The sequence below is a fragment of the Luteimonas sp. GW821-FHT14E02 genome, from assembly GCF_058803905.1.
This window is the reverse complement of sequence record NZ_JBXAPK010000010.1, coordinates 56,329-113,346: the sequence shown is the minus strand read 5'-3', so window position 1 is coordinate 113,346 and position 57,018 is coordinate 56,329. Positions and strand designations below refer to the sequence as shown.

Annotated in this window: 50 protein-coding genes and 2 tRNA genes (2 of these 52 cut by a window edge); 25 read left to right on the top strand and 27 right to left on the bottom strand. The window is 64.9% G+C overall.

Annotated features, from left to right (window positions below):
* Both AC1RNP_RS16070 and AC1RNP_RS16065 read right to left on the bottom strand, forming a co-directional pair.
* Positions 1-103, bottom strand: the beginning of a protein-coding gene (locus AC1RNP_RS16070) for a pseudouridine synthase (protein ID WP_493052290.1). The gene continues 611 nt to the left of window position 1, outside the view; 103 of the gene's 714 nt are visible here — the first part of the coding sequence; the start codon lies at positions 101-103; the stop codon falls past the left edge of the window.
* Entirely contained in the window at positions 100-1,161 is a 1,062-nt protein-coding gene (locus AC1RNP_RS16065; RefSeq protein WP_493052289.1) for a class I SAM-dependent methyltransferase, read from the bottom strand. The genes AC1RNP_RS16070 and AC1RNP_RS16065 overlap by 4 nt, the downstream gene beginning before the upstream one ends.
* A gap of 156 nt (positions 1,162-1,317) precedes the next feature.
* On the opposite strand from AC1RNP_RS16065, the gene AC1RNP_RS16060 reads away from it, so the two are divergent.
* Positions 1,318-1,575, top strand: coding sequence for a hypothetical protein (locus AC1RNP_RS16060; RefSeq protein WP_493052288.1), 258 nt, complete (start codon positions 1,318-1,320; stop codon positions 1,573-1,575).
* A gap of 19 nt (positions 1,576-1,594) precedes the next feature.
* Here the strand turns inward: AC1RNP_RS16060 and AC1RNP_RS16055 are convergent, their stop codons facing one another.
* Positions 1,595-4,126 carry an ABC transporter permease gene (locus AC1RNP_RS16055; RefSeq protein ID WP_493052287.1) on the bottom strand — a complete coding sequence of 844 codons (2,532 nt, stop codon included), beginning with the start codon at positions 4,124-4,126 and terminating at the stop codon, positions 1,595-1,597.
* Positions 4,123-4,782 carry an ABC transporter ATP-binding protein gene (locus AC1RNP_RS16050; RefSeq protein ID WP_493052286.1) on the bottom strand — a complete coding sequence of 220 codons (660 nt, stop codon included), beginning with the start codon at positions 4,780-4,782 and terminating at the stop codon, positions 4,123-4,125. The genes AC1RNP_RS16055 and AC1RNP_RS16050 overlap by 4 nt, the downstream gene beginning before the upstream one ends.
* Before the next feature lie 182 nt (positions 4,783-4,964).
* On the opposite strand from AC1RNP_RS16050, the gene AC1RNP_RS16045 reads away from it, so the two are divergent.
* Entirely contained in the window at positions 4,965-5,645 is a 681-nt protein-coding gene (locus AC1RNP_RS16045) for an arylesterase (RefSeq protein ID WP_493052285.1), read from the top strand.
* Between the two features lie 81 nt (positions 5,646-5,726).
* Here AC1RNP_RS16045 and AC1RNP_RS16040 read toward each other — a convergent pair whose 3' ends face one another.
* Positions 5,727-6,413, bottom strand: coding sequence for a DsbA family oxidoreductase (locus AC1RNP_RS16040; RefSeq protein WP_493052284.1), 687 nt, complete (start codon positions 6,411-6,413; stop codon positions 5,727-5,729).
* A 142-nt stretch (positions 6,414-6,555) separates the two neighbouring features.
* A complete protein-coding gene (locus AC1RNP_RS16035) occupies positions 6,556-7,776 on the bottom strand; it encodes a DUF418 domain-containing protein (RefSeq protein WP_493052283.1) in 1,221 nt (406 codons plus the stop codon).
* Between the two features lie 124 nt (positions 7,777-7,900).
* Between AC1RNP_RS16035 and AC1RNP_RS16030 the strand changes: the two genes are divergently transcribed.
* Positions 7,901-8,458 carry a DUF3016 domain-containing protein gene (locus AC1RNP_RS16030; RefSeq protein WP_493052282.1) on the top strand — a complete coding sequence of 186 codons (558 nt, stop codon included), beginning with the start codon at positions 7,901-7,903 and terminating at the stop codon, positions 8,456-8,458.
* Between the two features lie 54 nt (positions 8,459-8,512).
* Here AC1RNP_RS16030 and AC1RNP_RS16025 read toward each other — a convergent pair whose 3' ends face one another.
* Positions 8,513-8,923, bottom strand: a complete 411-nt coding sequence (locus AC1RNP_RS16025) for a hypothetical protein (protein ID WP_493052281.1) — start codon at positions 8,921-8,923, stop codon at positions 8,513-8,515.
* A gap of 198 nt (positions 8,924-9,121) precedes the next feature.
* On the opposite strand from AC1RNP_RS16025, the gene AC1RNP_RS16020 reads away from it, so the two are divergent.
* The 9 genes from AC1RNP_RS16020 (at position 9,122) to AC1RNP_RS15980 (ending at position 16,148) form a co-directional block, all read left to right on the top strand.
* Positions 9,122-9,406, top strand: coding sequence for a DUF4031 domain-containing protein (locus AC1RNP_RS16020; protein ID WP_493052280.1), 285 nt, complete (start codon positions 9,122-9,124; stop codon positions 9,404-9,406).
* 110 nt (positions 9,407-9,516) lie between these two features.
* Complete coding sequence (msrB, locus tag AC1RNP_RS16015; protein ID WP_493052279.1) at positions 9,517-9,984, top strand: peptide-methionine (R)-S-oxide reductase MsrB; 468 nt, start codon at positions 9,517-9,519, stop codon at positions 9,982-9,984.
* 29 nt (positions 9,985-10,013) lie between these two features.
* Positions 10,014-10,418, top strand: a complete 405-nt coding sequence (locus tag AC1RNP_RS16010; RefSeq protein ID WP_493052278.1) for a DUF3224 domain-containing protein — start codon at positions 10,014-10,016, stop codon at positions 10,416-10,418.
* Between the two features lie 749 nt (positions 10,419-11,167).
* Positions 11,168-11,235 (top strand) — tRNA-Cys (locus AC1RNP_RS16005).
* 5 nt (positions 11,236-11,240) lie between these two features.
* Positions 11,241-11,308 (top strand) — tRNA-Leu (locus AC1RNP_RS16000).
* Between the two features lie 419 nt (positions 11,309-11,727).
* A complete protein-coding gene (locus tag AC1RNP_RS15995) occupies positions 11,728-12,849 on the top strand; it encodes a slipin family protein (RefSeq protein ID WP_493052277.1) in 1,122 nt (373 codons plus the stop codon).
* Between the two features lie 64 nt (positions 12,850-12,913).
* Positions 12,914-13,693, top strand: a complete 780-nt coding sequence (locus tag AC1RNP_RS15990; protein WP_493052276.1) for a hypothetical protein — start codon at positions 12,914-12,916, stop codon at positions 13,691-13,693.
* A 41-nt stretch (positions 13,694-13,734) separates the two neighbouring features.
* Complete coding sequence (locus tag AC1RNP_RS15985) at positions 13,735-14,955, top strand: RtcB family protein (RefSeq protein WP_493052275.1); 1,221 nt, start codon at positions 13,735-13,737, stop codon at positions 14,953-14,955.
* A 248-nt stretch (positions 14,956-15,203) separates the two neighbouring features.
* Positions 15,204-16,148 carry an SdiA-regulated domain-containing protein gene (locus tag AC1RNP_RS15980; RefSeq protein ID WP_493052274.1) on the top strand — a complete coding sequence of 315 codons (945 nt, stop codon included), beginning with the start codon at positions 15,204-15,206 and terminating at the stop codon, positions 16,146-16,148.
* 38 nt (positions 16,149-16,186) lie between these two features.
* On the opposite strand, the gene AC1RNP_RS15975 is transcribed toward AC1RNP_RS15980, so the two are convergent.
* The 4 genes from AC1RNP_RS15975 to AC1RNP_RS15960 form a co-directional block, all read right to left on the bottom strand.
* Positions 16,187-16,606 carry a PepSY domain-containing protein gene (locus AC1RNP_RS15975; protein WP_493052273.1) on the bottom strand — a complete coding sequence of 140 codons (420 nt, stop codon included), beginning with the start codon at positions 16,604-16,606 and terminating at the stop codon, positions 16,187-16,189.
* A 123-nt stretch (positions 16,607-16,729) separates the two neighbouring features.
* Positions 16,730-17,119, bottom strand: coding sequence for an MmcQ/YjbR family DNA-binding protein (locus tag AC1RNP_RS15970; RefSeq protein WP_493052272.1), 390 nt, complete (start codon positions 17,117-17,119; stop codon positions 16,730-16,732).
* A gap of 49 nt (positions 17,120-17,168) precedes the next feature.
* Positions 17,169-17,930: an ABC transporter permease gene (locus AC1RNP_RS15965; RefSeq protein WP_493052270.1), complete on the bottom strand. Its 762-nt coding sequence runs from the start codon at positions 17,928-17,930 to the stop codon at positions 17,169-17,171.
* The gene (locus AC1RNP_RS15960) at positions 17,927-18,865 is read right to left on the bottom strand and encodes an ABC transporter ATP-binding protein (protein ID WP_493052269.1); all 939 of its coding nucleotides are present in this window, start codon (positions 18,863-18,865) and stop codon (positions 17,927-17,929) included. Before AC1RNP_RS15960 ends, AC1RNP_RS15965 begins: the two co-directional genes overlap by 4 nt.
* 249 nt (positions 18,866-19,114) lie before the next feature.
* Here AC1RNP_RS15960 and AC1RNP_RS15955 point away from each other — a divergent pair, with 249 nt between their 5' ends.
* The 3 genes from AC1RNP_RS15955 (at position 19,115) to AC1RNP_RS15945 (ending at position 24,062) form a co-directional block, all read left to right on the top strand.
* A complete protein-coding gene (locus AC1RNP_RS15955) occupies positions 19,115-19,489 on the top strand; it encodes a YciI family protein (RefSeq protein ID WP_493052268.1) in 375 nt (124 codons plus the stop codon).
* A gap of 116 nt (positions 19,490-19,605) precedes the next feature.
* Complete coding sequence (locus AC1RNP_RS15950; protein WP_493052267.1) at positions 19,606-21,801, top strand: AAA family ATPase; 2,196 nt, start codon at positions 19,606-19,608, stop codon at positions 21,799-21,801.
* Between the two features lie 134 nt (positions 21,802-21,935).
* A complete protein-coding gene (locus AC1RNP_RS15945) occupies positions 21,936-24,062 on the top strand; it encodes a M13 family metallopeptidase (protein ID WP_493052266.1) in 2,127 nt (708 codons plus the stop codon).
* Between the two features lie 83 nt (positions 24,063-24,145).
* On the opposite strand, the gene AC1RNP_RS15940 is transcribed toward AC1RNP_RS15945, so the two are convergent.
* Entirely contained in the window at positions 24,146-24,925 is a 780-nt protein-coding gene (locus tag AC1RNP_RS15940; RefSeq protein WP_493052265.1) for a type 1 glutamine amidotransferase domain-containing protein, read from the bottom strand.
* 130 nt (positions 24,926-25,055) lie between these two features.
* Here AC1RNP_RS15940 and AC1RNP_RS15935 point away from each other — a divergent pair, with 130 nt between their 5' ends.
* Positions 25,056-25,988, top strand: a complete 933-nt coding sequence (locus AC1RNP_RS15935; protein WP_493052264.1) for a LysR family transcriptional regulator — start codon at positions 25,056-25,058, stop codon at positions 25,986-25,988.
* Positions 25,989-26,057: 69 nt separating this feature from the next.
* Here the strand turns inward: AC1RNP_RS15935 and AC1RNP_RS15930 are convergent, their stop codons facing one another.
* The gene (locus tag AC1RNP_RS15930; RefSeq protein WP_493052263.1) at positions 26,058-27,041 is read right to left on the bottom strand and encodes a TolB family protein; all 984 of its coding nucleotides are present in this window, start codon (positions 27,039-27,041) and stop codon (positions 26,058-26,060) included.
* A gap of 280 nt (positions 27,042-27,321) precedes the next feature.
* Here AC1RNP_RS15930 and AC1RNP_RS15925 point away from each other — a divergent pair, with 280 nt between their 5' ends.
* Positions 27,322-29,016: a hypothetical protein gene (locus tag AC1RNP_RS15925; RefSeq protein WP_493052262.1), complete on the top strand. Its 1,695-nt coding sequence runs from the start codon at positions 27,322-27,324 to the stop codon at positions 29,014-29,016.
* Positions 29,017-29,167: 151 nt separating this feature from the next.
* On the opposite strand, the gene AC1RNP_RS15920 is transcribed toward AC1RNP_RS15925, so the two are convergent.
* Complete coding sequence (locus tag AC1RNP_RS15920) at positions 29,168-29,740, bottom strand: hypothetical protein (RefSeq protein ID WP_493052261.1); 573 nt, start codon at positions 29,738-29,740, stop codon at positions 29,168-29,170.
* Between the two features lie 84 nt (positions 29,741-29,824).
* Positions 29,825-30,826, bottom strand: a complete 1,002-nt coding sequence (locus tag AC1RNP_RS15915; RefSeq protein ID WP_493052325.1) for an aldo/keto reductase — start codon at positions 30,824-30,826, stop codon at positions 29,825-29,827.
* A 152-nt stretch (positions 30,827-30,978) separates the two neighbouring features.
* Between AC1RNP_RS15915 and AC1RNP_RS15910 the strand changes: the two genes are divergently transcribed.
* The 3 genes from AC1RNP_RS15910 to AC1RNP_RS15900 all read left to right on the top strand — a co-directional run bounded on the left by AC1RNP_RS15910 (position 30,979) and on the right by AC1RNP_RS15900 (position 33,511).
* Positions 30,979-31,872, top strand: a complete 894-nt coding sequence (locus tag AC1RNP_RS15910; RefSeq protein ID WP_493052324.1) for a LysR family transcriptional regulator — start codon at positions 30,979-30,981, stop codon at positions 31,870-31,872.
* A 76-nt stretch (positions 31,873-31,948) separates the two neighbouring features.
* Positions 31,949-32,839, top strand: a complete 891-nt coding sequence (locus AC1RNP_RS15905) for a hypothetical protein (RefSeq protein WP_493052260.1) — start codon at positions 31,949-31,951, stop codon at positions 32,837-32,839.
* 12 nt (positions 32,840-32,851) lie between these two features.
* Positions 32,852-33,511, top strand: coding sequence for a YceH family protein (locus AC1RNP_RS15900; protein WP_493052259.1), 660 nt, complete (start codon positions 32,852-32,854; stop codon positions 33,509-33,511).
* A gap of 60 nt (positions 33,512-33,571) precedes the next feature.
* On the opposite strand, the gene AC1RNP_RS15895 is transcribed toward AC1RNP_RS15900, so the two are convergent.
* The gene (locus AC1RNP_RS15895; protein WP_493052258.1) at positions 33,572-34,183 is read right to left on the bottom strand and encodes a TetR/AcrR family transcriptional regulator; all 612 of its coding nucleotides are present in this window, start codon (positions 34,181-34,183) and stop codon (positions 33,572-33,574) included.
* A gap of 100 nt (positions 34,184-34,283) precedes the next feature.
* Between AC1RNP_RS15895 and AC1RNP_RS15890 the strand changes: the two genes are divergently transcribed.
* Complete coding sequence (locus tag AC1RNP_RS15890; protein ID WP_493052257.1) at positions 34,284-35,024, top strand: 3-oxoacyl-ACP reductase family protein; 741 nt, start codon at positions 34,284-34,286, stop codon at positions 35,022-35,024.
* A gap of 181 nt (positions 35,025-35,205) precedes the next feature.
* Here the strand turns inward: AC1RNP_RS15890 and AC1RNP_RS15885 are convergent, their stop codons facing one another.
* The 7 genes from AC1RNP_RS15885 to acnA form a co-directional block, all read right to left on the bottom strand.
* Positions 35,206-36,591 (bottom strand): OmpP1/FadL family transporter, encoded by a 1,386-nt coding sequence (locus AC1RNP_RS15885; protein WP_493052256.1) that lies wholly within the window; start codon positions 36,589-36,591, stop codon positions 35,206-35,208.
* A 364-nt stretch (positions 36,592-36,955) separates the two neighbouring features.
* Entirely contained in the window at positions 36,956-37,792 is an 837-nt protein-coding gene (locus tag AC1RNP_RS15880) for an enoyl-CoA hydratase/isomerase family protein (protein ID WP_493052255.1), read from the bottom strand.
* 482 nt (positions 37,793-38,274) lie between these two features.
* Entirely contained in the window at positions 38,275-39,009 is a 735-nt protein-coding gene (locus tag AC1RNP_RS15875; protein WP_493052254.1) for a type II toxin-antitoxin system RelE/ParE family toxin, read from the bottom strand.
* A gap of 304 nt (positions 39,010-39,313) precedes the next feature.
* Positions 39,314-42,004 (bottom strand): pyruvate dehydrogenase (acetyl-transferring), homodimeric type, encoded by a 2,691-nt coding sequence (gene aceE / locus AC1RNP_RS15870; protein ID WP_493052253.1) that lies wholly within the window; start codon positions 42,002-42,004, stop codon positions 39,314-39,316.
* 137 nt (positions 42,005-42,141) lie between these two features.
* Complete coding sequence (locus AC1RNP_RS15865) at positions 42,142-42,915, bottom strand: class I SAM-dependent methyltransferase (protein ID WP_493052252.1); 774 nt, start codon at positions 42,913-42,915, stop codon at positions 42,142-42,144.
* A gap of 19 nt (positions 42,916-42,934) precedes the next feature.
* Complete coding sequence (locus tag AC1RNP_RS15860) at positions 42,935-45,256, bottom strand: NADP-dependent malic enzyme (RefSeq protein WP_493052251.1); 2,322 nt, start codon at positions 45,254-45,256, stop codon at positions 42,935-42,937.
* Between the two features lie 110 nt (positions 45,257-45,366).
* Entirely contained in the window at positions 45,367-47,994 is a 2,628-nt protein-coding gene (gene acnA / locus AC1RNP_RS15855; RefSeq protein WP_493052250.1) for an aconitate hydratase AcnA, read from the bottom strand.
* 83 nt (positions 47,995-48,077) lie between these two features.
* Between acnA and AC1RNP_RS15850 the strand changes: the two genes are divergently transcribed.
* Positions 48,078-49,070 carry a GntR family transcriptional regulator gene (locus AC1RNP_RS15850; protein ID WP_493052249.1) on the top strand — a complete coding sequence of 331 codons (993 nt, stop codon included), beginning with the start codon at positions 48,078-48,080 and terminating at the stop codon, positions 49,068-49,070.
* A 21-nt stretch (positions 49,071-49,091) separates the two neighbouring features.
* Here the strand turns inward: AC1RNP_RS15850 and prpF are convergent, their stop codons facing one another.
* On the bottom strand, positions 49,092-50,243 hold the full coding sequence (gene prpF, locus AC1RNP_RS15845) for a 2-methylaconitate cis-trans isomerase PrpF (protein ID WP_493052248.1): 1,152 nt from the start codon (positions 50,241-50,243) through the stop codon (positions 49,092-49,094).
* Positions 50,244-50,344: 101 nt separating this feature from the next.
* Here prpF and AC1RNP_RS15840 point away from each other — a divergent pair, with 101 nt between their 5' ends.
* Positions 50,345-51,082, top strand: a complete 738-nt coding sequence (locus AC1RNP_RS15840) for an ABC transporter substrate-binding protein (RefSeq protein WP_493052247.1) — start codon at positions 50,345-50,347, stop codon at positions 51,080-51,082.
* A 7-nt stretch (positions 51,083-51,089) separates the two neighbouring features.
* On the opposite strand, the gene AC1RNP_RS15835 is transcribed toward AC1RNP_RS15840, so the two are convergent.
* From AC1RNP_RS15835 to AC1RNP_RS15825, 3 genes are read right to left on the bottom strand one after another with little or no spacing between them, the layout of a single operon-like run.
* On the bottom strand, positions 51,090-52,190 hold the full coding sequence (locus AC1RNP_RS15835) for an ABC transporter substrate-binding protein (protein WP_493052245.1): 1,101 nt from the start codon (positions 52,188-52,190) through the stop codon (positions 51,090-51,092).
* A gap of 53 nt (positions 52,191-52,243) precedes the next feature.
* A complete protein-coding gene (locus tag AC1RNP_RS15830) occupies positions 52,244-53,686 on the bottom strand; it encodes a sensor histidine kinase N-terminal domain-containing protein (RefSeq protein WP_493052244.1) in 1,443 nt (480 codons plus the stop codon).
* Positions 53,679-54,359, bottom strand: a complete 681-nt coding sequence (locus tag AC1RNP_RS15825; RefSeq protein ID WP_493052243.1) for a response regulator — start codon at positions 54,357-54,359, stop codon at positions 53,679-53,681. Before AC1RNP_RS15825 ends, AC1RNP_RS15830 begins: the two co-directional genes overlap by 8 nt.
* Before the next feature lie 173 nt (positions 54,360-54,532).
* Between AC1RNP_RS15825 and AC1RNP_RS15820 the strand changes: the two genes are divergently transcribed.
* Positions 54,533-55,711, top strand: a complete 1,179-nt coding sequence (locus AC1RNP_RS15820; protein ID WP_493052242.1) for an OprO/OprP family phosphate-selective porin — start codon at positions 54,533-54,535, stop codon at positions 55,709-55,711.
* A 33-nt stretch (positions 55,712-55,744) separates the two neighbouring features.
* Positions 55,745-57,018, top strand: partial view of a CitMHS family transporter gene (locus tag AC1RNP_RS15815; protein WP_493052241.1) — the 5' portion only. Its footprint extends 64 nt past the window's final position; only the first 1,274 of its 1,338 coding nucleotides appear in the window; its start codon is at positions 55,745-55,747; the stop codon falls past the right edge of the window.

Sequence of the window (57,018 nt, the reverse complement as noted above, 5' to 3'; positions counted from 1 at the left end):
CGGTGACCAGGCCGGCGCGGAACATCGCCGCGACCGCCTTGCGGCTGCCGTAGCCGAGATTGGCGATGACCTTGACGAGTTTTTCCGGCCTGGCGGGTTTCATGCGCGCGCCTTCACCGCTTCCACCACCTTGAACCCGCCGCGCTGCGCGACGATGCGCACCGCACCGAAACCCACACCGAGCGCCGTTTCGTAGGGCAGGTGCCGGTTCGCCACCAGCCACAGGCGACCGCCGGGCACGAGCGCCTGCGCCGCCGCCGCGATGAAGGCGCGACCGATATCGGGGCGCTCGGCGCGGCCCTGGGCGTGGAACGGCGGATTGCTGACGATGACATCGTAGCGCTGCGGCAAACCCGTCGTGACATCGTGCCAGCGGAAATCCAGCGATATGTGATCCGCGAAAGATGCGAGATTCGTGCGCGCGAGATCGAGCGCACGCGATTCGGCTTCGTACAGGTCGAGCGACGTAATGCCCGGACAGCGCTGCAGCAACTCGACAGCCAAATACCCGTAGCCGGCGCCGAGATCCGCGGCGCGGCCGCGCAGGTCCGCAGGCAAGTGCTCGGCGAGCAGCGCCGAGGCGGCATCGATGCGATCCCAGGCGAACACGCCCGGCCGGCTGAGGAAACGGCCGTCGACGATCGCGCGCGGCGCATCCAGCCCGCGCCACTGCGCGGCGAGCTGCGCATCGCCCCCGCCTATCTTGCCGTCGCCGGCCTGTCGAGGCTGCGCCCAGAACACCCTGCATTTGTGCTTCGAACGGGACGACACCGTTCCGGCGATCCGCGCCAGATCGTCCTGGCCGGATTTCGCGCCTTCATCGTTGGGCATGCTCGCGATCACGGTCCCGCCCGGCCGCAGGCGCGCGAGCGCCCGCGCGAACAACGCCCGCGCCTCCTCGCGCTGGCGCGGCGGCAGCAGCAATATCAGCGGATACTTCACGTCATCCGGCGCGCGCACCTCGAAACCCGAACGCTGCAAGGCATCGGCCTCCGGCTTGAAGCTCTGCTCGCACACCAGCCCCGGCAGCGCCTGCGCATGCAGCGGCCAGCCGTCGCGCGCGCGCAGGAACAGCGCGCCCTCGCGCGGCCACGCCAGCGTGCCGTCGGTGAACGGCAGCATCAGGGCTTCGAGCGCGGGATCGCCGTGAGGAGCAGGCATGGACTGTGATGTCGCGGGGAGATGAACGCAATTTTAGGCCCGATGCGCCTCAGCCGCGCGTATCGCGGCGCCAGCGCAATCCGAATGCCGGTTTCATGTGTGCCGAACGTGCGGCACGCGAGGATGGCCCGATCCCTTCCCCACAAGGAAACGACCATGCGCGCATTGTTCATCGGCGGCGTCGTGGACAACACCGAAGTCGACATGAGCGGTGAACCACCGCTGCACTACCCACCCCGCACCGGCAGCGGGCAGTCGCGCTACCGCCTGCATCAGATCGGCCGCCAGGACGACACCGTCGTGTACGCGGTCTACGGCGCCCCCGACCTGCCCGACGCGCTCGTGGAACGCATCGCCAGCGAGCGCGGCTACGCGCGGCGTTTCGACGCCCGGGCCGAATCCGTGCCGGGTTGAGGTTCGGATCGCGACGGACTCAGTTGTCCAGCTCGCGCAACGTCACCGACGGCGGTGCATCGAGGATCCGCCGCGTGGCGAACAAGCCGGCGACCAGCGCCGCCAGCATGCCCGCGCCACCGCCGACCGCGGCCAGCGTCCAGTTCGGCTCCCACGGCAGATCGAACACGCGCGCGGCGACCACGCCCGACAGCACCGAGGCCGCGATCGCCGCCACCAGCCCGGACAACAGGCCGATCGCCGCGAATTCCGAGGCCTGCGCCAGCCGCAGCTGACGCCGGCTGCCGCCGAGCACGCGCATCACGCCGCCCTCGAGCAGGCGTTCGTCCTGGCTCGCGCTCACCGCCGCCATCAGCACCAGCACGCCGGCCAGGAACGAGAACCAGAACACCACCTGCACCACGGTGGAGACCTGATCGCCGATCGAGCGCACCTGCTTCAGCACCGCGTCGATGTCGATCACGCTCAGGTTGGGAAAGCGCTGTACGAGCTCCGCCGTGAGGCGGCTGTCACCCTGCGGCACGCTCACCGCCGTGATGTAGCTGGCCGGATAGCCGTCGAGCGCGCCCGGCGAGACGAGCACGAAGAAATTCGGCCGGAAGCTTTCCCAGTCGACGCTGCGCAGACTGGTGATCGTGCCAGCGAGCCGTCGCCCGGCGATGTCGAAAACGATGTGGTCGCCGAGCTTCCAGCCGAGCGAATTCGCAAAACGCTCCTCCACCGACAGTTCGGTCTTCGCCGGACGCCGCCCCTTCTCCCAGAAGCGTCCGGCGACGATCTCGTTGTCCGCGCGCAGCGTATCGGCGAAGGACAGGTTGAATTCGCGATCGGCGCGGCGCTGCGCCTGGCGGTTGTCATCGGGATCGGCATCGGCGCGTTGCGCGTAATCCTCGCCACGCACCGGCTTGCCGTTGCGTTCGAGCAGGCGCCCGCGAATCATCGGCACCAGCGCCGGTGTCGAGATGCCGTGCGCAGCGATGAATTCGCGCACCGGCCGCACCTGATCCTGCTGCACGTTGATGATGAAACGGTTGGGTGCGTTCTCCGACAGCGACACCTGCCAGCGATCGAGCAGATCGGTGCGCACGAAAGTGAGCAGCAGCAAGGCCATCAGGCCGAGGCCGAGCGCTGAAATCTGCGCGATGCTAGTGCCGGCGCGGCGGCTGACATTGGCCAGGCCGTAGCGCAGGCTGCCACGCAAATGCTTGCGCAGACGCCGCACGACCAGGATCAGCAGGCCCGCCACCAAGGCCAGCACGGCGAAAGTCGCCGCGACGCCCGACAGCATCGCCGCGGCCAGTTCGGCGGAACCGGCCTTCCACCACACCAGCGCGGCCAGTCCGGCCAGCCCCGCCAGCAGCACGGCCCAGGCACTGGGCTCGGTGGCATCGAGATCGCGACGCAGCACGCGCAGCGCCGGCACGCGGCGCAACGCCATCACCGGCGGCGCGGCGAAGGCGATCAACACAACCAGACCGACGCCGAACCCTTGCAGCGCCGGCAGCCAGCTCGCGGGCGGAATCGACAGCGACAACGCCTGCGCCAGCCACGCGCCCACCGCCCATTGCAGGACGAAGGCGATCAGCACGCCGATCGCGCTCGCACCGATGCCGAGCAGCAACATCTCACCAACATGGATACCGACCAGACGACGCTGGCTCGCGCCAAGGCAACGCATCACCGCCGCCGCCGACAGATGCCGTTCGCTGTGCCGCCGCGCGGCCATCGCCACAGCCACCGCCGCCAGCACCACCGACACCAGCGCGGCGAGACCGAGGAAGCGCCCGGCACGATCCAGCGCCGATCGCACTTCCGGACGCGCATCGTTGATGGTTTCCAGCCGCTGCCCACGCGCGAGCTGCCCGCGCGCCGTGCGCACGAAGCCTTCCACCGCGCGCGCATCGCCCGCGACGATCAGCCGATAGCGGATGCGGCTGCCTTCCTGCACCAGCCCGGTCGCCGGCAGATCGGCGAGATTGAGGAAGGCCTTCGGCGCGACGTTGAAATAATCCATCGCCGCGTCCGGTTCCTGCACCACCAGCGCCGCGAGCTTGAGCGTCACCTTGCCGATGATCACATCGTCTCCGGCTTTGGCGCCGAGCGTGTCGGCGCCGGCCCGGCTCATCCATAACGTCCCGCGCGCAGGCACACTTCCGGCATCGTGCTCACCTTGCGCATCGAGGATGCGAAACACGCCGCGCAACGGAAACCCGTCGCCGAGCACGCGCAACTCGCCCAGACGCAGATTGGCGGCACTGCCGGAGCCGACCCGGATCATGCTCTGGAATTCCACTGTCTCCGTCTGCCGCAGCCCGTCCGCGCGCGCACTCGCGCGCAAGGCATCACCGATCGGCGCATCGCCGCGCACCACCGCGTCGCCGCCGAGCAGACGGTTGGCCTCCAGCGCCAGCGCACGTTCGGCGCGATCAGTGACGAAACCCACCGCCGTCACCGCGATCACCGCCAGTACCAGCGCGGCGAACAGGATGCGGATGTCGCCGGCTTTCATATCGCGGCGCAATTGCCGCCACGCCAGCCTCAGCCAGGTCATGACGTCACCAATCGTCCGCTATCCAGGCGCAGGCGCCGGCTGCAGCGCTCGGCGAGGTGTTCGTCGTGGGTCACCAGCACCAGCGTCGTGCCGGCATCTGCGTTCATCGCGAACAGCAATTCGATGATCGCCTGTCCGGTGTGCGTATCGAGATTGCCGGTGGGCTCATCGGCGAACAGCAGCGACGGCTGCGTCACGAAAGCGCGCGCCAGCGCCACTCGTTGCTGCTCGCCGCCGGAAAGCTGGCGCGGATAGTGATCGAGCCGTCCGCCCAGCCCCACCTTTTCCAGGATTCCGCGCGCCGGCGTCTCCGCATCGGTGTCGCCGCGCAGCTCCAGCGGCAGCATCACGTTCTCCAGCGCCGTCAGCGAGGGCAGCAGCTGGAAGCTCTGGAACACGAAGCCGACCTTCTCCGCGCGCACCCGCGCCCGGCCGTCCTCGTCCAGCGACGACATCGGCGCGCCATCCAGCTGCACCTCGCCCTTGCTCGGCCTGTCCAATCCCGCCATCAGCGACAGCAGCGTGCTCTTGCCCGAACCGGAGGCCCCGATGATCGCGACGGTGTCACCTGCCGCGATCGTGAAACTCACGTTCTCGAGGATGGTCAGTTCACCCGATGGCAGCGCCACGTGTTTGCCGAGATCGGAGACCTGCAAAGCGGTCCTGGTTTCAGTTGCGGGGGAAGGGCCGCGCTCAGCCGATGCCCTATCGGCATCGGCTGCGGCCCTGAACGCCTGGCCAGGGATGGTCAGGCCGGACGATCCGGAATCGTTATGCTGCGCCATGGATGGCATCGATCCAAAGTGAAAGAAGGGTTGAAAATCGGATGAAAACTTGTATGACGAAGTTCACCTATGCGGCATGGCGCAAACGGTTTCAATGGGCCATTGGTTTGGTCCTGCTGTCGGTCACGGTGGCCGCGCAGGCCCAGTTCAGCGAAAACGCCGCCGGCAAGGCCCAGGCGCCGGCTGTTCCGACCGTCCTGGTCATGGGCGATTCGCTCTCGGCCGGCTACGGCCTGGCCGCCGATGAGGGCTGGGTCTCGCTCACCGCCGCGCGTATCGCCAAGGAACGCCCAGCGTGGCGCGTCGTCAACGCCAGCATCAGCGGCGAGACCAGCGCCGGTGGCTCCTCGCGCATCGTCGCCGAAGTGCTGCGGGTGAAGCCGAAAGTGGTGGTGATCGAACTCGGCGCCAACGACGGCCTGCGCGGCCTGCCGCTGCGCGAGATGCGCCGCAACCTCGCGCGCATGATCGGCGCCTCGCAGCACGTCGGCGCCAAAGTGCTGCTGATCGGCATGCGCATTCCGCCGAACTACGGCGCGGAATACACGGAAGGTTTCGAGCAGGTGTATCTCGATCTCGCGAAACTATTTAACGTCGAACTGCTGCCCTTCCTGCTGCAGCCAATCGCCGCGGACCGCGGCAATTTCCAGGATGACAATCTGCATCCGATCGCAGCGGCGCAGCCGAAGCTGCGCGATCACGTCTGGACCGCGCTCGCACCCCTGCTGAACTAGAAATCGCCCCGACAGACAAGTCCTGCTTTCGCTCGTCATTCCCGCGAATGCGGGAATGACGAGCAGATTTACGCAATTCCTTTAGCTCGCACCGTTACCGGCAGCAGACGTGGCCGACAACTGCCGAATCGCGCGCTCGAACTGCTCCACGGGCTGTCCGCCCTGGATCAGATGGCGCTCGTTGAAGATGACCGACGGCACCGCGCTGATGCCGTTGCCGCTATAGAACTGTTCGCGCTCGCGCACCGCCTCGGCGTATTCGCCGGAAGCGAGCACCTCGCGCGCCCGCTCGGCGTCGAGACCGACGGAAGCGGCGATACGCGCCAGCGCCTCGTGATCGGACACGTTCTCGCCATCGCTGAAATACGCGCGCAACAGGGCATGCTTGAGCGCGCGCTGACGATCGAGATCCTGCGTCCCGGCCCAATGCAGGAGACGATGCGCATCGAACGTGTTCCAGATGCGGCGACGGCGCTGCATGTCGAACGAAAACCCCAGGTCGGCGCCGCGCGCGCGGATCGCCTCGCTGTTCTGCTTCACCTGCGCCTCGCTGATCCCGTACTTTTCGACGAGGTGATCGATCACGTCCTCGCCCGCATCCGCCAACCCGGGATTCAACTCGAACGGCTGGAAATGCAACTCGATCCTCGCCGCATCGCCGACGCGGGCGATCGCCTGTTCCAGCGACTGCAAACCAATCGCGCACCAGGGGCAGACCACGTCGGAAACGAAATCGATGCGGATGGACGGACGGCCGTCACTGGTCATGCGGAAATCTCCGGGCGCCGAGGGGCGCTCAAAGCGCTATTAGGCGCCCGCGCACGCATTCGAAAAAGGAAGCCCCCGCAACGCAGCGTTGCGACATGGCGTTACGACTTCGTTGGAATGAGCGTTATGCGGACGTAGCGGCCTAGTCCGTGGCCGACACCGGCCGCATCGGTTGCAGGCGACCGTAGGTCAGCGTGCGCCAGAGCCATTCCATCGGCCCGAACCGATACCGCGCCAGCCACCAGCGGCTCACCACCATCTGCGCGCCGAACAGCAGCACCCACAGCACCAGCCAGGAAGCCGTTCCGAACTTCGGCCCGATCCCCAGGCCGATGCCGTAGAACACGCTCGTGCAGACGATCGTCTGCATCAAGTAATTGGTCAGCGCCATACGGCCGGCCGGCGCGAAGTGCCGCAGCCAGCGTTTCCAACCCTCGTGCAGGAACAGCAGCACGAACACGATGCCGAAAGCGATGCCCAGCAGCAGCGGCCCGGCATAGCCGATCACGCTCCAGGCGACGGCACCCGGCCCCTCGGCCAGCATCGGCACGGCCTGCTTGATCGAGGCCTGCGCGAACTGCAACCCGGTGGCGATCGCGCCGAGTGGCAGCGTCCACGCCAGGATGCGCTTGAGCAACGGTCGGTGCGCCTCCGGTTCCTGCAACAGCCGGCGACGTCCCGCCCAATAACCGAGCAGGAAGCGGCCCAGTGCGAAACAGCCCAGCCACAGGCCGCCGATCGGGTACCAGCGCCGGATCGATTCGATGTTCGCTCCCAGCGACACGTCCCATGACGGGGACAACAATCCTTGCAGCACGGCGGCATTGAACTGCTCGCGCGGCATGTACGCCCCCATGCTGGCGATCAGTGCGGGCCGCAGCGCGGCCGTCGCGCCGAGCGAAATCAGGAATCCGCCCCAGACCAGCCAACGATCCGGCCATTTCCGGAACAGGATCAGGGCAAACCCGGCGGCTGCGTAGATCAGCAGGATGTCGCCGAACCAGTACGCCGAATGCAGCACGCCGATCGCCAGCAGCACCATCATGCGGCGCAAGAACACACGCAGACCATCCGCTCCACGCGCCTGCGCGCGCTCGAACTGCATCGCGAAACCGAGTCCGAACAGAATCGAGAACACGGTGACAGCCTTGTGCGTGAGCACCAGCTGCAACGCCACGTTCACCACCTTGTCGAAGCTGGCTGTCGGCAGCGCGGCCTGCGCCTTCTCGTTCAAATACTGGTACAGCGAGAAAGCCGACAGGTTGGCCAGCAACACGCCGGCCAGCGCGAAGCCGCGCAGCGCATCGATCAGCTCATGGCGCTCGGCACGGGAATGGGGGGCGATGGGGGCGTCTGGCGGCACCGCGGCACTTTACCCGGGCCGATCCATGAATGCGAAGCAACGGTCCATGCGACCGTGACCGAAGAGCATTGCGGGGCAGCGGGCCGAGGCAGAGAATCAATCCATATCGCCAAGGAGCGATGCCATGAAGACTTCCGCTTTCACTGTGCTGCTGCTCGCCGGCCTGCTGTCCGCGGGCAACGCCGTCGCCAGGGTGTCCGACGTCACATCTCCCGACCAGCCGCGACAGCTGCCGGCCTCCGGTCCCGTCGAGGTGAAGTGGGACGATCCGGCGAAGTTCACCGAAATCAGGCAAAGCAACAACCGTTGGGAAGCCCGGCGTGGCGACTGGGTGCGCCAGATCGCCCAATACATCCGCACCCGCGCCGAGAAACGCCTGGCCCCGGGCGAGCATCTGGATGTCACCATCCACGACATCCGCCGCGCCGGCGACTACGAGCCCTGGCACGGACCGAATGGCGATTCGATTCGCTACATCCGCGACATCTATCCGCCGCGGATGACGGTGTCCTTCCAGCTCACCGGCGCCAATGGCGAGGTGATCGCGCAGGGCGAGCGTAAGCTGAGCGACCTGTCGTTCATGACCAACACCGCCTCGCCCAGCAACATCGATCCGTTGCGCTACGAGAAGCGCCTGATCGACGACTGGCTGCGCAAGGAATTCAAGCCGAACGGCGTCTGATCGAACCGGCTCACCCGAACCATCGATCCCAGTGACGGCGGCCGCGTGCCGCCGTCATGGCATGCGATGACGCCACGGCCCGATGCCGTCGTAGCCGTAGCCATATCCCGCGCCCGGCCCGTCGATCTTCTCCACGTACAGATCGAGATTCAATCGTGTCGGATGCTCGTCGCCGAACGTCTTGCCGATGTTGATGTGGGCGCTGTTGTACGTGGTGCTGCCCAAGCCCTTGCTGTAGCCGATGCCGGTGGTGAAGCTGCCGTGGATCTGCGCCTTGCCATCATCCGCGGCGGCGATGTCCTCTCCGGTTTCCGGGGAACCGGTCCCGGGCGGCGCATAGGGCACGCCGAAACGCGTGCTGTCGGGCAGGCTCAGATCAAGGTCGCCGGCATGAGCGGCACCCGCGACGGGAAGGAGAAGCGCACTGGACAAAAGCGCACCGCACAAAACGAACGACGGCTTCATGGCATGGCATCCGGAAAGGAAGCGGCCTCGGAGGAACGATGCCCGCTTGGCGGGCAGCCGGCATTCCCTGCATGGCCCGATCGACACTAGCAGTCCGATGTTGAACCTGTGCTTGCCGGATCGGCGCATGTGGCGCGCTGGTATCGGCGATACTTCAGGCCATGCCCACTTCCACCTCTGTTCGGACCGGCTGAACACATGAGCGTCTATGTCGACGATGCCGTCATCAGCTGGCGCGGCCGGCGCTGGGCGCATCTGATGGCGGACACACTGGAGGAACTGCACGCTTTCGCCGCGCGCCTGGGCATCCCGCGGCGCGCGTTCCAGAACAAGACCAGCGGCGCGCATTACGACATCCCCACCGAACTGCGCGAGGAAGCCCTGCGCCTGGGCGCCATCGCCATCTCGCGCCATCGCGATCGCGAACAGGTCCGCGCGGTCATCCGCCGCGCACGCGCGCAGGGGCGCGGCGAAGCGGACTGAGCACAGCCCATGAGTACGATGGACGTGCTGCCCACCGCGTGCATAATCGCGGAACCGGCCGACGCGCCACCCCGGCGCATCCCGACACCGACACGCCACGGCACGCCGACATGAGCAGCTTCGACCTCACCCCACCCAGCGATGCGCAGCGCAGCGCGATCACCGCGAGCCTCAGCGACGAAGAGCGCCACGTACTGCTCGCGCATGGTACGGAAGCGCCATTCTGCGGCGTGTTCCTCGACAACAAGCGGGAAGGCGTCTACGTCTGCCGCTTCTGCGGACTGCCGTTGTTCCGCTCGAGCGCGAAATTCGATTCCGGCACCGGCTGGCCCAGCTTCTTCGAACCTTATGCGCCGGAACACATCCGCTATGTGCGCGACGACAGCTACGGCATGGTGCGCGTGGAGGAAGTCTGCGCACGCTGCGGCAGCCATCTCGGCCATGTGTTCCCCGATGGCCCGCCGCCGACCGGGCAGCGTCATTGCCTCAACTCGGTCTCGATGGGATTCGTCGCCCAAGGCGACGCCCTGCCCGACCCACTGCAACGTGACGAGGCCGAAACAGGATCAACGGATTGAATGGACTGGATCGAATGGACTCCGACCTCATGACCCGATACGCGCACGGCACCTTCACCGTCACCATCACGCCACTGCCGAGCGAGGAAGGGATCGGCGATCCTTCGATCGGCCGCATGGCCCTGCAGAAGGTTTTCGAAGGCGACATGGTCGGCAGCGCGCATGGCCAGATGCTGGCCGTGCGCAGCGACGTGAAGGGTTCGGCCGGCTACGTCGCGATGGATCGCGTCGCGGCGACGCTCGATGGACGCAGCGGCACCTTCGCGTTGCAGCACAGCGGCATGATGGATCGTGGCACGCCACAATTGCGCATCTCCGTCGTGCCGGATTCGGGCACCGGAGAACTTGCCGGCATCGCCGGCACGCTCGATATCGAGATTCGCGACGGACAGCATTTCTACGCCTTCACATACCTACTGCCCGACGTGGAATAACGACAGCGCACGGTGATCGAGTGCATTCGCATTCGTCCGCATGACATAACCGTTCGTCGGCTTGCAAAAAAATTATTAAAAAACACTTGCGCGTTTTAAAACGAACGCGTAAGGTGCGCGCCCATTCGCATTCCGCGATTTTCCAACACACGAATTCCCATGAAACCCCGCCCCAACAACGCAATGCAGCTCTGCACGTCGCGCGAACATCGCGACGCGGGCCTGTACGCGCTGCCATTCCATGGCGGGCGGCTGGACGGTTTCATCCCCATCGACTGATTTTCCCTCGCGGAGATCGGTCACCCCGATCTCCGAGGAACGCGAACGCCCTCGGATTCAAAACCCGGGGGCGTTTTCTTTTGTGCGTTCGTTATTGGGCAGTCCGCACATGGATGTGCGGTTTTCGCGGAGGGATCCGCATAGGAGTCAACAAGTTACGCACGATCATTCGCATCCTGAGCATCCGGGCTAGGAATGCCCGAGGACAAGGAGGTTCCCGCTGTGAGGCGCAGCTGTTCGACAGCATGATGCGCTGTGCCCTGATGCCGGGCACGGGCGGTGGGCGATGCATGCCGATAAAAAGCGAGATCGCGCGAAAAAAATTGGCGTCTTCGACGAGACGCCAATGCGAAACATGATTCGAACGGTTTCCTGCGGTACGGGTTCCCGGCTTCTGAACGGAGCGGGCCCGTCCGGTGCGCGCGGCGCTGCCGTGGCGTATGCCCGAGGCCGGGAGAAAGTGTTTCGCGATGACGGTAGCTCAGAGGTTAGAGCAGCGAGCAATGGTTCGCGGTCGCCGGTTCGATTCCGGTTCGTCACCCATGGATAGCTCAGACGGGTAGAGCATCGGTTTTAGATACCGACTGTCGCGGGTTCGATTCCCGCTCCAAACCATGACCTGTCACGTCATGACCCGGGACGAAAGTCCCTCACCAGGAAACGTCCCGTGCGGCGTTTCGCCAAGCAATGTGCTTCGGCGCATCTGTGCAACGGAACGACGCAGCGGTGGTATCGCCGGGCTTTCGCCCTCGCAACGCGCGGGCTGATGCCGGAACGCGTGGCTTGCAGTACCTCGCAGTCGCGCCGGAACGCATCGGCCTCCACGTGAACAGCGCGATCGCTTCGCGATATCGACGTCAAGGGACGTTTCCACCTTACATGCGAGTCCTCGCAAGTCCCTGCACCTGACTGCACCGACGGCGCAGTCCGAGACGTGGATTCTTCAGAAAAACGATGCGAGAACCGATCCTTCGCATCGATGTTCCCCTCATGGATCGGACCACCAGAGCCAACAAGGAAAACAAAAGCCATGTTCTGGACCAAAAGGGTCGTGATCGGCGACGGCGAGCGCGGCCTGGTGTATCGCAACCGTCAATTCGAGCGAGTGCTCAACGCGGGCGTGTACCGCATCTACGACCCGCTGAACCGGGTCGAGGTGACCGTACACGGCATCGCCCAGCCGGAATACGCCGGCCGCGATGTCGATACGCTGATCGCATGCCTGGGCCCCGATCTCGGTGCATGCTTCGTGCTCGCCGACCTCGGCACCGACGAAGTCGGTCTCGTGCTGAAGAACGGCAAGCTCGAGGACGTGCTCGCACCGGGCACGCGCAAGCTGTACTGGCGCGGCCTGGTCCGCGTCGAAGTGCAGCGCGTGTCGATGTCCGACAGCCTCGAAGTGCCCGCCGAAGTCGTGCGCCGTCTGCGCCAGCTCGGCCGTCTGTCCTCGGTCGCGGCGGTGACGGATGTGCCGGCGGAATTCGCCGGTCTCGTCTTCATCGACGGCAAGCTCGCGCATGTGTTGCCGCCCGGCGCCTACGCCTTCTGGAATTTCCGGAAGAACGTCGTCGCCGAAGTGATCGATCTGCGCGTGCAGTCGGTCGAGGTGTCGGGCCAGGAGTTGCTGACCCGCGACAAGGTGTCGCTGCGCGTCAACCTCGCCGCCAGCATGCGTGTGACCGACCCGGTCGCCGCGCGCACCAAGGTGGCGAAGTTCGGCGATCACCTGTATCGCGAGTTGCAGTACGGCCTGCGCAAGGCGGTCTCCGCCAAGACGCTGGACGAACTGCTCGGCGACAAGGCCTCGCTCGACGCCGACATCTTCGCCTACGTGCGCGGCAAGGTCGACGAGTTCGGTCTCGAGATACTCGGCGTCGGCGTGAAGGACGTGATCCTGCCGGGCGAGATGAAGGACATCCTCAACAGCGTCGTGCAGGCGGAGAAGGCGGCTCAGGCCAACGTGATCCGTCGTCGCGAGGAGGCGAACGCCACGCGTTCCCTGCTCAACACCGCGAAACTGGTGGAGGAGAGTCCTGTCTTGATGCGCCTGAAGGAGCTCGAGGCGCTGGAGAAGGTCACCGAGAAGATCGACAAGCTCACCGTGTTCGGCGGCCTGGATGGCGTGCTGAAACAGCTGGTGACCATGAAGTAAACCCGTGCGGCGGCAAGGAATCCGCCGCACGGCCATGATCAACCCATCGAATGGAAACAATCTCATGCGCAACGACATGTACAAGGTGATCGTGGAGCGTCCGCGCCGAGGCGGTTGCACCACCTATGGCTGGCGCCAACTGCACGACATCGAGGAGTCGCCACGCCACGAAGGCCTGCGCAAGCGTCATCAGAATCGCAAGTGGCTCAATGAGAACCTGCGCCCGCTGGAACGCTTTCTGGCTTCTCAAGCTGGTCGCCCGTGGAGCAAGGTGTATGCGGAGATCTGTGAACGCATCGATCGCCGCAATACGGTTCAGCAGCACATCCACGAGCACCTCTCCGGTTTCGTCGCCATGAAGGTGGTCGAGCTCGAAGGCGTGCTGTGTTACGAACGCCATTGGTCTGGCCTTGAGCCGCTCGAGCGATATTGGGCGCCGGCGCTTTATGTCGACCCCGTGACAGGCTTGTTGCGACCCAATCGCCTGCGCGAAAAAGCAAGGCGACAGTACCGTGAAAATCATCTGCGGAAAGCCAATTCGGTCCCGCCTCATCGCCGCGAACTGGACGCGATGCACCAGCTGCATCGCATCAATGGCATCTGGTATTGGATCGAGCTGGCCTCGATCGACAAGGCCGAATCGGGCAAGTCTCCCGCATACGACGTGCTGCGCCAGCTCGAAGTGGAAAAATGCCCAAAAGCGACGAACAAGAAAGGCATCGCCAGTAATCGCACCCTGTTTGGACGAGACGATGTCTATGCCTGCAAGAAACGTCAGCTCAACGCTCGCGAGCTGCGCGAGTACGACCTGAACAACGGCGATGGCCTGGACGTCAGGAACTGACGACGGAATCGCCGTAGCATCTGAAAGACAAGGAAATTCCAATGAGTATTCAAAATTACGAACTGCTGCACGCCGAGGGTAGCACCACGCCGATCAAGGGCTGGGTGCGCGGCGTGCCGCTGGAGGAGCAGGCGCATGCCCAATTGCGCAACATCGCCGCGATCCCGTTCGTCGGGCCGTGGGTGGCGGTGATGCCGGACGTGCATCTGGGCAAGGGCGCGACGGTGGGTTCGGTGATCCCAACCCGCGGCGCCATCATCCCGGCCGCGGTCGGCGTCGACATCGGCTGCGGCATGGCCGCGGTGCGGACCACGCTGCGCGCGAACGATTTGCCCGACAACCTGGCGCAGCTGCGTTCGAGCATCGAGCGCAGCGTGCCGGTCGGCAACGGCGTGCATGGCGAGCATCGCCGCCTGCCGGACAGTCTCGAGACGCGCCTGGCGCAATCGGAGCTGATGCCGCGCCTGGAGGCGATCAAGGCCAAGCACCGCAAGATCCGCACCGACAAGATCGATCGCCAGATCGGCACCTTGGGTGGCGGCAACCACTTCATCGAGATCTGTCTCGACGAGACGGATGCGGTGTGGGTGATGCTGCACAGCGGATCGCGCGGTACCGGCAACCTGATCGGCACCTACTTCATCGAGCGCGCGCGCGAGCAGCTGGCGCATCGCGTGCTCGGCTTCCATCTGCCGGACAAGGATCTGGCCTTCTTCATGGAAGGCGAGCCTTTGTTCGACGACTACGTGGAGGCGGTGTCGTGGGCGCAGGACTACGCACGCGCCAACCGCGAGGCGATGATGGCGCGGGTGCTGCGCGACATGCGTCACCGTCTGCCGAAGTTCCAGTTGGAGAAGATGGCGGTCAACTGCCACCACAACTATGTGCAGAAGGAGATGCATGGCGGCGAGGAGTTGCTGGTCACCCGCAAGGGTGCGGTGAGCGCGCGCGCGGGCGAGCTGGGCATCATCCCGGGCAGCATGGGTACGCGCAGCTACATCGTGCGCGGACTCGGCAATGCGGACAGCTTCCACAGCTGCAGCCACGGCGCCGGCCGCGTGATGAGCCGCACCCAGGCGCGCAAGCAAATCACCTTGAAGCAGCACCGCGAGGCCACCGCTCACGTGGAGTGCCGCAAGGACGAGGCGGTGATCGACGAGTCGCCGGCCGCCTACAAGTCGATCGACGCGGTGATGGCCGCGCAGAACGACTTGGTGGAGGTGGTGCACACCTTGCGTCAGGTGGTGTGCATCAAGGGGTGAGCCAAAGCGAGCTTAGCGCGGCATGCCGCGCTGCTTTGGCGAACGCCCGGCCACGGACGGCCGGGCCGGACAGCCCGAAGCCGATGCCGCCTCGCCACGGACGGCAGCGCCATCCTTCAAGAAATCAAAGCTGTAACCCTAGCCCCTTCCTGTACACAGAAAGGGGCTTTTTTATTTCCACCCCACACTTACCGAAAAGGTAATCCCCCAACCGCTAAAGTACCCGCCCTTCCGCTCCCCGGCCCCGCATGTCGGCCTCTCTCCCTCGCCCACGCCATGGCTGGATGCTGCGCTGGCTCTCCATCGCCGCCGGCATCGCATTGCTGCTCTGGGCGGTGTTCATCGCGGTCCGCTTCTATCACGTCGAGAACCGCATCCAGCGCTGGTGGATGGCCTGGCATCCCGACTCGACATGGAATCAGCCGCGATGGCGCGGCCACAGCCTGTGGCTGCCGGGCTACCGCTTCGACATCGAAGGCCGCGAGATTCCCGGCATCGCAGACAATCTCTCCGGCCTCGATTTCGATCACGATCACGGCGAGCTGATCGGCGTCATCAATCGTCCTGGCGAAGTGGTGATCCTGGATACCGAAGGCAGGCTGCTGCGCCGGCATCGTCTCGTCGGCGCTTCCGACGTCGAAGCACTGGCCTGGCTCGGAAACGACCGGATCGCGCTGCTGCAGGAGGGACGACGCTCCATCGCGGTGGCCGCCCTGCCCCGCCGCGACGGCGAGGTGATCCACATCAATCCCGCCAGCGTGCATGCGCTCGCACCGGGAGCGCGCGACAATAGCGGCCCGGAAGGCATGGCCTACGACAGCGCCACCGATACGCTCTACGTCACCAAGGAACACTCGCCGGTCGCGCTCTACGCCATCCACGGATTGCGCAACGGCGGTGACCTGACCACCACCGACCGGACCGGATGGCTGAAACAGATGCCGTTCGCGACGGATTTCTCCAGCATCGAATTCGACCGGCGCCATCGTCATCTGCTGCTGCTCAGCGACGAGTCGCAGATGCTGGTGGAAATCGGCCCACGAGGCGAACCCGTCAGCTGGCGTTCGCTCGATGCCTCGCGCGTGGACCGCCTTCCGGCGCCGCAGCCGGAAGGCGTCACGCTCGACAATCAAGGGACGATCTACATCGTCAGCGAACCGAATCTCTTCTATCGCCTGCGGCGCAGCGACTGAAGCGCGGCTACCCGTATCGCTTCGACCGAGGATCGCGGTCAATCCTTTTCCTTGCCAATGACCTTGCCGGAATCCGGATCGATCTTCAGCTCCACATCCTTGCCCGCCGGATCGTCGGCCTCCGCGTTCCAGATGCCGTCCTCGTAATCGACGTCATGCACGTTGGTATAACCAGCGGTGGCGAGCCGCGCGCGGACGTCGGCTTCGCTCAGGTTCGCAACCTGCTCATCCGGATAGACGTTGCCGGTCGCGGGATCAAGACGGATGTCGACACGATTGCCATTGGCGCTGCGCGCATCGGCCTTCCACACGCCATCGCGGAATTTGACGTCGTTGATCTTCGTGTAGCCCTGCGCTTCGAGTTTCGTGCGCACCTGTTGTTGCGTCAGCGCATCCTGCGCGGAGGCCGTTCCGATGACACCAAAGAGCGCAAGCGACAACACTGGAATCTTGTTCATCGCAATCTCCGTGAATGGGGATTGCAGTGTCTGTCGCCGGATGAAAACTCATGGTGAACCGGCACATCGATTGCGGCCAGGATTCATGCAACCGCCAAATACGTGAACGGTTTAGCCGTGGTATCAGTCGCGAGCGAGATTTGGGGCTGCCGCGACGCTTTCCGAGATTTCCCGCTGCTTTTTCTTGGTCAGGCGGCCAAACGCATCGCGATACGACCACTCGACCAGCTCGCGCAAATAATCTTCCGGCATGGCTTCGACACGCACGATCGTCACCCAGCGATGGCGCGCCATGAAGCGCGCGGGCTTGCAACCCGGCATGTCGGTGAGCTCCAGGAAGCGCTCCGGCGTGACGCGCAGGCTGAACCGCCAGCGCTCCGGCTCGCTGGTCTTGAACCAGGCGAAGTATCTGCCGCCAACCGTGTAGCTAAGGAGGTTCGCCGGCGCCTCATGCAGCACTTCGACGGCGCCGGGCAGGCGCTTGCAGAATGTTTTCAGCTGGCGAACATCCATCCCCGAGCGCCTCAGCCGAACATCGCACGTTTCACGCGAGCGATGCGAGTCACTGCTTCAGCTTCCAGCCGGTGCGGAAGATCCACCACACCGCAGCGAGGCATAGCGCCAGGAAGCCGATGATCGCCACCGCGCTCACTGCCACGTTGACGTCGGAGATGCCGTAGAAGCTCCAGCGGAAGCCGCTGATCAGATACACCACTGGATTGAACAGCGCGATCTTCTGCCAGATCGGCGGCAGCATGTTGATCGAGTAGAACGCGCCGCCCAGGAAGGTCAGCGGCGTGACCACCATCAGCGGGATCACCTGCAGCTTCTGGAAGTCGTCCGCCCACAGGCCGATGATGAAACCGAACAGGCTGAATGTGAGCGAGGTCAGCACCAGAAAGCACAGCATCCAGAACGGATGCGCGATCTCGTAGGGCACGAAGATGCGCGCGGTCACCAGGATCAGCACGCCGAGCATGATCGACTTCGTCGCCGCCGCGCCGACATAGCCGATCACCACTTCCAGCCACGACACCGGCGCGGACAACAACTCGAAAATCGTGCCCGCCCACTTCGGCATATAGATGCCGAACGAGGCGTTGGAGATGCTCTCGTTGAGCAGCGACAGCATGATCAGGCCGGGAATGATGAAGGCGCCGTAGCTCACCCCGTCCACCTCGCCCATGCGCGAGCCGATCGCTGCGCCGAACACGACGAAGTAAAGCGAGGTCGAGAGCACCGGCGAGGCGATGCTCTGGGTGATGGTGCGGAAGGTGCGCGCCATCTCGAAACGGTAGATCGCGCGAATCGCATGCAGGTTCATGCCTTCGCTCCTTTCGGTGCATGCACCAGGCTGACGAAGATCTCCTCCAGCGAACTCTCGCTCGAATGCAGGTCCTTGAAGTCGATCCCATGCTCGCCCAGGCGCTTGAGCAGCGCCGCGATGCCGGTCTCCTCCGTCTGCGTGTCGAAGGTGTAGACCAGCGTCTGGCCGTCGCCGGACAATTCCAGCGGCAGGCCGCTCAATCCTTCCGGAATGCCTTGCAGCGGCGTTTGCAGCGTCAGCGTGAGCTGCTTCTTGCCGAGCTTGCGCATCAGCGCTTGCTTCTCCTCCACCACGACCAGCTCGCCGTGATTGATCACGCCGATGCGGTCGGCCATCTCCTCGGCCTCCTCGATGTAATGCGTGGTGAGGATGATGGTGGTGCCGTTCTCCCGTAGGCGCCGCACCATCTCCCACATGTCGTGGCGCAACTCGACATCGACGCCGGCGGTGGGTTCGTCGAGGAACAGGATCTCCGGCTCGTGCGCCAGGGCCTTCGCGATCAGCACGCGCCGCTTCATGCCGCCCGACAGCGCCATGATCTTGCTGTCCTTCTTCTCCCACAGCGAGAGATCGCGCAGCACTTTTTCCAGATGCGCAGGGTTCGGCGCCTTGCCGAACAATCCGCGGCTGAACTTCACCGTCGCCCAGACGCTTTCGAAGGCGTCCGTCGACAACTCCTGCGGCACCAGCCCGATCTTCGAGCGCGCCGCGCGATAGTCGCGGGCGATGTCGTGTCCGGCAGCGGTCACCGTGCCCTCGCTGGCGGTGACGATGCCGCAGACAATGCTGATCAGGGTGGTCTTGCCAGCCCCGTTCGGTCCGAGCAGGGCGAAGATCTCGCCCTTGCGGATGTCGAGATCGACGCCCTTCAGCGCCTGGAATCCCGAGGAATAGGTTTTGCGCAGTCCGCGGATGGAAATGATCGGTTGCACGCAGAATCCTGTTGCGGCGGTGAAACGACGCCGCACATCCTAGCCGATGAGGCGTCGCAATCTCCGCGACCGCTGCACGGAAGGCGGAGGAGACAGCGTCCCGCTCCTGGGCCAATCGCGCTGGCCTAAACGCGGGAGTGGCCTGATCTTGCGCTGCAACAATCGAACGCAAGGCCACCCGCGTCCGGGACATGATTCCGCATCACGAGTCGAGTACCCTTGCACACCTCACTCGACCGGACGACGCCCATGCAATTCCTGGTCCTGATCTACGAGGACAAATCCCTACTCGATGCGCTCCCCAAGGGCGAATACGACTCGATGATGCGCGGCTGCATCGCACACGCCGACGAGCTGCGCGAAAGCGGACACCTGCTGGCATCGCAGAAACTGCAACCGCCGGCGACCGCCAGGACCATCCGCGTCCGCAACGGCCGCAACAACGTGATCGACGGACCGTTCGCCGAGACCAAGGAAGTGCTGGGCGGCTTCAACCTGATCGAGGCCGAGAGCTGGGACGAGGCGATGCGCATCGCCCACAGCTTCCCCTGGTCGCGCACCGGCAGCATCGAAGTACGTCCGGTGGACGATTTCGAGGCGGTCCGACAGGCTGTCGGGGCTTAGAGCCCCACACTGCCCGCGCAATGAGAGGCCGGGAACCCTGAACCCGCGATTGTCGCGCCAAGCATGGCCGCGATACAGTTCCTGACGCTCCAGAGCGTAAGAACGGACCAAGGACGATGAGCAGCAACGCCGCATCCCGTCAGGCAATCGCCACAACCGACCTGAAGGCGGTCGAGTCCGAACTCGATCGCTTTTCGCGCCGCATCGACCTGTCGCTGCGCAAGCATTTCGCGATCCGGCGCCTGCACAGGCTGCTGAAGACAGCACAGTATGGGCAGGGCGTCGCCTGGCTGCCGTCCTGGTGGACGGCGCTGGCGGCGGCGTCCGCGCTCATCGTCATCGGTGTCGCGGTCGAGAGCGGATCGGTGCTTCGCTATTGGCTGATGGCCGCGGTGGTGGTGGTGGCGTTCCTGTTCGAGACGCGCATCCAGCCGCGCATCGCGCTCTCGGCCTATCGCTTCCGCCTGATGCGCATGGTCGCTGCGCACGAGGCGGGCGAGTATCCGCACACATACACAGTGGCACGCGCCAATGAAGGCAGCACCGGCTTCGGCACGCTGCATTGGAAATACGTGCGCGGTGTCGAACCCGGCGACATCGTCGCGTCGATCAGCGATCCGAAGGATCGCGGCCTCGCCATCATCGTATTGCGCACCGAGGGCTGGCTGCCGATCGTGGTGTGGGAGCGTGATCTGTATCAGGACAACGCGCTGCCGCCACTGCCTGATGAGATCAAGCGACTGGCGCAGGAATTCGGCGCGGCCTGCGATACCTATCGCAACCATGCCCTGAAGATCGAACGCAGCCGCGCGCTGCGAACGGTGCCCGCAGCGAAACCACGCCAGACGGAAGCCATCTGGGCGCAGATCGCGCTGCCGGAAGACACGAAATCGCGACTGAAGGCAATGGCCAGGCATTTCGCCGACGGCAGTGCCTCGGCGGCGCGCGGTCTCCTGCTGTACGGCCCGCCCGGCACCGGCAAGACGCTCATCGCCAAGGCGTTGGCGGACAGCATCGACTGCGCCTTCTTCTCGCTGTCGCTGCCCGATCTGAAAGCCGGCTACGTCGGGCAAAGCGGCGAGAAGGTGCGGGAGATCTGGAACCGCGCGCTTTCCGAGCCGCGCGCGATCCTCTTCGTCGACGAATGCGAAGGCGTGTTCGGCCGGCGCGGCGGCACTAACACCGATGCGTTCGGCGAGGAAATCGTCAATGCCTTCATCGCGCAATGGGACGGCTTCGACAAACAGTCGAGCGTGTGGGTGGTCGGCGCCAGCAACCGCCGCGATCTGATCGATTCGGCGGTGCTGTCGCGCTTCGACGATCAATTGCAGATCGGATTGCCCGGGGAATTCGAACGCCTGGACATCCTGCGCCGCGAATTCGCCCGCTTCGGCCGCGCCATGTCCCTGCCGGATCAGGCCGCGACATCGACGCAAGGCATGTCGGGACGCGATCTCAGCAATCTCGCGAAGCGCATCGCGCGCGAACACGACGCTGGCGCCCCGCTCACCAATGCGATCCTCGATACCTACACGGCCACGTTCCGCAAACAGGGGTCGACCGCCACCGACGCCAGCGCTTCCTGGAATACCCTGGTGCTCTCCGAGCACACCTTGAAAGACCTCAAGACCACCGCGGGACTTCTGAAGAACGCCGACGCCTTCCTCAAGCGCGGCATCGGCGTGCCGCGCGGCCTGCTGCTGTACGGCCCGCCGGGCACCGGCAAGACGCAGATCGCGCGCACGCTGGCCAACGAGACCGGGCTGCGCTTCATCGCCGCCTCCACCGCCGACATCAAGCAGGGCTGGGTCGGCCAGAGCGGACAGAAGGTGCGCGAATTGTTCGAACGCGCGCGAGAATCCGCACCGTCGCTGCTGTTCATCGACGAGATCGACATCATCGCCGGCAGTCGCGGCGGCAGCGGCGATAGCTTCACCAACGAGATCGTCGGTCAGCTGCTGCAGGAGATGGATGGCGCGAAGGCGCAGCCGCAGCATGTGTTCGTGCTGGCGGCGACCAATCGCCTCGATCAAGTCGATGAGGCGGTGCTGTCGCGCTTATCCAAACGCATCGAAGTGCCGTTACCGGATGCCGACGGCGCGAAACGCCTGCTGCAGGTGATGCTCGCCAACAAGCCGCTCGCCTTCCAAGCCGATGCCGGCATCGCGCATCTGGCCGGCTATGCCGCGGGCATGAGCGGACGTGACCTGCGCAACTGGATCGAACATGCCGAGATGCGCGCGGTGCATCGCGCGATCGAGGCCGGCGATCCCGATTCGGTGGCGATTTCGCTCGACGATTTCGCTGCCTGACCCGTCCGACGCCATCCGTTCACGTCGGGGTGGCCGCACACGGCCTGAACCCGCCCGTTTCATGACTTCCGCACTTTGCGCCTCCCTCGCGATGGCACTACCCTGCGCGCTCTCTTTCCCGCATGAGATGCGCCATGACCGCCCCGATCCGCCGTTCAGCCCTCTCCCTCGCCGTCGCCGCGCTGCTGTCCGCCGCCGTCGTCGGCTGCGATCGTTCCGCGCCGCAGCAACCGGAAGCCACGGCGGCGAAACCCGAGCAACCCGCCGCGCCGGCCAAGCCGCTGCTGGGCAGCTTCGGTTTCGACGTCACCGGCATGGACCGCGCCGTCGCCGCCGGTGACAACTTCTTCGAATTCGCCAACGGCGCGTGGGTGAAGCGCACCGAGATTCCCGCCGACCGCTCCACCTACGGCAGCTTCAACCTGCTTACCGAGAAGGCCGAAGGCGACACGCGCGCCATCATGGAAGCCGCCTCCAGCGACGCCAAGGCCGAGGGCGAGACGAAGAAGATCGGCGACTACTACGCCGCCTTCATGGACGAAGCCGGGATCGAAGCCAAGGGTCTCGCGCCGGTGCAGCCGCAACTGGATGCCATCGCCAAGATCGCCGACAAGGCCGCGCTGTCACGCGAGTTCGGCGCCGAACTGCGCGCCGATGTCGACCTGCTCAACATGACCGACTACTACACCGACCGCCTGTTCGGTCTGTGGGTCACGCAGGACATCCACCAGCCCGACCGTTACGTGCCCTACGTGTTGCAGGGCGGCCTGGGCATGCCCGATCGCAGCTACTACCTCGAAGGCGGCCGCATGGCCGAGCTGCGCAAGCAGTACCAGGCGCATATCGCCAAGGTGCTCACGCTGGCCGGCGACAAGGATGCCGAAGCGAAGGCCGCACGCATCCTCGCGCTGGAAGTCGCCATCGCGCGCGTGCACGCCACGCAGGAGCAGACCAACGACGTGCAGCGCGGCGCCGCCAACACCTGGAAACAGGCCGATTTCGCCACCAAGGCACCCGGCGTCGACTGGGACGCGTTCTTCGATGCGTCGGGCCTGAAGGCGCAGCAGGATTTCAACGTCTGGCAGCCTGAAGCTATCGCGGGCATCGCCAAGCTGGTGGCCTCCGAACCGCTCGACACCTGGAAGGATTACCTCGCTTTCCGCACGCTGGATCGCGCTTCCACTTATCTGCCCAAGGCCTTCGCCGACGAGCGCTTCGCCTTCTACGGCACCACGCTGTTCGGCACGCCGCAGCAGCGCGTGCGCTGGAAGCGCGCGGTCGACGAAACCAACGGTGCGCTGGGCGAGGCCGTCGGCAAGCTCTACGTGGAAAAGCATTTCACGAAGGAAACCAAGGCACGCGCCGACGAGATGGTGAAGAACATCCTCGCCGCCTTCGATAAGCGCATCGACGCGCTGGAGTGGATGACGCCGGAAACCAAGACGCACGCGAAGAAGAAGCTGGCCGGCCTGCGCGTCGCACTCGGCTATCCGGAGAAATGGCACGATTACTCGTCGCTGGAGGTCAAGCGCGACGACGCCCTGGGCAATGCCGAGCGCGCCAGCCTGTTCGAGTACCGCCGCAACCTCGCCAATCTCGGCAAGCCGGTGACGCACGACGAGTTCTACATGGTGCCGCAGACGGTCAACGCCCTGAACGTGCCGCTGGAGAACCGCCTGGTGTTCCCGGCCGCGATCCTGCAGCCGCCGTTCTTCGATCCGGCCGCGGACGACGCCGTGAACTACGGCGCGATCGGCTCGGTGATCGGACACGAGATCAGCCACAGCTTCGACAACACCGGCGCGCAGTTCGACGAAACCGGCAAGCTGCACGACTGGTGGACGCCCGCCGACCTGAAGCGCTTTGCGGCCGCCGGCGATGCGCTCGCCGCGCAATACAGCACCTACAAGCCCTTCCCCGATGTATCCGTCAACGGCAAGCTCACCCTTGGCGAGAACATCGCCGACGTCGCCGGTATCGCGGTGGCCTATGACGCCTACAAGGCATCGCAGCAAGGCAAGGAAGACAAGCCGCTGGACGGCTTCACCGCCGATCAGCGTTTCTTCCTCGGCTTCGCGCAGGCCTGGCGCTTCAAGGCGCGCGATGCCGCGCTGCGCAGCCGGCTGCTGACCGACGTCCATGCGCCAGCACCCTTCCGCGCGCTCACCGTGCGCAATCTCGATGCCTGGTATCCGGCGTTCGACGTGAAGGAAGGCCAGAAGCTGTATCTGGCGCCAGACAAGCGCGTCAAGGTGTGGTGATTCCACACGTGTGGTGATCCCGATGATCGGCGTCGGCGGGAAGCGGACATCTCGATTCCGCTTCCCGCACGGCGCCGTCATCGTCAATGCGCTTTTGCCGTCTCGTCGGAGGAAGTGTTCGAACGCAACTGATCACGCACGGCCTCGGCCACACTCGTAGCCGATTGCGGGTTTTGTCCGGTGATCAACCGGCCATCCACCACTACCTTCGCGATCCAGTTCGGCGCGGGCTGATGCAAGGCGCCGCGCTGCGCGAGCGTGCTCGCCAGCAGGAACGGCACGACGCCATCGAGCTTGACCGCCCGCTCCTCGTCATCCGTGAACGCGCTCAGGCGCTTGCCCGCGACCAGATAGCTGCCATCGCTCAGCGTAACGTTGACCAGTGCGGCGGGGCCGTGACACACGGCGGCGACGATACGTCCAGATTCGTAGATCTCGCGCGTGATGCGCTGCACCGCCGGGCTATCCGGGAAATCCCAGACCACGCCGTGGCCACCGGCGAAGAAGATCGCCGCGTATTTCTTCGCATCGACGTCCGCGAGGCGCGCGGTATGGCGGATCGCGTCGCGGAAACGCGCGTCGTTCCAGTAGCGGGCATTAGTCGCGTCATCAAGTTCGACGCCGTCGACCGGCGGCTCGCCGCCCTGGATCGAGGCGAATTCAACGGGAATACCCGCCGCGTCGAACACGGCCAGCGGGTGTGTGACTTCACCGAGATAAAAGCCGGTGGGCTGGCCGGTATCGCCCTTGGTGCCGTGGCTGGTCAACACCATCAGCACGGGCTTCGCGGCCGGGTCGGAGGGCTGGGCGCCGGAGGCGGAAGCCGCCAGTCCGAACATGGCGGCGGCGAGAAGAGAGGTCATGGCGTATCTCCATAAATAAAGAGTGGGAGTTAGTCGGATGCCTGCAAGCATCCCGTACCAACACCTTATTCCCCGCCAAAAAAGACATAAACTACCGCCAAGACAATTAATTCGTGCTTTCAAAGCAAGAATGCCGCGCCGATTCGACCATCTCAACGATGTGGAAGTGTTCGCCACCACGGTGGACCACGGCTCCCTGACCGCAGCCGCCGTCGCGCTCGGCACCACGGCCTCGGTGGTCAGCCGCGCAATCGCCCGGCTGGAAGCGCGGCTGGGCGTGCAACTGCTACGACGCACGACGCGCAGCCTGAGCCTCACCGATGCCGGGCGGCTCTACCTGGAACAGTCGCGCGCCGCCTTCGCCCTGATCGACGACGCCGAACGCGCCCTGCAAGGCCAGGGCGAGGAACTGACCGGCAGCCTTCGCATCAGCGTGCCGACCACCTACGGGCATTACCGGCTGCCGGCGACGCTCGCGCGCTTCGCGCGCCTGCATCCGCGCGTGCAGGTCGACCTGAGCATCAGCAATCGCAATGTCGATCTGGCAGCGGAGGGTTACGACCTGGCGATCCGCCTCGGCGCATTGCCCGACAGCGGACTGGTCGCGCGCAAGCTCGAGGACGCCCCGATGTGTCTGGTAGCCGCGCCAGCCTATCTGCGCGAGGCCGGAACGCCGCGCACGATCACGGAGTTGTCGCAACATGCCTGCCTGCCCTTCGTGATGCCGAGCACAGGACGCATCGCGCCGTGGATTCTTCGCGATGAAGCAGGGCGCGACGTCGATTGGACACCGCCTGCATCCCTGCGCGTTTCCGACGACGTGCTCGGCGTCGTCTCGCTCGCCGAACAAGGCGCGGGCGTGTGCCAGACCTACGACTTCATCGCCGAGGAACGCATCCGGCAAGGCCGCCTCGTCGAAGTGCTGCGGGAAGCGCGTGGGCGCTCACGGCCCTTTTCGCTGCTGTACACACCGCACCGCCGCCTCTCGGCGGCGGCGCGTGCGCTGATCGAAATGCTGACTGCGGATGATGAGGTTGCTATCGCGGCCTCGGCCGTTTCATGACGTGATAAAAGCCGGACTTGATCGAAACGGCTTGATCCAAACGACCGATCGCAACGACGACAACCACCATCAACGAACGCCAGCCGGCGCGTCGATCACCCACAACGTCGTGCTGCCCTGCGCATCCGGATCGAACGGTGCCGATTCGAAAGCGATCTTGCCGCCGTCCGGCGACCAGCCGGGCGCACCATCGAGACCACAACTGCGAGTCACGCGGATGCGTGAACCGCCATTGGCCGGGATCACGAAGAGATTGGCGATCTCGATGCCATCGTCGCCGGATGAATACACGATGTAATCGCCGCTCGGCGACCATGAGGCATCGGTGTTGAACAAAGCACCGTCGTTGGTCACGTTGAACGCGCTGCCATTGATGGCATTCAGCGTGAACACATCCCAGGCCTCCTGACCGACTTCGCGCTGGAACACGATCTTGTCGCCCTTGGGCGACCACTCCGGCTGGCGATCGTTGTGACCCTGCGTCAATCGGGCCAATCCCGCGCCGTCGCTGCGCACCTTCCACAGTTCGCCACCAGCGTCGGGGTTGGCTTCACTGTGTGATTCGAACACGATCCATCGACTGCCATCAGTCAACACAGGAGAGATCGAAGGTTCCCACGCCAGGGATCCTGGCCGGTTCGTGATCCTTCTGGGCGTGCCGCCGGTAGCGGAGACCAGATAGAGCTCGTCACGATCGACCACGTCGCTCGAATAGACCACCTCGTCGGTAGCCGCCGACCAGCATTGCCCCGGCAGGTTCACACTCTGCGCGGTGGCGGGACTGAGCGCCCGCAGCACGGCGCCGCCACCGGATGGCACGGTCCGCACCACCGATTTTCCGGTGTTGTAGCGCTGGGTGAAATTGGTGAATGCCAATACCTGCCCGTTCGGCGAGAAGCACGGATTCTGGAAACTGCGTCCCAGTCCGTTGCCTGTGATGGCAATCTGCTTTGCGTTGTCGGCGCGGCAGGCGGTTGCGGTTTGGGTTTGCGCGCCTGCCAGCACGGGGCACAGGCACGCCATCGCCAGCAGTGACACTGCTTGCTTTCGCATCGTCATTGATCCTTCGAAATTGGGTGGACACCGCCGCATCGGACGTCGAACGCGCCCTCGATTCCTTGCGACCCGACGGCCTCCCTTTGCCGCGACGATGTGCGATCCAGAATAACGCGAGCAATCCTGCGACTTGAGATTTACTACCGACATTAAGGTGATCCTCTACTCAATATCGCATCACTTTTTTTCCTGTTTTTTTCCTGTTTTTTTCCGAGGCTCCCACTGCTGCGCGGCTCTGCATACTGGATCGACCACCCGATGCATCAGGAGCTCGACCATGTTCTCGCATGTGAGGATCACGGCCCTCTGGCTGTGCGCATTGTTAGTCACGACGACGGGTATCTGCCGTGCGGCGATCCCGCCCGATCTTTCCTATGTCGACACGACAACCCCGGCGTATGCACGCTTCAAGGCCTGGGTGGATCGCGCTCTGGCCGGCAATCCGGGCTACAACTTTTCCGCGACCGACGCCGGCTACGCCTATCGATTGAACGGGAATGCCGCCTATTGCCAACTCGCCGTGCAGATGGCGGAGAAGCAGGTCGCCGACGCGGAAGCAGCGATTGCGAACGGACAAAGGCCCGAAGTCTCGGGCGATTCGTATCTGCACGTCGGCGAGATGATTCGTGACGTCTCGCTCACTTACGATTGGTGCGCCGCTTTCACGACCACGCAACAACGCGCGCGCTGGGCGGCCTACGCCGAGCAGGCGGTGTGGAATGTCTGGCATCACCAGCAGGCGAGCTGGGGCGGCCGACCTTTCCCCTGGTCGGGATGGTCGGTGAATGATCCCGGCAACAACTATTACTACAGCTTCATCGAAGCGACCATGTATTGGGCGATGGCCAGTGGCAGTGCCGGATGGCGTCAATTCCTCGAACAGGAGAAGCTGCCGCCGCTGGTGAGTTATTTCGCAGCGCTTCCAGGTGGCGGCAGCAGCGAAGGCACCGGTTACGGCCTGTCGCATCAGCGCCTGTTCGAGCTGTACCGGATCTGGCGCGATCACACCGGCACTGATCTGGGCGCGCAGAGCACGCACCTGACCGATTCGATCGACTGGTGGATCCACGCCACCGTTCCCACGCTCGATCGCATCGCACCGCTCGGTGACCAGTCGCGCGTGTCCTATCCGGATCTGTACGACTACCATCGCAACGTCATGCTGCAGGCGAGCGCCATGACCACCAGCGCCGAGGCGCGCGCACACGCGAACTGGTGGCTCAACCATATTTCCGTCGCACAGATGAGCAGCGGCTTCAACTTCCGCCACGATCTGCTGCCCAGCGACGGCAACGCTGCGCCGCCCAGTGCGCTCTACTATCACGCCCTCGGTACCGGACGATTGTTCGCCCGCAGCGGCTGGGATGCGGGGGCGATGTGGCTGAGCTTCACCGCCGGCCCTTACGAGCAAGGTCACGCGCATCAGGACCAAGGTGCGTTCACCCTGTTCGCGCGGGATTTCCTCGCGGTCACCGAGAACATCTTCACGCACAGCGGCATCCAGCAAGGCACCGCGGTGCAGAACGTTCTACGCTTCATCAGCAACGGCAGCGATATTTCACAACGCTATCCGACGCTGTCGAGCATGACGGTGACGCCCGGCGCGAATGGCGCACTGGACGTCAGCGCCGACCTGACACCCGTCTACAACGGACATCCCGCCATCCAGCGCTGGCGACGTGATCTGCACTTCGCGCAACGCAAACTCAGTGTTCACGATACCTACCAAGTCGCCAGCGGTGTGCAGGCGGTTTTTCAGGTCAACACACCCTTGCAGCCTGTCATCAGCGGCAACAGCGCGCGCGCTGGCGATCTGGTCATCACCGTCCTGAAACCCGCCAATGCCGACTTGCGTGCGATCGATTGGCACGCGGTCGGCCCGCCCAACGAATACCTACGGGGTTGGAAACTGGAGATAAGTGGAGGCGATGGCGAATTCCTCGTGGAATTCGCCGACGCGCAGGACTTGTAGAATAGACTGCGATGACCGGCGCCTCGATTCGAGGCGCCGGTCACGTCCATCGGAATCATCGAACTGCCGCATCTCAGCGGCAACCAACCCCGGCGGAACACGATCGCGAAGCGCTCGACGTTCGTCAGCACTTCGCGATGCGGTCCGATCACTAAGCCGCCTTGCTCTTGCGACCCAGCCACCAGGCGATGCCAAAGCCGGCCAGCAACCAACCGATCACGTGCTCGGCCAGCGCGCCGAGCGTGAAGTCGATCGGAAACAGATACCAGTTCCAGTACGGCACGTTGACGATCAGCCAGCCGAACAACCCCAGCGCCGCCGTCGCCATGACGCGGCGACCGAAGCTCCATGGCGTGGAGGCCAACAGCCAGGCCGCGACCAATGCCGCGAGAAGCACCGAGACGAATTGCTTGATCAGGTTCGCCCCCATGCCCTCGACCGATGGATTGCCGCCGGGCTGATAGATCACCAGGGCATAGGGTTTTCCTTTGCTCTGTTCGGCGAAAGTTTTCATTGCCGCCTCGTCGCCGTACTTCTCGAACTCCATGCTCGGATACATGTAGACGCCTTCTGCCGACGCGGATTGCTGCAATGCGCTGAGTACAGCATCTTGCTGAGCGGGATACCTGAAACCCGCCTCCCCGATCGGCAACGCCATGTGCGCGATGGCGCCCCAGATGAAAACGATGATTCCGCCGATGATGCCTGCCACCAAGATACGCATGACCGTTCTCCCCTCCGTGTCAGTGAAAGCGAGAGGAGCTTGCACCTATCCCGGCGGGCTCACAACTGCCGCCGGGCGGACGGCTCAGGCGTGCGATTGCTCGCTATCCAGATGCGCCATTTGGGCAGTTGGATAACGCTCGCCGGCGGCAGCGTTCCTGGGCACGGCCTGCTCGATGATGCGCAGATCCTCTTCGCCGAGCGTGAAGTCCAGTGCGCCGAGCGCTTCCGCCAAACGATCACGACGACGCGCCCCCACCAGCGGCACGATGTCCTCGCCTTGCGCGGCCACCCACGCGATCGCGATCTGCGCCACGCTCACGCCGCGCGCCTGCGCGATCGCGCGCAAGGCTTCGACCAATCCGAGGTTGTGTTCAAGATTGCCGGCCTGGAAGCGCGGCGAGACGCTGCGGAAATCCCCTTGCCCCGCAGTGCCCTGCTGCCAGTGCCCGCTGATCAGGCCACGCGAAAGCACACCGTAGGCGGTGACGCCGATGCCCAGCTCACGGCACGTCGGCAGGATGTCGTCCTCGATGCCGCGCGAGATCAGCGAGTACTCGATCTGCAGATCGGTGATCGGATGCACGGCGGCGGCGCGGCGGATGGTTTCGGCACCGACTTCCGACAAACCGATGTGGCGCACGTAGCCGGCGCGCACCAAATCGGCGATGGCGCCGATGGTGTCCTCGATCGGCACATTGGGATCCAGGCGCGCCGGACGATAGATGTCGATGTACTCCACACCCAGGCGCTGCAGGGTGTAGGCGAGGAAATTCTTCACGGCGGCGGGACGCGCGTCGTAACCGGACCAGCCACCGGCTGGATCACGCATCGCGCCGAACTTCACGCTCAGCAGCACTTCGTCGCGATGGCGCCCTTTCAGCGCTTCGCCGATCAGCAGTTCGTTGTGGCCCATGCCGTAGAAATCGCCGGTGTCGAGCAGGTTGATGCCAGCATCCAGCGCGGCATGGATCGTCGCAATGCTCTCGGCACGGTCGGCCGGGCCGTACATGCCGGACATGCCCATGCAGCCGAGACCGAGGGCGGACACGCGCGGGCCAGTGGTGCCGAGCGGGCGGAGGGGAATGGCGGGGGTAGTCATCAGAGGACTCCGAAAGGATGAGGGGGCCTAGTTGGCACGGGGGATAGCCTAAGCAGCCGACCATCGTGCGAGAATCCGGGCAACACCGAACGGGTTGTACGGAATTCCGAACAATGTCCTCGCCACAACTGGCCGATCTGGACGCCTTCGCCGAAGTCGCGCGCGCCCGCAGCTTCCGCGGAGCGGCCTACGTGCGCGGTGTATCCGCCTCGTCGCTGAGCGATGCCGTGCGCCGGCTCGAAGCGCGTCTTGGCGTGCGGCTGCTCAACCGAAGCACGCGCAGCGTCACGCCGACCGAGGCCGGCGCGCGCCTGCTCGAACGCCTCGGCCCGGCGCTCGCCGACGTCGCTTCCGCGCTCGACGCGGTGCATGCCGCCGACGATGCGCCAGCGGGCACCCTGCGCCTCAACGTACCTTCGATCGCGGCCCGGCAAATCCTGCCGCCGTTGCTGTCGCGTTTCCTGCACGCGCATCCGCACATTCGCGTGGAGGTGATCGCCGAAGACACTTTCATCGATGTGCTCGCCGCCGGCTTCGATGCCGGTATCCGTTACGAGGAGCGTCTGCAAGGCGACATGATCGCGGTGCCGATCGGACCGCGCACACAGCGCTACGCCGTCGCCGGCGCGCCATCGTGGTTCGCCACGCACGGACGTCCGCAACATCCGCGCGATCTCGATCCCGCGCACTGCATCGGACATCGTTTCGCCAGCGGCCTGACCATTCCCTGGGAATTCGAGCGCGACGGACGGATCATCCGCATTCCGCCCGCCGGCCGCATCATCGCCTCGACCATCGAGATCGAACTGCGCGCCGCCATCGACGGTCTCGGCCTCATCGCCAGCTTCGAGGATTTCCTGCGCCCCGCGCTCGAAGCGGGCCAACTCGAACCCGTGCTCGCCGACTGGTGCCCGCCGTTCCCCGGGCCGTCGCTCTACTATCCCAGCCGAAGGCAGATGCCGGCACCGTTACGGGCGTTCGTTGATTTTCTGAAAGACCAAGCCGATCAGGGCACCGATCCCGCCGATTGATCAAGCGGACGGGCCAGGCCCCACGCAGCCAATCCTGCGCAGGTAAGCTATCGATGGCCAAGACAGGGAGTTGAACATGCGCCGGATCATCGCCTGGGTATTGCCGCTACTTCTATTCGTGCCCGCCGCTCATGCCTGCATCAATTCCGTAGGGACGGATCATCGCGGCAACCGCTTCATGCCTTCGTTTTATACCGGCGAGGCGCTTCTGGCCTCACTGACATCGAGCGAAGACAAGGCGTACTCGATCAAGAATACCGACCAGATCATCGCATCGGCACAGAAGAAGCCGGACTTCCACTCGTTGACAGAACTGGCGATCAACACGATCTACCATGGCCGCTACGACGCGGCGATTCGCTTGCTGCTGGCGCTGGAAAAGCGATACCCCGGGCACCACGAAACCGCCGCGAATCTCGGGACAGCGCTCGAATTGTCGGGTCGCGACCAGCTTGCATTGCGCTGGATCCGCATCGGAATCCAACGCAATGCCCAGGAGCACTACGGGACCGAATGGCTGCATGCCAGGATTCTCGAAGCGAAGCTTGAATCGGCGCGCACGCCCGGCTACCTGGACACGCATTCGGTTGCGGGACTCCACTTCGACCCCGCATTGATTCCCTCCGTCCCCAAGGACATGCCAAACGGCAATGATGGAACACCCACCAAACCCTGGCAGGTGAATCAGGCACTGAACTACCAACTGCACGAGCGCCTGCAGTTCGTGCGGGCGCCCGACCCGATCGTCGCCAATCTTCTGCTCGATTGGGCCACGCTGAATCTTGCCGGCGGATCGCTGGAAAGCGCGGAAGGTCTCTACGATCTCGCTTTCAAATACGGCGCGACACGCACGCCTTTGATCACCGCCAGGAAGCAGGAAATTCGCACCGTGCTGGCGAGAGTGAAATCCAAGGAGCCTGACAGCTTTATCTGCGCCATTTGCGTACCTCCCATCGATCCAACCTGATACCGTCGACGCATGCCCCCAGAATCCTCAACATCGGACGGCCCGACCCTGCTGTCCGCCATCGAAGCCCGCATCCTCGGCTGCCTGATCGAAAAGGAAGCCACCACGCCGGAGAACTATCCGCTCACGGCCAACAGCGTGCAGCTTGCCTGCAACCAGAAGAACAATCGCGACCCGGTGATGGAACTGGAACCGGGTGCGGTGACGCATGCCCTGCGCGAGATGGAAGGCAAGCGCCTGATCCGCTCCGAGCACGGCGCGCGGGCCGAACGTTATGAGCACCGCTTCGCCCAAACCTATTCCGTGACAACGCAGCAGCAGGCCCTACTCAGCGTGATGCTGTTGCGCGGCCCGCAGACGATCAGCGAACTGTTCACGCGCTGCGAGCGCCTCGCCAAATTCCAGAACCAGGACGAGGTGCGTGACATCCTGGAGCGATTGATCCAGCGCACGCCGGCGTTGGTGGTCAATCTCGGGCGCGTCACCGGGCAGCGCGAGGATCGCTACATGCACCTGCTCAGCGGGCCGGTCTCGGCCGAGGAGTACGCGGCCGTCGTGAAGTCCGCGCCGCCCCGCGAGCGCACGGGCCTGGAGGCACGCATCGATGCGCTCGAAAGCACCGTCGCATCGCTCCAGGCGCAACTCGATGACTTGCGCGGCCGGCTTGGTTGACGATACCCGGCGCTGTTTCCGCGTTCCGCTTCAAGCGCTCACACGGGAGCAGCACGCCTGCTAGTGCTTCGCACCCACCAGGGTGTCCCAGCTCGCCATCGCGCAGTCGACCACGGCGAGCAGCCGCTTGCGCGGCGCGCCGTCGCGCACTTGCAACGACAGCCCGTTGAGCACGGTGGCGTAGTACGCCGCGATCGCCGCGACATCGGCCCCTTTCGGCACGTCGCCGTCGGCGATACCACGCTTGAGGCGGTCGCGGATCTGCTTTTGCGTCCGTTCGCGGCGTTCGACCAGGTCGTCGAAGATCTCGCCATTGTCGGCCGTCCGATGTGGCGCCCCGAGCACGACCAGACAGCCGCGGCCCGGCTGATGCGAAGTGAAGTTCTTGGCCGCGTTGTGCAGCATCGCTTCGATCGCGGCGCGCGCGGTCGCAAGTTCGCTCAGGGCGCGCGCGGTGGCTGAACCTTCCGTCGCGACATAGAGTTCCAGCGCTTCCCGGAATAATGCCTCCTTGCAGCCGAATGCCGCGTACAGGCTCGGCGGATTGATCCCCATCGCCTCGGTCAGCTCACCGAGCGAAGCGCCGTCGTAGCCGCGCTGCCGGAACACGTCCATCGCCTGGCGCAGGGCCAGGTCGCGATCGAATTGGCGGGGGCGGCCGCGTCCGGCCATCGGGATCACCTCATTTATTTAATAGTCGATACATAAATCCGTTGACGGCCGGAGTCAAGCGCGCTTTACTTATGTATCGATCAATACATAAATATCCTCCATGAACACATTGAAAGGCAAGACGGCGCTGGTCACCGGCGCTTCGCGCGGCATCGGCGCGGCGATCGCATTGCGGCTGGCGCAGGAAGGCGCGGACGTCGCGATCACCTATACGAGTTCGGAAGACAAGGCGGCGGCCGTCGTTGCCGAGATCGAGGCACTCGGCCGGCGCGCCCGCGCCTACCGGATCGACAGCGGTGATGCGACGGCGCTGCGCGAGGGCATCGACCGGATCGCGGCGGAGTTCGGACGCCTCGACATCCTGGTCAACAACGCCGGCGTCCTGATCGCCGGACAGATCGCCGACTTCGCGCTGGAGGACTTCGATCGCACGATGGCGGTCAACCTGCGCGCCGTCTTCGTCGCCACGCAGGCGGCCGCACGGCACATGGGCGAAGGCGGCCGCATCGTCAACATCGGCAGCTGCCTCGCCCAGCGCACCGGCCGTCCGGGCATCGCCGTGTACGCGGCGAGCAAATCCGCGCTGACCGGCCTGACCCAAGGCTTCGCGCGCGATCTCGGCGCAAACGGCATCACCGTGAACCTGGTGCATCCGGGGCCGACCGACACCGACATGAATCCCGCCGACGGCGCGCGCGCCGATCTTCTGCGCAGCCTGATGCCGATTCCGCGTTACGGCGAGGGCGTCAACATCGCCAGCCTGGTCGCCTGGATCGCCAGCGAGGAAGGCCGTTACGCGAACGGCGCCTCGTTCGCGGTCGACGGAGGCATCAATGCCTGATGCGTGCGGCTGCCGCGCCGCGCTTTCCGGTGGAGCCCGCTGACGCCACCGCGGCGCGCCACCATCTCCGGAGTCACGAATCACATTGCGACAGAAGAAAGAAAGGGCGGTCGAAACGACCGCCCTTTCTCCTTGCGGAGTCGAAACAATTCCGCCAGACGCACGCTGAAAGTCACGAATCTCAGAAGCGATACTGCGCCGAGATGCCGTACAGGTTGGCATCGCCATCGTACTTGCCAACCAGGCGAGCGCCCTGGCCTGCACTGCTCGCGCCGGTGGCGATGTCGATCTCCGGATCATCGGCGAGCTGGATGTGGGTGTAGCTGCCGGACAGTTCGAAGTGCTCGTTCGGCGCCCAGGTCAAACCAATCGAATACCAGTTGCGATCCTGGTCGGGCATGCGCGGGGTGCGATGCGGCAGGCTGAGCGGGGAATCGTCGCGGGCGATACCGGCGCGCACGGTGAAGGCATCGTTGATCCTGTATTCGCCACCGAGCGAATACATCTTCGAGTCTTTCCAGCTGTAATCCTCGACCGTGTCCGCCTGCACCGGGTTGTCGAACTGGATGCGGATTTCCTTCAGCGAATGCCAGTCGGTCTGCGAGATTTCGCCTGACAGCGAGAAGCGGTCGTTGAACTGGTAGGTGGCGCTGAGCGTGTCGACGCTGGGCGTGGTGAGCGCGGCGGTGCCGCCCGTATCCGTGAACTGCCCTCTCGTCGCCGGCAACGCGCTCAGGAGCGGCGCGATGTTCGACGGCACCGTGAAGTCGGCCTTGCCGTCGATGTCGTGGTCGATCTCCGAGCGATGGCTGTAACCGATCGACAGCTTGTCGGTCGGACGCCAGTTCAAGCCGAAGATCCAGCCGATGCCCGTGTCGTCACCATCGACGGAGGCATAGCCGTCGTTCCTCTGCGGACCATACGGAGAACCGGGCTGACACAACAACGCGCCGGCGAGCTTGCACACGCCGGTGCCGAAATCGACCGCATTGGTCAAGGTGACATCCGCGCGCTCGTAGACGAGGCCGACACCCGCCGAGAATCGGTCGGTGAGCTTGAGCGAAGCCGCCAAGGTCAGGTCGACGGTGCGCACTTCCGAATTGACGGCGTGGTAGCGGCCGATCCATTCGCGGTTGTATTCGGTCTTCAGGCCGAACGGCGAACTGATCATCGCGCCGAGGGTGAGATATTCGAAGTCGCCGCTCAGCGGCAGGATGAAGGAGACCGCAGGCACCGCGCTGAGACCGCCGGCATCGCCGCCATTGCCGCCCCCCAGCGGATTGTCGAGGCCGTCGGTGCCGCCGCCCTTGTACTTGAAGGAAATGTCGACGGCGGTGGCATCGCCCTGCACCGTCTTCTGTTCGAAGGTGGACATCAACGCGGGGTTGTTGACGACGACGGAAGCATCGCCGAGCGCCGAGGCGGAACCGGCCATGGCACGCCCTTCGGCCTTGACACTGTTTTCCTTGAGGAGGAAGGCCGAAGCATGGACCTGGCCGAAGGCCAGGGCGCCGGCGATGCCCAGCGCCAGGGCGGACATCCGGGTAGAACGGTATTTCGTTTGCATTGACGGTTCTCCGTGGGGGTAAGACGACGCTGCGCGCAGACGGCACGCCTCGCCTTTTGCGCTCTGCCGGAGACCCTCCCCGACGTACTGCGCCGTATGGAGTATGTAAAACCCCGTCATAATGTGATGCTTGTCATAAAAGAACAGATCGTTCCAATCCGCCCTATTCACCGAGGTGACGATCCTTGGCGGATGGTTCTCAGGCTCGCGTCTTCCGTGTGCGTCCAACCTTCATTAAGAACTCATACGCCGCCCTTCCCGCCACAGGAAAGAGATGAGTTTGAAGAACGACGCAGATCGAGCGGATTTCTGCCGAGTCGCGCGAAGTGCGGATTGACGATCATCTTTCCCGCACGTTGAAAAGCTATTCGCCGACGTCGAGATGACCCAGGTGGCGACCGAAGTTCAGTTCGAGATCGCTGTGCTGGCCGGAGCCCAGCACCATCAGATTGGGCACGCGTTTCGACACGCCGGGCCAGGTGAGTGCATTGATGAAGGCGCTGTGCGAGTCGTTGATCGATGCCGCGGAGGGTTCGTCGCTGTGCGCGTTGATCAGACGCTTGGCCTCCGCCAAGGCCTGCTTGTCGAAGGAGGCGACCCGGCGCGCGAACGCCTCCACGAAGTGTTCGAATTCGGCATCCGGGATCGCGCGGTTGATCCAGCCGTATTTTTCCGCGGTTGCCGCATCGAAATCGTCCGCACCCAGGACGATCTCGAGTGCGCGTCCACGGCCCACCAGACGCGGCAGGCGTTCCAGGGCGCCGGCACCGGAGAGCAATCCCGCCCCCACTTCGATCTGCCCCAGGATGGCCTTCTCGTGGCTACCGAATCGGATGTCACAAGCCAGGGCGAAATCGCTTCCGACGCCGCGTGCGCGCCCCCTGATCGCCGCCACGGTGACCACCGGGAGTTTCGCGAAGCGATCCACGAAATCGACCCACGGAAACAATCCGTTCGGACACGGCGTCAGAATCGTTTCCAGTTCGGTCGCGGTGTCGAAATGCGCGATGAAGAACTCAGGGTTCGCGCTGTCGAAGACCACTACGCGCAGATGCTCGTCGGATTCCATGGACTCCAGGAGCTGCGCCAACTCCGCCACGGTGTCTGCATCGAACATGTTGATCGGCGGGTTGTCGAAGGTGACGCGCCAATAGGCGGCACTGTTGCGAGTGATCCTGAATTGCTTGAAGGAGGTCGCCACGGGAGAATCGGTCCTGTGATTTATCTTGATGATGAAGCCGTGAGCCCGTTTTTGTGGGTTCCCGAGAAGTTCGCGATCGTCGAGGCATGCTTCCTGCAATACCATCGCGACGGATTTTCCCCGTACTTTCCGCCATGCGGCCAGATCCTCTCGCAGGATCATGCAAGAATCGGGGCGGATGGGCTACTGCTATTTCTTGCAGTGGGGAAGGTGTGCGATGCGATGACTACGTGAAGCCCCTGCAAGTGCAGGATTTCACGAAAGAGGAAAATTCACGGAGGAGAAGTGGACTTCAGGGATTTCAGCAAACGCGCGCACATCATCGCCTGAAGATCTCTCGCCCCTTCCGAAAAAGAAAGGACAGTCGTTCTGACTGCCCCCTTTTTCATACGCCGCAGAACATCGACGTTTAGGCGGCCTGATGATGTTGAGAGGGGCGGCGCGCGACCCTAATTCGAGCGGAGCCCGAACATCGCCACGTTTCAACGATATGGCCCCGGCCCGCTCCATAGCATTTCGCCCAGTTTGTACACCCGCTGCATGTCGATGACGTCGCGCGCGTCGCCCATGGTCTTCAATTCCGGCGCGTCCGGCTCGATCATGCGGCACTCGCCGGAGTCGCGCCGCAACACGAGTTCCAGCGGGCAGACCATCAGCCGCCGTGTGCCCGGCAAGGGAAGAAACAGTTCGGTCATGCCCTGGTCGCGCCAGGTACGCAAGCGGGTTTCGCGGAGCAACTGGTAATACACCTCGTAGCCGTCCACCGCCATGCTGGCCCCGGACGAGGAGGCTCCGCCGCCACGGGCGCCCCCACTGCCGCGGTCCAGTCCGGCGCTCGGGCGCGCGATATCCTGCGGCAGCATGCCCGGCGGCTGCCCCCACACTTGTGGCGGCGGGGTCACTTCGTCTGGAGCATCGGATGGTGGCGGTGTCGGCGGCGTGTCGGAGGTGTCGACCGATTCGGGCGGCACGGGATCTTCCGCCTGCATGACCAGCGTCGTTCGGATGCGGCTGGCCTTGGGAGCGGCCTTGACATGTTTGCGTGGCGGGACCGGGGGGACGGGCGGCGGTGGCGAGCGCGGCGCGGGTCGCAGCGCCTCATCGATGAATGTCACCTCCAGGCTGCCGCCGCTGTCGCCGCCTTGTGTCGTTGTCATGGTGATCGGAGGCGCCCACATCACCAGCAGCGCCAGCAGCAGGTGCAGCAGCGCCGTCACGAGCACGGCAATCCTGGAACGCAGGCGCTCGCCCCGGTCCCGAGCCCCGGAGCCCGTTCGATGCCATGACTGGCTCATGCCGCGGGAAGGACTTCGGAGTCGCGTGATGACATGCGGGCTCTAGACGGACGACATGGGTACGACATTGCAACGCGGCATGCGTTCCCTTGATTCGGACGCGGCAGAAGCCGGGTCAGGTCAAGCCGTCCCCGTTTCTGCGTGTTGATACCCGAATCCATTCATTGCACATCCCCCTCAAAAACGAAGCAGCCTAATAAGCTGCCTCGTTCCGGGTCCGGCCAATTCAAACCCCAACTGGATTCGGCTTCTCGCCGTCGATCTTGTACTGCTTGATCGCCCGCGCCACATCCTTGGCCGTCATCTTGCCTTCCGCCGCCAGCGCCGCGATCGCGGCATGGGCGATGTAATTGCGGTCGACCTCGAAGTGACGGCGCAGGTTGGCGCGGGTATCGCTGCGGCCGAAGCCATCGGTGCCGAGCACGGTGTAGCGGTGCGGAACGAAGGCACGGATCTGATCGGCATAGGCGCGCACGTAGTCGGTGGCGGCGATCACCGGGCCCTGGCGCGGTTCCAGCAGTTCGGTGACGTAGGCCTTGCGCGGCGCCTTGGCTTCAGGATTCAAGCGGTTCCAGCGTTCGGCGTCGAAACCGTCGCGACGCAGCTCGGTGAAGCTCGGGCAGGACCAGATGTCGGCGCTGACGCCGAAATCCTTGTCGAGCAGTTCGGCCGCGGCGATCGCTTCGCGCAGGATCGTACCGCTGCCGAGCAGTTGCACGCGCAGCTCGCCCTTCTTCGGCTTGCCGGCATCCTTCAGCAGGTACATGCCCTTGATGACGCCCTCGGCCGCGCCTTCCGGCAGATCCGGGTGCGGGTAGTTCTCGTTCATCAGGGTGAGGTAGTAGTACTCGTCCTGCTGTTCGTCGAGCATGCGGTGCATGCCGTGCTGCAGGATCACCGCGACCTCGCCGGCGAAGGTGGGATCGTAGGCGCGGCAGTTCGGGATCGCGCCCGCGAGCAGGTGCGAATGTCCGTCCTCATGCTGCAGGCCTTCGCCGTTGAGCGTGGTGCGGCCGGCGGTACCGCCGAGCAGGAAGCCCCGCGCGCGCATGTCAGCCGCCTGCCAGGCGCTGTCGCCGATGCGCTGGAAGCCGAACATCGAGTAGTAGATGTAGAACGGCAGCAGCGGCAGATCGTTGGTGCTGTAGCTGGTGGCCGCCGCCATCCATGAGGAGAACGCGCCCGCTTCGGAGATGCCTTCTTCCAGTACCTGTCCGGCGGCGTCCTCGCGGTAGAACATCAGCTGGTCGGCGTCGACCGGCTTGTACTTCTGTCCCTGCGGCGCATAGATGCCGAGCTGACGGAACAGGCCTTCCATGCCGAAGGTGCGCGCCTCGTCGGCGACGATCGGCACCACGCGCGGGCCGATCTGCTTGTCGCGCAGGATGATCGCCAGGCTCTGCACGAAGGCCATCGTGGTGCTGATCTCGCGATCGCCGGTGCTCTTGAGCAGGCGTTCGAAGGATTCGATCTTGGGCGCGGTGAACGTCTGCGTGCTCTTGCGGCGGCGCTGCGGCAGGAAGCCGCCGAGCGCGCGACGGCGCTCGAGCAGGTATTCGACTTCCGGCGACTTCTCGCCCGGATGATAGAACGGCACCTGGTGATCGCCGAGCTGCGCGTCGGCCACCGGAATGTTGAAGCGATCGCGGAACGCGCGCACCGCCTCGTCGTCGAGCTTCTTGGTCTGGTGCGTGGGATTGAGTGCCTCGCCCGCCGCGCCCATGCCGTAGCCCTTCACCGTCTTGGCGAGGATCACGGTCGGCTGGCCCTTGGTCTCGACCGCGTTCTGGTAGGCGGCGTAGACCTTGTGCGGATCGTGGCCGCCGCGATTGAGGCGCCAGATGTCGTCGTCGCTGAGGTTGGCGACCATGGCGAGCGTTTCCGGATACTTGCCGAAGAAATGCTCGCGCGTGTACGCGCCGCCGAAGGCCTTGCAGTTCTGGTATTCGCCGTCGACGGTTTCCATCATCAGCTTCTTGAGGATGCCCTGGTTGTCTTTCGCCAGCAGCGGATCCCAGTAGCTGCCCCAGATGGTCTTCACCACGTTCCAGCCGGCGCCGCGGAACTGGCCCTCCAGTTCCTGGATGATCTTGCCGTTGCCGCGCACCGGACCGTCGAGACGCTGCAGGTTGCAGTTGACGACGAAGACGAGGTTGTCGAGACCTTCGCGGCCGGCGACCGAGATCGCGCCGAGCGATTCGGGCTCGTCGGTTTCGCCGTCGCCGAGGAAGCACCACACCTTGCGGTCGCTCTTGGGCATCAGGCCGCGCGCTTCGAGGTATTTCCAGTTGCGCGCCTGATAGATCGCGGCGATCGGGCCGAGTCCCATGCTCACGGTCGGCGTCTGCCAGAACTCGGGCATCAGCCAGGGATGCGGATACGAGCTGACGCCGCGACCGTCGACTTCCATGCGGAAGTGATCGAGCTGCGACTCGCTCAGGCGGCCTTCGAGGAAGGCGCGGGAATAGATGCCCGGCGAGCTGTGGCCCTGCACGTAGAGCAGATCGCCCGGATGCGAATCACTCGGCGCGCGCCAGAAATGATTGAAGCCGACGTCGTAGAGCGTGGCGCTGGAGGCGAAGCTTGCGATGTGGCCGCCGAGATCACCGGGCTTGCGGTTGGCCCGCACCACCATCGCCATCGCGTTCCAGCGGATGATCGAGCGGATGCGCCACTCCATCGTCGCGTCGCCCGGCATCTTCGGTTCCAGATGCGCGGGGATGGTGTTGATGTACTCGGTGGTGGGCGCGAACGGCAGGTGCGCGCCGGCGCGGCGGGTGAGTTCCACCATGCCTTCCAGCAGCTGATGCGCGCGTTCGGGGCCATCGGCGTCGATGACAGCCTTGATCGATTCGATCCACTCCCGCGACTCGGTCGGGTCGGGATCGTTCTGCAGCATCTGTTCCAGCCAATTCATGGGGGAGGCTCCGCCGCGGCCCTCGGCCGCATTCCAGGGTCGTTGTTTAGAGCACCGATTCTAACAGGGGCGGCTGTCCCGCCGTATGGGCATCGCGTTCGACGCTGTGTTCCGTCCCACGACGGTGTGATCGCGGTTCAATCCGGCCCGGCCTGGAGCAGCGCGAGATAGACCTCGCCGGCGAGCGCGTCCGGCGTTCCGGAAAGGGCGGCGAGCGATTTGACCAGCCAGCGGAACTTGCGGTCGCGGCGGCGATGCAGCATGCGCATCGGATCGCCCACGCTGCCTTCCCAGCGATCCTCGAATCCCGCCTCCCGCCAGCAACGCCGCAACACCACCGGCGCCAGCGGCATGATGTGGCCCTCCTCGCGATGATCCTCGTCGCGGAACCACTGGAACACGCCCTGCCGCAGGAACATGGCCTGCGAGACCGGATTGGCGAGGTTCGGCGTCGAGATCAGCAGATAGCCGCCCGGTTCGAGCAGTTGGCGGCATTGCCGGAAGAAGTGGTGCGGGTTTTCCAGATGCTCGACCAGTTCCAGCGCGATCACCGCCGAGAAACGCCGCGCCAGTCGCGCCGCGAAATCCTGGTTCAGATCCAGTGCGACGAAGGGAATTTGCTCGCGCGGCGTGAAGCTGTTCGCGAACAGATCGCTCGCCGTCACCTGATAACCGTGATCGGCCAGACGCAGGCTCATCGCGCCGCCACCGGCGCCCAGCTCCAGGACCTGTACCGCATCGGCCGGCGGCAGCGTGGCGGCCAGGCGCTCGAAGGCCAGTTCGTGCAGGCCCGGTGCCGCGAAGATCGGAATGTTCCGGTAGGTCGTGGCGAACTGCCTGTCGTCGAAGCGGTCGCGGAAATTGCGCGCCCGCTTGCTGGCAATGTCGTGTGTTTTATCGGAATCCGGCACGCCCGCTCCCGTGGCGGTTTCAGGTCACCTCGTCGCGCATGACGCGTCCGGCGGTCTCGCTGGCCTCGCGCTGCAGCTTGCGAATCTGCGCCTCGACGGCCGCGATCGCGGTCATGTTGACCACACGGCGCACCGTCGAAGCCGGCGTGAGGATGTGCGCCGGGCTGGAAATACCCATCAGGATCGGCCCGATCGCCACGCCGTCGGTCATCACCCGCACCATGTTGTAGGTGATGTTGGCGGCATCGAGGTTGGGCAGCACGAACAGATTGGCGCGGCCGGTGAGCGTGGTGTTGGGGAACATACGCTGGCGCAGGGTTTCGTCCCAGGCGGTGTCGCCCTGCATCTCGCCGTCCACCTCGAGCTTGGGCATGCGCCGCGTCAGGATTTCGCGCACGCGCCGCATCTTGGCCGCGCTCGGATTGTCGTGACTGCCGAAATTGGAGTGCGACAGCAACGCCACCTTCGGTTCGATGCCGAACAGTTTCAGGCGATAGCTGGCCTGCAGCGTCGCCTCGGCGATCTGCTCGGCGGTGGGATCGACCTGCACGTGGGTGTCGAGGAAGAACCAGGCGCCGTGCTGATTGATCACACCGGTCATCGCCGAGGTGCTCTGCACACCGGGATCGAGCGGGATCACGCTGCGCACGTAGCCGAGCTTCTTGTGGAAGCGGCCGACCAGGCCACTGATCAAGGCATCGGCCTCGCCACGTTGCAGCATCACCGCGGCGATCAGGGTCGGACGCGAGCGCATCAGGTTCTTGGCCGCGGCCGGGGTGACGCCACGACGCTCGGTGAGCGCGTGGTAGTACTGCCAGTACTCGTTGAAGCGCGGATCGTCGTTGATGTTGGTCAGCTCGAAGTCGACACCCGCGCGCAGGCGCAGGCCAAGACGCTGGATACGCGTCTCGATCACGTCGGGGCGGCCGATCAGGATCGGATAGGCGAGCTGCTCGTCGACCACGGTCTGCACCGCGCGCAGCACGGTTTCCTCTTCGCCCTCGGCGTAGACCACGCGCTGCTTGTCGGCGCGGGCGCGGTCGTACACCGGCTTCATGATCAGGCCGGTACGGTAGATGAACTGGCCGAGCTTCTCGTGATACGCCGGCATGTCCTCGATCGGACGCAGCGCGATGCCGGAATCCATCGCCGCCTTCGCCACCGCGGGCGCGAGCGTGATCAGCAGGCGCGGATCGAATGGACGCGGAATGATGTATTCGGGGCCGAAAGTCGGCACCTCGCCACCATAGGCGCTGCCGAGATCGGAGGATTCCATGCGCGCCAGCTTGGCGATGGCACGCACGCAGGCCAGCTTCATCGCCTCGTTGATCTCGGTGGCGCCGACGTCGAGCGCACCGCGGAAGATGTACGGGAAGCACAGCGCGTTATTGACCTGGTTCGGATAGTCCGAACGACCGGTGGCGATGATGCAGTCCGGACGCACCCGCTTCGCCTCTTCCGGCAGGATTTCCGGATAGGGATTGGCCAGCGCGAGGATGATCGGCTTGTCGGCCATGGTCGCGACCATTTCCGGCTTGAGCACGCCGCCGGCCGACAGGCCGAGGAACACGTCCGCACCGATCATGATTTCCGCCAGCGTGCGCTTGTCGGTGTCGCGCGCGTAGCGCTGCTTGTCCGGATCCAGGTGCTCGCGGCCGGTGTAGAGCACGCCGTCGCGATCCACCGCCAGGATGTTCTCCGGCTTCATGCCCAGCGCGACCAGCATGTCGAGGCAGGCGATGCCGGCGGCGCCGGCGCCGGAAGTGGCGAGCTTCACCTCCTCGATCTTCTTGCCGGCGACCTCCAGCGCGTTGAGCACGGCCGCGCCGACGATGATCGCGGTGCCGTGCTGATCGTCGTGAAACACCGGGATGTTCATGCGCTCGCGCAGCTTGCGCTCGACGATGAAGCATTCCGGTGCCTTGATGTCCTCGAGGTTGATGCCGCCGAAGGTCGGTTCGAGCGAGGCGATGATGTCGACCAGCTTGTCGGGGTCGCGTTCGTCGACTTCGATGTCGAACACGTCGATGCCCGCGAACTTCTGGAACAGCACGCCCTTGCCTTCCATCACCGGCTTGCCGGCGAGCGGACCGATGTCGCCGAGTCCGAGCACCGCTGTGCCGTTGCTGATCACCGCGACCAGGTTGCCGCGCGCGGTCAGCGTGCTGGCCTGGTTGGGATCGGCGGCGATCGCCTCGCAGGCGTAGGCCACGCCGGGCGAATAGGCCAAGGCCAGATCGCGCTGCGTCACCATCGGCTTGGTGGGTGCGACCCTGATCTTGCCGGGCGGACTGAGGCGGTGATAGTCGAGCGCGGCGGTTTTCAGATCGTGGTCGGACATTCGGAGGAGGCGGCGGGGGCCGGAGCGAAGACGGGACCGTAGTCTAAGGCAACGCCTGCCGGGCCAGCGTCGTTGCGCACCCTTGCAGGCGCATCCGCCTCACGTTTCCGTCATGTCACCGCTTCGGCCGCATTGCGGTGCACCATGTCGTTCTTCATCTGCGGCAACAGGCCGCCGGCGGCGAAGACGCGTGCCTCCTCCTGCGTCTGGATCCTGCAAATCACGCCGATTACCTGCGTCCGGCCATCGGCGCGAAGGATTTCGAGGCGCAGTACCGCCCCAGGTTCCGGAAGGTCATGCCAATCCAGAAGCGTGAAACGTTCGGTTCCATCCAGACCGAGCGTATGCCGCGTGACGCCGGACTCGAATTCCAGCGGCAGGACGCCCATGCCGACGAGATTGCTGCGGTGAATGCGCTCGAAGCCCTCGCAGATGACGGCGCGCACGCCCAGCAGGCGAACGCCCTTGGCCGCCCAGTCGCGCGAAGACCCCGAACCGTAATTGTTGCCGGCGATGATTACCAGTTCCTGCCCCCGCCCGAGATAGGTCTCCGCGGCGTCGTGGAGACGCATGACCTCGCCATCCGGTTCCAGCCGCGCCAACGCGCCGTCGCGTCCGCCGGCCATCTCGTTGCGGAGCTGGTTGTTCGCCAGCGTCGCGCGCACGGCCACCCCATGATGCCCCCGGCGCGTGCCGTAGGAATTGAAGTCCTCGACCTTGACGCCCTTCGACATCAGATATTCGCCGGCAGCGCTCTCGGGAAGGATCGCACCGGAGGGAGACAGGTCGTCGGTGGTGATGTTGTCCCCGAGCAGCGCCAGGGGACGCATGTCCCGGAATGTCGCCGGTCGCAGCAGCGCGGCGTCCCAGTAAGGCGGGAGGCAGATGTACGTGCTGTCCTCGCGCCAGGGGAACAGGACGGGGACCTGCTCGCCATCGTCATCGAGTCCGGTCGTAAACATCGACTCGTAAACCGAAAGGAACTGGTCGGCATGCACATGCCGGGCGAGCGCCGCATCGATCGCTTCCTCCGACGGCCACAGATCGGCCAGCCTCACCGCAATGCCATCGGCGTCGTGGGCGATGACGTCATGCTCGACGTCCAGCCGTGTGGTCCCGGCGATGGCATAGGCGACGACCAGCGCGGGCGCCGCGAGGAAGGCTTCCTTGACGTAGGGATGCACCCGGCCTTTGAAGTTGCGATTCCCCGACAGCACGGCCGCGGTGACGAGATTGTTTTCCTTGATCTGGGCGACGATGTCCGGCGACAGGGGGCCGGACATGCCGTTGCAGGACGTGCAGGCGAATCCGACGATGCCGAATCCTAGTTGGGCCAGGGGTTCGAGCAATCCGGCGTCCTCCAGATATTTCCCGACCACACGCGAGCCCGGCGCAAGCGATGTCTTCACCCACGGGCGTCGCGCGAGCCCGCGCGCGACCGCCGCCCGCGCCAGCAGGCCCGCGGCCATCATCGCGCGCGCATTGGCGGTGTTCGTGCAGCTGGTGATGGCGGCGAGGACGACGTGTCCGTCCTCGATCGTGGCGCCGCCATCCTTCACCTGCTCGAATGGCGGCGTCTCCGGTTTCGCCACGCCACGCTCGACCAGCCTGTCGACCGGCACCAGCTGATGCGGCGAGTACGGCCCCGCCATGGACCGCCCCACCGATGAAAGATCGAACACCAGCGTGCGGTCGTACTCGACTTTGCCGCCGAGATCGCCCCAGAGCCCCTGCTCGCGCGCGTAGATTTCCGTCAGGCGGATCAATGCCTCCGAACGCCCGGTGATGCGCATGTAATCCAGCGTCTGCCCGTCGATGGAGAACATGGCCGCGGTGACGCCGAACTCCGGCCCCATGTTGGCGATGGTCGCCCGATCGCCCAGCGAAAGCGCCGAACAGCCATCGCCGGTGAATTCGACGATGGACGCGACGACCCTCGCCTTGCGCAGGAATTCGGTCAATGCCAGCACGATGTCGGTGGCGACCACCCCGCGATTGGGCCGACCTGTCAGCCGGACTTCCACGATCTCGGGCAGGCGCATCCAGATCGCGCGGCCGAGCATCACCGATTCGGCTTCGATGCCGCCGACGCCCCACCCCAGCACGCCCAGCCCGTTGATCATCGTCGTGTGGCTGTCGGTGCCGACGAGGGTGTCCGGAAACGCCACGCCGTCTTCCTGCTGGATGACCGGCGAAAGCCGTTCGAGATTGATCTGATGGAGGATGCCGTTGCCGGGCATCAGCACGTCGAGATTGGAAAAGGCACGCTTGCACCAGGACAGGAATTCGAAACGTTCGGCATTGATCGCATGCTCCTGCGCCATGTTGGCCGCCATTGCGTCGGATCGCGTGCCGGAGACCATGACATTCATGGAGTGATCGACGACCAGCTGCGTGCGCACCAGCGGATTGACCGTCGTCGGATCCCCGCCCGCGGCGGCCACCGCATTGCGCAAGCCCGCCAGATCCACCAGCGCGGGTGTCCCCGTCAGGTCCTGCAGGACGACACGCGCGGGATAGAAAGGGAATTCCTTCTCTTCACGACGCGCCAGAACGATGCGGAGCGACTCACGCGCCTGCTCCGGCGTTTTCGCCCGGCGCAGCAGGTTTTCGGCGAACACGCGCTGGCTGTAGTTCAGACGGAAAAAGGCGGCATCGCCCACCGCCTCGCGGACCGGGAAATACCTCAAGTCCGTGCCGGGTAGTGGCCGGGATCGAAGAGCGTCGGAGGTCGGCATGCGAAAAATCCATGAAAACTTGATTGCACTATTGTATACAATAATACATAAAGGATCGGAACGATCCGATCCCCGCATCGGCTATGCTTCAGCGTCCCATCCGCCTGTCCACGCACATCGCCGTGACCGCCGTTGCCAGAAAACGAAAGCCCGCCCGCCAGGCCTCCGCGCCTGCGTCAGCTGGCGCCCTGAGCTCGGTGCAATCCGAAGTGGTGGGGCGGATCGTGTCGATCGCCCGCACCGAACGCCTCGATGCCGGCACCAAGCTCGTCGGCAGCGCACTTGCCGAGCGCATTGGCGTCTCGCGCTCTCCGGTGAATGCCGCGCTCAACTATCTGGTGCGACGCGGCCTCGCTTCGCACGATGCCAATGTCGGCTTCACTCTCTCGGCAACCCAGACGGATCTGGCAGCGCTTGCACGCGAGTTGTCCGAACTCTCCGGCGATCCGCTGTACCTGCAGATCGCGCACGATCGGCGCGAACACGCATTGCCGGACAGCATCAGCGAAACCGAACTCATGCGCCGCTATGGCGCCACGCGTCACGAGATTCGCCGCGTCCTGGCCCGCGCCTCCAGCGAAGGCTGGATAGGACGCCGCCTTGGTCATGGCTGGACCTTCCAACCGATGATCGATTCGGCTTCCGCCTACGAGGAAAGCTACGTCTTCCGTGCGACGATCGAGCCGATGGGCCTGCTCAGCCCGTGGTTCCGTCCCGATCCCGAAACGCTGGCCGATCTGCGCAAGGAGCAGGAATACATCGTCAACGGCGGCTATGCCGAGATGACGCCGATCGAGCTGTTCGAAGCCAATCGCCGCTTTCACGAAACCCTGGCGGCCTGGTCGGGCAACCGGTTCATCCTGCAATCGTTGGAACGAGTCGATTCGCTGCGCCGCCTGATCGAATACGGCATGACCAGCGATCGCCCCGCACGCGGCAAGCATGCCGCCCAGCACCTCAAGATTCTTGAAACGATCGAGGCGGGAGATGCCATCGGTGCCGCGGCGCGGATGCGCGAGCATCTAGAAGATGCCCGTCGCGACAAGGTGCGCGAAGTCGCCGCAACACTGGGCTGAGTGGCATCCGCCGCCCGGTCGCTACAGACGATCGGGCACCAGGACCACGCCTTCCATCAATCTGCGGGCTGACCGGCTCACAGCCACCTGCGTGATGCGCCAGGCGCCGTCTTGCTCGACGGCGCGCGCACCGACTTCCAACCTCCCGGAAGGATGGCCGACACGCACGCTCGAAACGGTTTTACCGAGAAGCCGGCTGATCACCGTTCCCGGAACCGCAGCCGCCGAAGCGATCGCGACGGCGCCGGTGCCCGTCATGGCATGGTGCAGTCTGCCCATCGAGAAGATGCGCGCGAGCATGTCCATTTCGGCGGGCAGGATCTGCTTGCCGCTCGAAGCCGTGTACCCGGCCGGCGACGCGAAGAAGGCGAGCTTCGGCGTGTGCGGCCGGGTGCGCGTGGCGTCCTCGGCATCACGCGCCAATCCCATCGCCACCGCGCCGTGCGCGCGAATCGTCTCGGCCTTGTCGAGCAACGCCTGATCGCCGTTCACGTCCGCCTGCAACTCGGTGCCCGCAAGCCCCAGCGCTGTGGCATCCACGAAGACATGTGGATTGCCCGCGTTGATCAGCGTCGCCTCTACCCGGCCGATACCCGGCACTTCGAGCACGGTGATCGGCGCGCCAGCGGGAAACATCGATCCATCCTCTTCGTCGGCGCCTGGATCCATGAATTCCAGAAGAATCTCGGCGGCGGGAAACGTCACGCCATCCAGCAGATAGTCTCCGGTCTCGACGACTTCACCGTCGGCCATGGGAACGTGCGCGATGATCTTCTTCCCGATGTTGGCCTGCCAGATGACGACACGGGCCGCGCCGTTCCTCGGAACGTCGATCAAGCCTCGCTGGATCGCGAAAGGCGCGACGGCCGAGGCCAGGTTGCCGCAGTTGCCGCTCCAGTCGATCGTCGCCTCCCGCACCGCGACAGCGCCAAACAAGTAATCGACATCGCAATCCGGCCGCGCGCTGCGGCTGACCAGCACCACCTTGCTCGTGCTGGATGTCGCGCCGCCCATGCCGTCGATCTGCTGGCCATAAGGATCCGGGCTACCGATGACGCGCAACAGCACGGCATCGCGCTGCGACGCATCGGCCGGAAGATCGGACGGCACGAAGAACACGCCCTTGCTGGTTCCGCCGCGCATGTAGGTTGCGGGAATCGGACGCTGCGGCATCTGGCTCTCCACGACATTAATTGTACTAATCATACACAAAATGCAATGATGACCATGACCTCACGCTCCGAATCCATACCGCTCCCTGCTTCGCGCACGCCATGCACATCCTTCCGAAGATCCTGACTGATCTGGCCCCGACCGGTGTGCTCAGAGTGGCCATCAATTACGGCAACCCGGTCCTCGCCAGGCCACACCCGATGCATGGCACGCCCACCGGTATCAGCGCGGAACTGGCCGAAGAGATCGCCAGCCGTCTCGGCGTGCCCTATCGCTACGAGACCTACGATGCGGCCGGCAAAGTGTTCGCCGCGCTCGGCAGAGGGGATTGCGACATCGGCTTCCTTGCCATCGACCCGGTCCGCGCCGAAGGCATCCGCTTCACCGAACCCTATGTGGAAATCGAGGGCACCTATCTCGTCCGGCACGAAAGCCGGTTCCAGCGCGTGGAGGATGTCGATGCGGACGGCGTGCGGATCGCGGTGGGTCGCGGTGCCGCCTACGATCTCCATCTCAGTCGCGAACTCAGGCATGCCAGGCTGGAGCGCGCCGAAACCTCGGTCGCGGCCATCGATCTGTTCGTCGAGAACGCATTGGATGCGGCCGCCGGCGTGCGTCAGCCGCTACTGCGCTGGGCGGCGGAACATCCCGGCTACCGGGTGCTGGAAGAACGCTTCACCACCATCCGCCAGGCCGTCGCCATCCCCACGAATCGCTCCGACGCCACTGCGCGCCTGCTTCACGACATGATCGAGGACATCAAATCCACGGCGTTCGTCCGCACCGCGCTCGAGCGCAGCGGCGAAACCGCCGTGACCGTGGTGCCGCCATTGCGCTGAAGCGCCGTCAGGGCGCCTGATCGGCGGCCTTCTGCTTCGGCTGCACCGTGCTGCGCCAGGCCTCGAGGAACTGGCGCCGCTTCAACGCATCCAAATACACCAGCAGCCCCGGCCCAAGCGGGATCGGGCGCAACGCGCGCACGCGCATGCCCTCGCGTGCGTGCGGGGAAAGCGGCGCGCCGACGCCCGCGGGCATGACCGGCTGCAGCCCCACCTGACGTCCGAGCATGGCCTGGCCACGCGGCGAGATCAGGTAATCGAGGAAACGCGCCGCCTCGGCGGCGTTCGGCGCCGCGCGCGGAATCAGCGCGGTGCGCAGCACGACCAGGGTGTAATCCTCGGGCATCACGATGCCCAGCGGCGCACCACTATCGATGCGCGCCTGTGCATACGAGCCGAGCATGTTGTAGGCCAGCACGAGTTCGCCGCGGGCGACGCGGTCGAGCAGCGGGCCGACGCGGTCCTCCAGCACGACCCGGTCGTCACCGAACGCGGCCTGCAGCGCGCCGGCCATGCTGCCAAGCTGATGGTCCTGGGTGGCGAGCAGATAGCCGACGCTGCTGCGCGCGGCATCGAAGATACCGACGCGCCCGGCCAGTTTCGCCGCCGGATCACGCAGCAGCGCCAGCAGTTGCCGGCGCGTCCGCGGTACCCGCGCGGCCGGAAGCAGGCGTTTGTTGTAGACGATGACGACAGGCTCGTAGCTGATACCGAACACCTCGGAACGCCACTGCGACCAGGCTGGCAGCTGGGTGGTCGCCGGCGAATGGTGCGAGAGCGCGTAGCCGTCGTTGGCGAGCTTGAATTGCAGATCCATGCCGCTGCTGATGAGCAGATCGGCGACAGTGTCCTGTCGCGCGCTGGCTGCGACGTGCCGGTCATAGATATCGCGGGCGACGAGGTCGGAGTACTCGATTTCGGTGCCCGGATGCAGGCGCTGATAATCGTCGATGACGGCGGCGAAATTCTCGATGTCGGTCGAACCGTGGATGCGCAGTTGCGCGGTGCGCGCCTGTGGCGCCTTGAATGCGCGGATGTTGCCGGCGGCGGCATGCGCAATGCCGGCGAAAAGCAAGGAAACCAGAAGCGCAACGGAAATGAATGCCATCACGCGCTTTGCCTTCATACGCGCCCCGCTTCCTTCCACTGGCTTCTCGTTTCTCATGCCGGCAACCTCGGGAAACGCAATGTCACGATCAGGCCGCCGCCGACGCGGTTGGAGAGATCGATGCGGCCGCCATGACTGTCGACGATGCGCTTGACGATCGCCAGCCCAAGCCCGGCACCACCGGCCGCGGCATCGCGGCCGCGCGCGAAGCGCTCGAACACGGTTTCCGCATCGGCTGGCGCGATCCCGGAACCGTGGTCGGCCACGGTCAGCACGGCTGTCGGGACGGCTTCGCCGCCGGCGATGGTCAACGCGATCTGCAAGGCTTCATCCCTGCCGCCCGACGACTCGCGGACCTGTGCGGACTTGCCATGCTTGAGCGCATTGTCGATCAGATTCTTGATCGCCTCGCGCAGCAGCAGCGCATCGCCGCGGATCAGCACTGGCTCGCTGGTCGTGGCCAGGCGCACTTCGGGGCGCGGTCCGGATTGCGGAATCGATTCGTACAGCGCCTGATGCAACAGTTCGGCCAGATCGACGGTCTCGAACTGCTGCAGCTGGGAACGATGAATCGTGCTCGCATCGCTGAGCAACTGGTTCAACAACCGGCTCATGTGGCTGGCGTTGCGTTCGATCGTGACCAGGCTGCGCCGTTGCTCGTCCGGATCGTCCTCGTCGAGCGCGAGCTGGGCCTGCGCCCGCAACGCCGCCAGCGGTGTGCGCATCTGGTGCGCGGCATCGGCCATGAAGGCGCGCAGCGTTTCGTTGCTCGCCGACAAGCGCGCCATGAAACGATTGAGGGCGCCGACCAGTTGATCGAGTTCGAGCGGCACCGCGCCCGTCACCGGCTTGAGATCGGACGGTTCGCGCAGCGACAGATCGCGTTCGAGCTTCTGCAACGGCCGCAATGCGCGATGCACGCCGATCCACACCAGCCCCAGCGCCGCCAACGACAGCACCACGATCGCGACGAGTGCGCGCAACACGACATCATCGGCGAGCGCCTCGCGCGCGATCCGCGTCTGGCCCACCTGCACGACCACTCTGCCCTGCACGACCGGCCCTGCGATCCAGCGCGAGACCGCGACAAAACGCGTGCGCTCGCCGCGATACGTCGCGTCGAACACGCTCGGCTTGCCGTCGCGCGGCGGTGATGGCGGTGCGGGCAAGTCGTCATAGCCGGTGATGGCTTTACCTTCGCCGGTGGCCACGCGATAGAACACCCGATCCTCGGGCGCCATCGCGAGTACATCGAGCGAGGCATAAGGCAGATCGACCTGCCACTGGCCGTCGACCAGGGCCACGCTGTCGGCGATCGACAGCGCGGAGGCGACCAGCAGATGATCGTAGGAGCGATCGGCGGCGGCACGCCCATAGCTGCGCGCGGCCAGGAACAGCAACACCGCACCAATCAGCGACAAAGTGCCGAGATAGAGCAGCAGCGTGCGGCGGATCGAACCCCGCTTGCCGGCTTCCTCGCGCCGCGCCTCAGCCATCGGCATGCTCGATCGGCTCGATCATGTAACCCACGCCGCGCACCGTCGTGATGCGCAGCGGCGCGGCCGCAAGCCGCTTGCGCAGCCGCCCGACGTACAACTCGATCGCGTTAGGCCCGGCTTCGTCGTCGAAACCGAACAGGCCGTTGCCGATCTCGTCCTTGCTCACCACCTGGCCGATCTTGCCGATCAGGATTTCGAGCAGGCGGAACTCGCGATTCGGCAGCTCGATCGTCTCGCCGTCGCTGATGACGCGGTGCGCGGCGCTGTCGAACGTGAACGTCCCGATCTGCACGACACCCGCGGCCTGACCACGGTTGCGCCGCAGCAGCACACGGCAGCGCGCCTCGAACTCGCGGAAGTCGAAAGGCTTGCCGAGATAATCGTCGGCGCCGACGTCGAGAGCGTTGACGCGATCCTCGATGCCGTCGCGCGCGGTGAGCATCAGCACCGGCGTGGCGTCACCGCGCTCGCGCAGGTTCGCCAGCAGACTCAGGCCATTGAGGCGCGGCAGCCCGATGTCGAGCACGACCAGATCGAAGGCCTGGTACTTCAGCACGCTCGCCGCCTTGACGCCGTCGGATTGCCAATCCACAGCATGCCCGCTGCGGCGCATGCGCCGGATGATGGCGTCCGCCAGATCCGCGTTGTCCTCGACCAGCAGGATGCGCACTGTCGCCTCTTTCTTCCTCGCCGCGGCGCTTGCCGCTTCTCAATGGATGACCCCTTTCGGGGATGACAGGTCTTTGACAGCTTCCCCCGCCTAGCCTGCACGTGAGGGTTGCCGCCGGCCCATCAAGCCACGGCAACTATAAGCGCACGTCGGTGCGCGATGGGAGGACATCGATGCGTTCCATTTCCCATGCCGCCGCTTGCGCGGGGCTGTGTCTGTTCTGCGCGCCGTGCTTTGCCGCCGGCGAGGACCCGTTCACCGCCGAGCTCGGCGGCGAGCTGCACCTGGACTATTCCGCCTTCGACAATGACGACCGCGGCCCGAACAACACCGACGGACTGGACGCCCGTCGCGCGCGGCTGGAAGTCTCCGGCAATTTCTACGGCTGGGGTTACAGCTTCGAAGCCGATTTCGAAGGCCTGCAGGACGACTTCTCGGCTGACGTGATCGAGGCGAAGAACTTCTACGTCACCCGCGAGTTCGACACCGGCAAGCTCACCATCGGACAGTTCATCCAGAACTTCTCCCTCGATGCCAAGACCAGTTCCAACAACGGGCTGTTGATGGAACGCACGATGTTCGGCACCACGATCGCGCCGCTGTACCGGCTTGGCGTCGGCTGGATCGATGCGCGCGATCACCACACCTTCGGCGTCGGCTACTACAGTCTGGAACAGATCGACGAGTGGCATACCAAGGGCAATGCCCTGAGCGCGCGCGGGACCTGGACGCCTTTGCGTGAGGATGAACGCGTCGTCCATCTCGGGCTGTCCCTGGCACGGGAGTGGTACGACCACCCCGGCGTCGATGGCGCCTCCGCGTTGCGCGTCCGTCCGCGTCCGGCCGGTGCGCAATCCGACAACAGTCGCGCGATGCTGACCGACTTCAGCACCGGGCGTGACGTCGACGCCGACAAGTACTCGCTGGAGTTCGCCGCAACGCGCGGGCCGCTGTACGTGCAATCGGAATATGGCGGTGTTTACTACCGCGACGGCATGCAGAGCAACGACCTGCGTTCGTTCTACGCGGCGGCGGGCTGGCTGCTGACCGGCGAAACCATGCCCTACGACGCCAAGAACGGCCGCTTCGGCAAGGTCAAGCCGCAACGCAAGGGCGGTGCCTGGCAACTCGTCCTGCGCTACGACCGCATGACCGGACAGCAACACCTCGACGGCCAGCCCGATTTCCTCGACGTCTCGACCGAAGCGCGCAGCATCGGCGTGAACTGGTACGCCAGCGCCAACATCCGCCTGATGGTCGACTGGATCGAAAGCCGCAACCGCGACCGACTCAGTGATCGCACGCTCGACCGCACCCGCGCCCTGACCACGCGCTTCCAGTTCGTCTTCTGACCGCCAACGCGGCCGATTTTCCAGGAGTTCGCCATGGTCCTCACCCTTCTCGGCTTCGGGATGGTCCTGACCTTCATGTACCTGATCATGAGCAAGCGGCTCGCGCCGCTGGTCGCGCTGATCGTGATCCCGATCGCCTTCGCATTGCTCGGCGGTTTCGGCGCCGGCATCGGCGAGATGATGATCGAGGGCATCAAGAAGATCGCACCGACCGGCGTGATGCTGATGTTCGCGATTCTCTACTTCGGCGTGATGATCGACGCCGGCCTGTTCGATCCGATCGTCAAGCGCATCCTCAAGCTGGTCAAGGGTGATCCGGTCAAGATCGTGGTGGGGACCGCGGTGCTGGCGATCCTGATTTCGCTCGACGGCGATGGTTCGACCACCTACATGATCACCGTCTCCGCGATGCTGCCGCTCTACCAGCGGTTGCGCATGAACGCGATCAACCTGACCTGCGTCGCCATCCTCGCCAGCGGCGTGATGAACCTGACTCCCTGGGGCGGCCCGACCGCGCGCGCGGCAACTGCATTGCACATCGATCCAAGCGAGGTATTCGTACCGCTACTTCCGGCGATGGGCCTGGCATTGGCGTCGATCATCGCGCTGGCCTGGTACCTCGGTCTGCGCGAACGCAAGCGCCTGGGCATCGTGACGCTGCACGGCCACGCCGCCGACTGGCATCCGGAGCACGACACCCGCGGCGACAACCTGCCCACACTCGCCGACAGCGAGGACACCAAGCGGCCGAAACTGCTGTGGGTGAACGCGGCGCTGACGATCGCGCTGATGATCACGCTGATCCTCGGCCTGCTGCCACTGCCGGTGCTGTTCATGATCGGCTTCGCACTGGCACTGGTGATCAACTATCCCGATCTCGCCGAGCAGCGCCGCCGCATCGTCAACCACGCCGGCAACGTGCTTTCGGTGGTGTCACTGATCTTCGCCGCCGGCATCTTCACCGGCATCCTGTCGAACACCGGCATGGTCGAGGCGATGTCGCGCAGCTTCCTCGCCGTCATTCCCGACGCCTGGGGGCCTTACCTGGCGGTGATCACGGCGATCGCGAGCATGCCGTTCACTTTCTTCATGTCCAACGACGCCTTCTATTTCGGCGTGCTGCCGATCCTGTCCGAAGCCGCCAGCCACTACGGCATCACGCCGGTGGAAATGGCACGCGCCTCGCTGGCCGGGCAGCCGGTGCATCTGCTGAGTCCGCTGGTGCCCTCGACCTATCTGCTGGTCGGCATGGCCAACGTCGACTTCGCCGACCATCAGCGCTTCACGCTGAAATGGGCGGTGATGGT

What these genes read in the sequence shown, in the direction of transcription:
- AC1RNP_RS16065 (WP_493052289.1), bottom strand. Translation starts at nt 1,161, where the DNA reads ATGCCTGCTCCTCACGGCGATCCCGCGCTCGAAGCCCTGATGCTGCCG.
- AC1RNP_RS16060 (WP_493052288.1), top strand. Translation starts at nt 1,318, where the DNA reads ATGCGCGCATTGTTCATCGGCGGCGTCGTGGACAACACCGAAGTCGAC.
- AC1RNP_RS16055 (WP_493052287.1), bottom strand. Translation starts at nt 4,126, where the DNA reads ATGACCTGGCTGAGGCTGGCGTGGCGGCAATTGCGCCGCGATATGAAA.
- AC1RNP_RS16045 (WP_493052285.1), top strand. Translation starts at nt 4,965, where the DNA reads ATGACGAAGTTCACCTATGCGGCATGGCGCAAACGGTTTCAATGGGCC.
- AC1RNP_RS16040 (WP_493052284.1), bottom strand. Translation starts at nt 6,413, where the DNA reads ATGACCAGTGACGGCCGTCCGTCCATCCGCATCGATTTCGTTTCCGAC.
- AC1RNP_RS16030 (WP_493052282.1), top strand. Translation starts at nt 7,901, where the DNA reads ATGAAGACTTCCGCTTTCACTGTGCTGCTGCTCGCCGGCCTGCTGTCC.
- AC1RNP_RS16025 (WP_493052281.1), bottom strand. Translation starts at nt 8,923, where the DNA reads ATGAAGCCGTCGTTCGTTTTGTGCGGTGCGCTTTTGTCCAGTGCGCTT.
- AC1RNP_RS16020 (WP_493052280.1), top strand. Translation starts at nt 9,122, where the DNA reads ATGAGCGTCTATGTCGACGATGCCGTCATCAGCTGGCGCGGCCGGCGC.
- msrB (WP_493052279.1), top strand. Translation starts at nt 9,517, where the DNA reads ATGAGCAGCTTCGACCTCACCCCACCCAGCGATGCGCAGCGCAGCGCG.
- AC1RNP_RS16010 (WP_493052278.1), top strand. Translation starts at nt 10,014, where the DNA reads ATGACCCGATACGCGCACGGCACCTTCACCGTCACCATCACGCCACTG.
- AC1RNP_RS15995 (WP_493052277.1), top strand. Translation starts at nt 11,728, where the DNA reads ATGTTCTGGACCAAAAGGGTCGTGATCGGCGACGGCGAGCGCGGCCTG.
- AC1RNP_RS15990 (WP_493052276.1), top strand. Translation starts at nt 12,914, where the DNA reads ATGCGCAACGACATGTACAAGGTGATCGTGGAGCGTCCGCGCCGAGGC.
- AC1RNP_RS15985 (WP_493052275.1), top strand. Translation starts at nt 13,735, where the DNA reads ATGAGTATTCAAAATTACGAACTGCTGCACGCCGAGGGTAGCACCACG.
- AC1RNP_RS15980 (WP_493052274.1), top strand. Translation starts at nt 15,204, where the DNA reads ATGTCGGCCTCTCTCCCTCGCCCACGCCATGGCTGGATGCTGCGCTGG.
- AC1RNP_RS15975 (WP_493052273.1), bottom strand. Translation starts at nt 16,606, where the DNA reads ATGAACAAGATTCCAGTGTTGTCGCTTGCGCTCTTTGGTGTCATCGGA.
- AC1RNP_RS15970 (WP_493052272.1), bottom strand. Translation starts at nt 17,119, where the DNA reads ATGGATGTTCGCCAGCTGAAAACATTCTGCAAGCGCCTGCCCGGCGCC.
- AC1RNP_RS15965 (WP_493052270.1), bottom strand. Translation starts at nt 17,930, where the DNA reads ATGAACCTGCATGCGATTCGCGCGATCTACCGTTTCGAGATGGCGCGC.
- AC1RNP_RS15955 (WP_493052268.1), top strand. Translation starts at nt 19,115, where the DNA reads ATGCAATTCCTGGTCCTGATCTACGAGGACAAATCCCTACTCGATGCG.
- AC1RNP_RS15950 (WP_493052267.1), top strand. Translation starts at nt 19,606, where the DNA reads ATGAGCAGCAACGCCGCATCCCGTCAGGCAATCGCCACAACCGACCTG.
- AC1RNP_RS15945 (WP_493052266.1), top strand. Translation starts at nt 21,936, where the DNA reads ATGACCGCCCCGATCCGCCGTTCAGCCCTCTCCCTCGCCGTCGCCGCG.
- AC1RNP_RS15940 (WP_493052265.1), bottom strand. Translation starts at nt 24,925, where the DNA reads ATGACCTCTCTTCTCGCCGCCGCCATGTTCGGACTGGCGGCTTCCGCC.
- AC1RNP_RS15935 (WP_493052264.1), top strand. Translation starts at nt 25,056, where the DNA reads ATGCCGCGCCGATTCGACCATCTCAACGATGTGGAAGTGTTCGCCACC.
- AC1RNP_RS15930 (WP_493052263.1), bottom strand. Translation starts at nt 27,041, where the DNA reads ATGCGAAAGCAAGCAGTGTCACTGCTGGCGATGGCGTGCCTGTGCCCC.
- AC1RNP_RS15925 (WP_493052262.1), top strand. Translation starts at nt 27,322, where the DNA reads ATGTTCTCGCATGTGAGGATCACGGCCCTCTGGCTGTGCGCATTGTTA.
- AC1RNP_RS15920 (WP_493052261.1), bottom strand. Translation starts at nt 29,740, where the DNA reads ATGCGTATCTTGGTGGCAGGCATCATCGGCGGAATCATCGTTTTCATC.
- AC1RNP_RS15905 (WP_493052260.1), top strand. Translation starts at nt 31,949, where the DNA reads ATGCGCCGGATCATCGCCTGGGTATTGCCGCTACTTCTATTCGTGCCC.
- AC1RNP_RS15900 (WP_493052259.1), top strand. Translation starts at nt 32,852, where the DNA reads ATGCCCCCAGAATCCTCAACATCGGACGGCCCGACCCTGCTGTCCGCC.
- AC1RNP_RS15895 (WP_493052258.1), bottom strand. Translation starts at nt 34,183, where the DNA reads ATGGCCGGACGCGGCCGCCCCCGCCAATTCGATCGCGACCTGGCCCTG.
- AC1RNP_RS15890 (WP_493052257.1), top strand. Translation starts at nt 34,284, where the DNA reads ATGAACACATTGAAAGGCAAGACGGCGCTGGTCACCGGCGCTTCGCGC.
- AC1RNP_RS15885 (WP_493052256.1), bottom strand. Translation starts at nt 36,591, where the DNA reads ATGCAAACGAAATACCGTTCTACCCGGATGTCCGCCCTGGCGCTGGGC.
- aceE (WP_493052253.1), bottom strand. Translation starts at nt 42,004, where the DNA reads ATGAATTGGCTGGAACAGATGCTGCAGAACGATCCCGACCCGACCGAG.
- AC1RNP_RS15860 (WP_493052251.1), bottom strand. Translation starts at nt 45,256, where the DNA reads ATGTCCGACCACGATCTGAAAACCGCCGCGCTCGACTATCACCGCCTC.
- acnA (WP_493052250.1), bottom strand. Translation starts at nt 47,994, where the DNA reads ATGCCGACCTCCGACGCTCTTCGATCCCGGCCACTACCCGGCACGGAC.
- AC1RNP_RS15850 (WP_493052249.1), top strand. Translation starts at nt 48,078, where the DNA reads ATGCTTCAGCGTCCCATCCGCCTGTCCACGCACATCGCCGTGACCGCC.
- prpF (WP_493052248.1), bottom strand. Translation starts at nt 50,243, where the DNA reads ATGCCGCAGCGTCCGATTCCCGCAACCTACATGCGCGGCGGAACCAGC.
- AC1RNP_RS15840 (WP_493052247.1), top strand. Translation starts at nt 50,345, where the DNA reads ATGCACATCCTTCCGAAGATCCTGACTGATCTGGCCCCGACCGGTGTG.
- AC1RNP_RS15835 (WP_493052245.1), bottom strand. Translation starts at nt 52,190, where the DNA reads ATGGCATTCATTTCCGTTGCGCTTCTGGTTTCCTTGCTTTTCGCCGGC.
- AC1RNP_RS15830 (WP_493052244.1), bottom strand. Translation starts at nt 53,686, where the DNA reads ATGGCTGAGGCGCGGCGCGAGGAAGCCGGCAAGCGGGGTTCGATCCGC.
- AC1RNP_RS15820 (WP_493052242.1), top strand. Translation starts at nt 54,533, where the DNA reads ATGCGTTCCATTTCCCATGCCGCCGCTTGCGCGGGGCTGTGTCTGTTC.